The organism is Bradyrhizobium sp. 197 (assembly GCF_023073375.1).
Classification (GTDB): Bacteria; Pseudomonadota; Alphaproteobacteria; order Rhizobiales; family Xanthobacteraceae; genus Bradyrhizobium.
Genome location: NZ_JADPJJ010000165.1, coordinates 55,752 through 111,043 on the forward strand (window position 1 = coordinate 55,752; position 55,292 = coordinate 111,043).

Below are 55,292 nucleotides of genomic sequence, written 5' to 3' on the forward strand. Positions count from 1 at the left end.
GTTGTCGATGGGCGCCTGCGCCAACAAGAACTCTGCAACGGATGCGATGGCCAACGCGGCGACGCCGGGCAGCCAGCAAGACTTCGTCGTCAACGTCGGAGACCGCGTGTTCTTCGAAAGCGACCAGACCGATCTGACCCCGCAGGCGATCGTGACCCTGGAGAAGCAGGCGCAGTGGCTGCAGAGCTATCCGCGCTACAGCTTCACCGTCGAAGGTCATGCCGACGAACGCGGCACCCGCGAATACAACATCGCGCTCGGTGCCCGCCGCGCCCAGTCGGTGCGCTCGTTCCTCGCCTCGCGCGGCATCGATCCGAACCGCATGCGCACGATCTCCTACGGCAAGGAGCGGCCGGTGGCCGTCTGTAACGACATCTCGTGCTGGTCGCAGAACCGCCGCGCCGTGACCGTGCTGAACGCGAGCTCCTGACGATCAGTCAGGCGCCGTTCATCTTCAGAAACCGATTATGCCGGCGCCCTCTCGGGCGCCGGTTTCGTTTCAGCGATCTGTGACCGAAACCCGTTTGTTCCAGCCACAGTTTTGGCGTACTCCCCTTCAATGTGTGGCGCGTCGAGTGTTCGGTCGCAGGCCATTTCGCTTTCGTCGTCAGGGCAAGATGTCATCCAGATTTAAGGTCTTTACCGGCACCGTGGCGATCGCCGCGCTGCTCTCTTCGTGCTCGCCCGCCCTCGCGCAGTCGGACGATGCAGATCCCGAGATGCGGATCGAGCGGCTGGAGAACCAGCTGCGCCAGCTCACCGGCCAGAACGAAGAGTTGCAATATCGCAACCGCCAGCTCGAGGACCGGCTGCGGGCGCTCGAGGGCGGCGCGCAAGGTGCGCCCGGCCAGGCGCCGGTCCAGCCCAATGTCGCGGCCATGCCGCCCGCGCAGGCCGCGCCGGCCTATCGCCAGCAGCAGCCGCAACAGCAGCCGGCCCGGCCGAATTACGAGCAGCCGCAGATTGCCTCTCCCGCGCCGATCGTTCAGGAGCAGCCTGCGCCCGGCGCGCCGGGCACGCGCCGCCGCGGCGATGCCTTCGACCCCAACCAGAGCCCGAATGCGCCGGGTGCGCCGCGCGCGCTCGGCGGCGGGCAGCAGCCGATGCCGGCAGGCACCCCTGGTGGCGCGCCAGGCGGTCGTGGCGCGGGCGAACCGCTCGATCTTGCCAACACCGGCCCTCGTTATCAGCAGCAGGCCGCGCCCCCGGCGGCGCAGCCCGGCTATCCACCGGCCCAGCAAGGGAATGCGGCGCCATCAGGCGGCGTTGGCCTCACGACCCTGCCGCCTTCGGCAACGCCGCGCGACGAGTTCGACCTCGGCATCGGCTACATGCAGCGCAAGGACTATGCGCTTGCCGAGCAGACCATGAAGAACTTCTCTCAGAAATATCCGAGCGACCCGCTGCTCGGCGACGCGCAATACTGGCTGGGCGAGAGCTACTTCCAGCGCCAGCAATATCGCGACTCCGCGGAAGCCTTTCTCGCCGTCACCACCAAATACGACAAGTCCGCCAAGGCGCCGGATGCGCTGCTGCGGCTCGGCCAGTCGCTGGCCGCGCTGAAGGAGAAGGAGGCTGCCTGCGCCGCCTTCGGCGAGATCGGCCGCAAATATCCGCGCGCCTCTGCCGGCGTCAAAGCCGCGGTGGACCGCGAGCAGAAGCGGGTGAAGTGCTGAGGCGCGGCGATCGATCCTGACAAGATGGATGGTGGTGCGCTAAACAGTCGGTCCATCCGCGGACGGTTGCAGCGCCATGTCAGACGACGACAACTCTCCGATCTCGGCGCGCGAGGCGAAGCGGTTCTTCGCCGGCCTGAAAAGCGCGCCGGCGCTGGTGCTCGCGGTCTCCGGCGGGCCCGACTCGGTCGCGCTGATGTGGCTTGCGGCGCGCTGGCAGCGCAGCCTTGTGCGCGGCCCGCTTCTCACCGTCGTCACCATCGACCACGGCCTGCGGCCGGAGGCGGCGCGCGAGGCGCGCGAGGTCAAGCGGCTGGCCGCCGGGCTCGGCTTGCCGCACCGGACCCTGCGCTGGCGCGGCGCCAAGCCGAAAACGGGATTGCCGGCCGCTGCGCGCGAAGCCCGCTACCGCCTGCTTGCGCGGGCCGCGCGTGCCGCCGGTGCGAGCCATGTGCTGACCGCCCACACTCGCGACGACCAGGCCGAGACCCTGTTGATGCGTCTCGTCCGCGGCAGCGGACTTGCTGGGCTGTCGGCGATGGCCCGTCTCACGGAGCGCGACGGCGTCGTCCTTGCGCGCCCGCTGCTCGATGTCCCGAAGTCGCAGCTGATCGCGACCTTGAAGCGGGCAAAGATCGGCTTTGCCGACGATCCCACCAACCGCGACACCGGCTTCACTCGTCCGCGGCTGCGCGCGCTGCTGCCGCAGCTTGCCGCCGAGGGCGGCGATGCCCGCACTCTGGTTCGGCTCGCAGGCAGGCTGGCGCGGGCCAATGCGGCGGTCGAGGTGATGGTCGACGGTGCCGAGCGCTTCCTTCAACTCCGGGCGCGCGGCGATGCGCCGCAGGCGGTCGGTCGAAGCTTCGAAGCATCGCGCTTTGCCCTCCTGCCGGAGGAGGTCCGGCTGCGGCTACTGCTGCGGGCGGTCAATGCCTTCGGTCATGAAGGGCCGGCGGAACTCGGCAAGGTCGAAACCCTGATGGCCGCGCTCGATCAGGCCATCGCTGCAGGGGGTGTGGCTGCAGGGCGTATGGCGGCAGGGCGCGCGGCTGCAAATGGCCGGCCGGTGCTGAAGCAGACCCTTGCGGGAGCCTTGATCAGCCTTGCCGGGGGGCGTATCCACATCGCGCCGGCGCCGGCCCGGCGGCGCAAAGGGAGCTAAGCCGCGGCCCATGACACCGGGCGTTTCGGCAGCGCGGCGTCAGGTCACCTTAACCAGGCGGGAAAAACCCCTGTCCGGCCGCCATTATTTCAGCGGGAATCGCTCTAAGATGGGATAAATAGTCCCATCTCGTTCCCTTGGCAGCGACCGGGGCGGCACCTAAATTGTATGCATCAAACGAAGAGGATTCCTTGGGGATTTCCTCGCACTGCCCAAATAGCTACCCCAAGATACCGCCCAAGGATCAGGCCGCGATCCGCGCGACCACGAAGGAAGATCGATGAACGCCAATCTGCGCAATTTCGCCCTCTGGGTCATCATTGTCTTGCTGCTGTTGGCGTTGTTCACGCTCTTCCAAAATCCGGGTCAGCGCGCCTCCTCGCAGGACATCGCCTTCTCCCAGCTCTTGAGCGAGGTTGACCGCGGCAATGTGCGCGACGTCGTGATCCAGGGGCCGGACATTCACGGCACCTTCACCAACGGCTCGAGCTTCCAGACCTATGCGCCGAGCGATCCGACGCTGGTGAAGCGCCTCTATGACAGCAAGGTGCAGATCACCGCGAAGCCGCCCGGTGACAACGTGCCGTGGTTCGTCTCGTTGCTGGTGTCCTGGTTGCCCTTCATCGCGCTGATCGGCGTGTGGATCTTCCTGTCGCGGCAGATGCAGGGCGGCGCCGGCAAGGCGATGGGCTTCGGCAAGTCGCGTGCAAAAATGCTGACTGAAGCGCATGGCCGCGTCACCTTCGAGGACGTCGCCGGCGTCGACGAAGCCAAGCAGGACCTGCAGGAGATCGTCGAATTCCTGCGCGACCCCGGCAAATTCCAGCGCCTCGGCGGCCGCATTCCGCGCGGCGTGCTGCTGGTCGGCCCTCCCGGCACCGGCAAGACCCTGATCGCACGTGCGGTCGCGGGCGAAGCCAACGTGCCGTTCTTCACCATTTCGGGTTCTGACTTCGTCGAGATGTTCGTCGGCGTCGGCGCAAGCCGCGTCCGCGATATGTTCGAGCAGGCGAAGAAGAACGCGCCGTGCATCATCTTCATCGACGAAATCGACGCCGTCGGTCGTCACCGCGGCGCCGGCCTCGGCGGCGGCAATGACGAGCGCGAGCAGACGCTGAACCAATTGCTGGTCGAGATGGACGGTTTCGAGGCGAACGAGGGCGTGATCCTGATCGCCGCAACCAACCGTCCCGACGTGCTCGATCCCGCGCTGCTGCGTCCCGGCCGCTTCGACCGTCAGGTCGTGGTGCCCAATCCCGACGTCGTCGGCCGCGAGCAGATCCTCAAGGTTCACGTCCGCAAGGTGCCCCTGGCGCCGGATATCAACCTCAAGACCATCGCGCGCGGCACCCCGGGTTTCTCCGGCGCCGACCTGATGAACCTCGTCAACGAAGCCGCGCTCACCGCAGCCCGCCGCAACAAGCGGATGGTGACGCAGTCCGAGTTCGAGGAAGCCAAGGACAAGGTGATGATGGGCGCCGAGCGCAAGTCGCTCGTCATGACCGAGGAAGAGAAGCTGCTGACGGCCTATCACGAAGGCGGCCACGCCATCGTCGGCCTCAACGTGGTCGCGACCGACCCGATCCACAAGGCGACCATCATTCCGCGCGGTCGTGCGCTGGGCATGGTCATGCAGCTGCCCGAGCGCGACAAGCTGTCGATGTCGCTGGAGCAGATGACCTCGCGCCTTGCCATCATGATGGGTGGACGCGTCGCCGAAGAGCTGATCTTCGGCCGCGAGAAGGTGACTTCGGGTGCATCGTCCGACATCGAGCAGGCGACGCGTCTGGCGCGCATGATGGTGACGCGCTGGGGCCTGTCCGAGGCGCTCGGCACCGTGTCCTATGGCGAGAACCAGGACGAGGTTTTCCTGGGCATGTCGGTGTCGCGCACCCAGAACGCATCGGAAGCGACGGTTCAGAAGATCGACAACGAGATCCGGCGTTTCGTCGAAGAGGGCTACAACGAAGCGACGCGTATTCTCACCGAGAAGCGCGCCGATCTCGAAGCTCTCGCCAAGGGCCTGCTCGAGTTCGAGACGCTCTCCGGCGATGAGATCATCGACCTGCTCAAGGGCAAGAAGCCGAACCGCGAGTCCGTGCTCGAGCCGACCACGCCGCGCGCCTCCGCCGTGCCGCCTGCCGGCAAGCCCCGCCCGCGGCCCGATCCGGATCCCGGCCTGGAGCCGCAGCCGCAGGCGTAATCGCGAACGGCAGAATGAATTGAAAAACGCGGCGGCAACGCCGCGTTTTTTGCTGGGCGCCGACACGTTTGTGGGCGCTCGCAATGGCGATGTTATCCAGTTGCGCTCGAAACTCAGGTCTCGTGTCCTGGCCGCAGCGCGGCCGGACACGAGAGGACGCGTATCGTCACCACACTCCGTCATTGCGAGCGAGGGCGCCAAACATTGTCAGACTGCCTTGTCCTCGATCAGCAGCGGGCAATGCATGTATGCCCGGCCATGAGCGAAACAATTCGAGTTCTAGACTAGGCAGCGCTGTCAACCTGATGCGCTACCGCCGGGCGTGGCGGCCAATTAGACCGGCCGGGGTAACCTGCGCCAAAACCCAACAATTGAAATCCGCGAAAGAACCGCCGCCTCAAATCGTTCGAGCTGGTCTCTGAGCCGAAGTGCATGTTTCTCGACGAGGTGCCAGGAAGCGACTGCGACGCCAAAGGCAATCGGCAGGCTGATCAGGACGTTCAGATACCAGTACTGAACCGATGGGCCAACCGTTGCAACGCACTGCTGGATGACAAATCCGTAGAGATACATTCCGTAAGAGTAATCGCCGGACGACACGATCCAGCTTCGCCGCGGATTCATGAGTCCCAGATAACACGCGACATAGGCAGCGGGCACGACAAAAATCGCGTCGCCGCGTCCGCCGGCCATTCCGGCGGCGCAAAGCACAAGCGCAAACAGGCACGCCGCCCGGTTGAACGGTACCTTGTCGCGCCAGAGGTAGAAGCCAACACCTAAAAGGAAAGAGAACACAAGAAGGTGCGGGCGAAGGTGAATGAACAGTTCGTCCGAATGGTAGATATCGTAGCAGACGAGCCCGATCTGGGCGAACACCAGGAACCCGAGGTATAGCACCCTATTGAAGCAAATCGTGGTCGCGGCAAGAAGCGCTAGGATGGCGTAGCACCACAGCTCATACGGCACCGTCCAAAGCTGAGCATTCACCAGATCGGGGGCTGGATTGTGAAGAAATACGCCCGGGAGTTCAAAGTGCATGTCGCCGACGACGTTGAGAAAATAGACATGGAATCTCGAGTCCGCAAAGTATTGGGCCAAGGGTATCGCGGTGAATATCGGGCCGATGATGACGGCCGAGAGCGTCGTCTCGACCACGAGTGCGGGCGCAATGCGAAGCACGCGCAGGCCGATAAACGAAAGCAGGCTCTTGCACCTCAACAAGCTGGCCGTTACCAAAAACCCGCTCAAGGTGAAGAAGAGCGCAAGGATCATTGCGTTTACCGTGCGAAAATGGCCCACTATCTCCATCGCCCGACCGAGCCCAAGAGTGACGTTCGCGCTGTGCAGGCAGATAACGGCCGCCGCCAGCGCAATCCGCATGTAGTCGAAACCTGCGGGCCGATTGCGCGAAAGAGCCAGCTGATCAGCGAGGCTGAACATGATTGCGTTTCCCAGAGACACCTACGTCTCCCGAAACTATCGAATAGTGAACTAAGGCCGTGTAAACGGCGGACGTTGCAATTTCGGCGCGCCCAACGCGGGGCATCGCGCATTTCGCGCGGTACATTCCAGCCATCATCGGAAGCGCCGGTTAAGGTTATTTGTTTGATCAAATAATTCGTCGAATTTTGCCAGACGGTCAACTCCACGAGGCGACGGGCGCATGAATCGAAGCGCAGCGGTGTCAATTGGCTCGCAAGGCCGCTTCACGCTTGGAAGCTGACATCTCATTGTAATACGTACATGGCCTACCGTCCCGTCCTCACCTCGACGGCGTCGCCATTGCATCTTTCGCATCATCCCGCACGTGAATCACCGCGATATTGTCCGCATAGAGCCGCTTCCAGCCCTTGATGTGATCGAGCACTTGCGCTGCGGGCGAGTCCGCGGTCAGCAGGGTGGCGTCGATCCGGTGGTCCTCGAGCAGCCGCGTCAGATTGTCGAGCTTCTTGAGCTCCACGGCCTTGAGGAAATCCATGACGAAGGTTTCGCCGTAGAGCTCGGCGCGGCCGTCGATGAAGACCGGGATGTCGCGGGAGATCAGATAGCCGCCGAACTGGTTGGCGTTGAAGATGCGCTGGGCTTTTCGTTGCTCGAGCAGGTCAACGGCGGCAACCGGTGTCTGGTCCATCGTGAAGGTGAAGCGGTGATGCGACATGTAGAGCGACGTCGAGGTCCAGCCGGCGGCCACGATCATCAGCGCGGCCGTTGCGGTGACATAGCGGGCGGCCCAGCTCTCGCTGCCTTGCGTGCCAGGCCGCGGCAGCGCGGATCGTTCGCCGAGCGGCTTGGCCAGCACCAGCGGCACCAGGAAGGCAAAGGCCTCGATGCTCCTGGCATGGGTGAGCGCCATCCAGGTCAGGAGCAGGATCAGAACAATGCGCGGCGGCGAGAGCGTCAGGCCGCGATACAGCCCGATCGCGATCAGGCCGAACAGCGCGCCTTCGAATGCGTTGAAGGATGCGAAGCTCGCGGGCGACCATTCCGAGATGAGCGTCAGCAGCTCGCCGAGATTGAGGATGTTGGTCGCGCCGAGCAATGTACGCCAGCCGTAGGGGGTGACGCAGCTTGCAGCGAGTGCCGCAACGCCGAACAGGAACCAGCGCGACAGCAGCCTGACCTGCTTGCCGGAGTCCATGCCCCAGAGCGCCACGAACGACATCGGGCCGATCAGCGCCAGGCCCAGCACGAAGCCGCCATGCAGGTTCGACCACAGCGACATCAGCGGCAGCCAGTACCATGACGGCACGTCCTTGCGGTCGGCCGCGGTCATCAATATGCCGACCCACGCGATCATTACGGGCAGCGCCAGCATGTGCGGCCGCGCCAGGATGTGATGTAGCGACACCACGACCGCGAACATCGCGAACAGGACCGCGCGCGGAATTTCCAGATCGGCCTCGAGCAGATCGACCAGGATTGCCGCCGACAATGCGACCGCAAGCGCGGTGAGGATCACCGGGCCGGCCCAGCCCCATTGCGCATAGGAGAGGGCGAACAGCACCTGCGACAGCCATGAGGTCGAAACCCAGGGCATCCCCGGCCGGGTGAAGGAATAGAAATCCGTGTAGGGAAGCGCGTGGTGATCGAGGATCCATTGCCCGATCTTGATCTGCCAGAACGAGTCGGAATCCTGAAGCAGCGTGTCGCCGAAATATACGAAGAACAGATAGGCGCCCGCGCCGACGCACAGCGGCACCAGGGCCCGCGCACGACTCTGCGTCGCGATGCTGTTGGCAAAGGAAAGCGACATGCCGCCTCGTCGTCCTGTTGTTCTTGTCGAGTTGCGGGAGGAGATGAGGATGAACCGTCGCGCTTAAGGTTGTTGTTGAGCATGATCCGGAAAACCGCTTCACGGCTTTCCGGATCATGCTCGGGCGGACATTGGACCACGGCGGTCATAACTTCGGGTAAACCGGCGGTGCCAAGCCGGTTTCATGTCTCGATAATTTAACGGATTTTTTTGGATTTCGGTTTACCATCGGCGAATCCACGCAAACCGCTCGGTGTTTCCGCAGTCGAATTAACTGCGGCGCAATTTTTTGCCACTACGTTCGGTTCCATGGTCGGGCGGCGCTGGGAAGCCGAAAAGACCGGATCAGTTGTAGCCTCGTGTACCTTTTTGGAGCAGTCATGAAGAACCTCGTTGCGCGTTTCCTGAACGATGAATCCGGCGCCACCGCCATTGAATACGGTCTGATCGCCGCCGGCATCGCGCTGGCGATCATCACGGTCGTCAACAACCTCGGCAGCACGCTGAACACCAAATTCACCTCGATCTCGACCAGCCTCAAGTAAGGCCGGACGAACCGGGAATCTTAGAGAGCCCCGTCCTCGACGGGGCTCTTTTCATTTGGACGATGATTTTCGTCTCTTGCAGTCCGTGCAGTTGTAGGCTGGCAAGGCATCTGCCGCAGCTCGAAGAACGCAAGACGGAAGCGTGTCCGCCGTCGAGAATATCGGATACTGAGGGTTGCTGGTGGCACGGCGCTACGCGCCTTTGCGAAATCCTGCCGCAACTTGCCGCCTGTCATTCCGCGAGGCTGGTCTGCCAGACCGGCGACGGAGCAGGCGCGACAGACGTTCGCGACGCCCGGCCGTGCCATTGCAGATAGAACTTCGCCGCCCAGATCGACGCTGCGGCGACCGCGATGCCGCCAGCGACGTCGATGATGTAATGCGCGCCGATCACCGGCGTCGCTGCAATCATCAGGAGATTGAGCGCGGCCGCGATGCCGCCGAGGCCGCGCACCGGCCACAGCGCCCACATGTAGAGCACGGCCGATGCGGCGTGGAAGCTCGGAAACGAGACGATGCCGGAGAGGAAGAACAGCCGGAGTTCGTGCAGGCTGTCGTCGCGAAGTGCGAGGATGTCGCGCAACTGTCCGGCATAGACCACCGTGCTGATCTCGGGGAAATGCGCAGCGGACAGTTGCAGTCCCCAATAGGTGCCGATCGCGGGCACGACGGCGGAGATCGCGATGGTGATCGCGAGCGCGAGGCTCATCGCCAGCATGAACAACTGCAGCCGCACATAGCGCGCCGTCAGCGCCAGCACGATGGGGACGCCGAGCAGCGGCAATTTGATCAGCCCGTATCCGCGAGCGAGCACGTCCGCGAGCCAGGGATGGTCGTTGACGTATCGCGCGATCGGTTCGGGATCGAGGCCGAGCGCACGGTCGATCGCAAGCAGCGCCTGGTCCTGCAGCGGCCAGTTCAGTTTGCCCGCGACGTAGCTGAGCGGTCCGACGATGGCGCAGGTGAGAATGATCTGTCCGATCGTGCCGAGCGAAAACAGCAGCTTCGGGTCGGCAAGCTCGCCTTTGACGATGCGGTGGCCATAGGCCAGCGCGAGCAGGACCGCAGCGACCGCCAGCGTCACGCCGTAGGCGACAGGCTCGAGGCTCAGGCCAGTCAAGGGGAGGCCGAATGCCAGCAGGCTGCCCATGGCTACGATGGGAAGCCAGTTCAGGTGGAAGAGCTGCCAGGCGGTCCGGGCGTCCGTGTCGACCATGCTGCACCGAGGTGGGATCGCAGTACCGCAGCACAGTCGCGGAGCAGGTTTAAGATGGCGGTAACGTTCGTGGTTACCCCTTCGCCAAACCGGTTGGCGACGTTTTTAGCTGTTTTGAGCTTTTCGCTTTTTTCGCGCGACGCTTCATGCATTTGCACCTTGTCATGCAGTTTGAATAGTTGTTCAGTCCTTGCGGGGCGATTTGCGGCATCAGTGACGAAGCGTTCGGCCGCAGGGCGTGCGGCTGGCGTGTGGGACAGGAAGCGCGCCATGGTTTATCGGCGGACGCATCAAGTAGTGAAGCGCCTTGCGGCAAGGCGCAGTGCGATACTGGCGGCGGCGCGGGAGGCGGCGGCGGAAGGCGGGATGGCGGCGGTGCAGATTGCGCCGGTCGCGATTCGCGCCAGCGTCGCTGCGGGTACGGTCTACCGCTACTTCCCCTCCAAGGCCGAGCTGATCTCCGAATTGATCGCCGAGGTCTCGCGCGACGAGCTCGCGGCGATCCGCCGGGCGGCCGATGCCGCGCCGGGGCCGTCCTCGGCGCTGGCCGCGGCGGTGACCACCGTGGCGGTCCATACCCTGTCGCAGCGCAGGCTGGCCTGGGGTATCCTGGCCGAACCGGTGGATGTCGATGTCAGCGCCTCGCGCCTCGCCAGCCGGCGGGAGATTGCGGGCGAGATGGCCTCGCGGATCGACGCCGCCGTGCGTGCGGGCCACCTGCCGGCGCAGGATACAGGCCTCGCCGCTACTGCGCTGCTCGGCGCGCTGCACGAGGCTCTGGTCGGACCGCTCGCGCCGGATAATCTCGAAGATCCCGCCAGGATGCGCGATGCCGTGCAGACGGTGACGCTGCTGGCGCTGCGCGCGGTCGGCGTCATGGACGCCCGCGCCAGGGGTCTCGTGGTGCAGCAGACGCTGCTACCGACGGCGAAAGCGCTGGTTGGGGCGTAAAACGTCCGCCTGATCGCCGTGGGGACCTGATCGCGCTCAAGCCGTTGTCCCGGCACGTTTTTTCGCGGATCCCCAGCACATCCGCCGGACCGGCCGGCTTACTGTGCATGGGGTTGTTTTCGACTTTTTTGTTGGCCCTGTGCTGGCGGACCTAGATATCCGCTTCGCCCTCGGGGCCGACCGAGGCGATGCGCACCATGTTGGTGGTGCCGGGGATGCCGAGCGGCACGCCGGCGACGATGAGCACGCGCTGGCCGGCGCGGACGAAGCCGTCCCGAAACGCGATCTGGCCGGCGCGGTTCACCATGTCGTCCTGGTCGCGCGCGTCTTCCGCCACCACGCAATGCACACCCCAGACGACGGCGAGCCGGCGTCCAGCGGAAATGTTCGGCGTGATCGCCACGATCGGCGGCTTCGGCCGCTCTCGTGCCACGCGCGAAGCAGTCGAGCCTGAGCTGGTCCAGCAGATCAGCGCCGGCAGGTCGAGCGTCTCGGCGATCTGCCGCGCGGCGTCCGCGATGGCATCGCCGGCGGTGGATTCCGGAGCGGGGCGCTGTGCGGTGATGACGGAGCGATAGATCGGGTCGCGCTCGACCTCCTCGCCGATGCGGTTCATGGTCGAGACGGCCTCGACCGGGAATTTGCCGGCCGCCGACTCCGCCGACAGCATGATGGCGTCCGCGCCTTCGTAGACGGCAGTGGCGACGTCGGAGACTTCAGCGCGGGTCGGCACCGGCGACTGGATCATTGATTCCAGCATCTGGGTCGCGATCACCACCGGCTTGCCGGCGCGCCGCGCCATGCGCGTCATCTGCTTCTGCAGGCCCGGCACGCGCTCCAGCGGCAGCTCGACACCGAGGTCGCCGCGCGCCACCATCAGCGCGTCGGAGGCGTCGATGATGTCGGCGAGGCGATCGATCGCCTGCGGCTTCTCGATCTTGGCCATCACCGCGGCGCGGCCGCGGATCATTTTCTTGGCCTCGATCACGTCGTCGGCGCGCTGCACGAAGGACAGCGCGATCCAGTCGACGCCGGTGACCAGCGCCGCCTCGAGGTCGGCGCGGTCCTTCGGCGTCATCGCCGAGACCGGCAGGTCGGTGTCGGGCAGGCTGACGCCCTTGCGGTCGGACATCCGGCCGCCGACCACGACGCGGGTCACCGCGTGCTCCTTCGAGGTCTCCTCGGCGATCAGCCGCACCTTGCCGTCGTCGAGCAGCAGCGAATGGCCCGGCCGCAGCGCAGCCAGGATCTCCGGATGCGGAAGCTGGACGCGGGTGGCGTCGCCCGGCGTCTTGTCGGAATCCAGCGTGAAGGCCTGGCCGTTCTGGAGCTGGACCGCGCCTTCGGCGAAGGCGCCGAGCCGAAGCTTCGGCCCCTGGAGGTCGACCAGGATGCCGATCGGCCGGCCATAGCTGCTCTCGACGTTGCGGATCGTCGCCACCAGCTCCCGCATCTTGTCATGCGGGGTGTGGCTCATGTTGATGCGGAAAAGGTCGGCGCCGGCCTCGAACAGGCGGCGGATCATCGCGAGGTCCGAAGACGCGGGTCCCAGGGTCGCGAGTATCTTGATACGGCGAAGACGCCTCATGGCTTATTTCCAGACGGGGGCGAGAGAGCTGGCGGGAGGCCAGGCGCGGCGGGGGGCGTACCACCGGGCGGGCCATTGGGCAAACCCGGAACCCCCGGGCCAACCGGCCCGGGCAGGCCGGGCACACGCTGCTGTTTTGACGGCTGCTCGTTGGTGTCGGTGAGCTGCACCGTCCAGGCGCGCTGCTCGCCGGTATCGACCTCGAAATAGCCGGTCCGGTCATAGCCGCGCGCGAGGCAATCGTCGGTGCCGCGGATGGTGAATTCCTTGTCGCGCGAGCACATGAAGGCTTGGCCCGACCATTCGCCGCCGCGGTCATAGTCGATGGCGTAGATGTAATAGAAACGGGCGACCAGCGTTCCCCGCAGCAGGGTCTCGCAGGAGCGGGACGAGATGTTCCACCAGCCTTCGGTGGTCCAGCCCTCGGCATCCTTGTAGCCCAGCGCGATGCCGACCCGGCTCGACGTGTTGTTGCAGAGCCGGAAATCGGCGGAGGCCGGGCTGGCGCAGAGGCACAGCAGGGCAACCACCAGCACCGGGACCAACCGGGCGAGCAGGTGAAGAGGGGAGCGGGGAGATTCGGCGATCATTGTCGCGGAAGCTATATCAGATCATTGACGATTTGGCGTAGGGCCCCGGGAACGGCCCGAAGCCAGCTTGGCGCCCGTTTGCGCCGCGATATGGCAAAATCTGTGACAGGGCCCACCTGATCTCGTAAGGGTGACCCCATCCGGGTCAGAGCCAATTCGCAAGCCGAGGGGATCCAGCCATGGCAATCGACGACAAAACCAGAACGGAGCTCGAGGCCGCCGCTTTCCGGCGCCTGGTCGATCATTTGAAGACGCGGACGGACGTCCAGAACATCGACTTGATGAATCTCGCGGGCTTCTGCCGCAACTGCCTGTCTAACTGGCTCAAGGACGCCGCCGACGCCCAAGGCGTCGCCTTGAGCAAGGACGAGAGCCGGGAAGCCGTCTACGGCATGCCCTACGAGACCTGGAAGTCGAAATACCAGGGCGGGGCCACGCCCGAGCAACTCGAGGCCATGAAGAAGGTTCATCCTGGGCACTGAACGGCCGCGTCCTCGGCCGGGCCGACACGCCGCCCCTGAGTCGCATCACACAACAGCTTTCTTCGATACGCCGCAGGAAGGTGTGGGCGCGCTGTGGACGAGCGCGATGCTGCCTTGAACGCGAGAGGTACGGACCCTAAGGGTCTAACCAGCACGCGCGGTGAGGATGCCGGCGTCACCTCGTTTTGCCAGTTCCATTTGGAGTACCAAGATGGCCACCACCGCCGCCGTCCGCGACGACGAACCCGCGACGAAATTTGCCAAGGACCAGCTCAAATCCATCATCGAGCGCATCGAGCGGCTGGAGGAAGAGAAGAAGGCGATCTCCGACGACATCCGCGACGTCTATGCCGAGAGCAAGGGCAATGGCTACGACGTCAAGGCACTGCGCGCCATCGTGCGGATGCGCAAGCAGGACCCGAACGAGCGCGCCGAGGCCGAGACGATCCTTGAGACCTACATGCAGGCGCTGGGGATGATCTGAGCCGATGAGGCCGCGGCGCCACCAGTCGGGGTACCTCGTCCCGCCCCAATTTGCAGCGCACCCAGCTTGGGCAAAATCCGCTCGTCTGCTAGAGTGCTCGGCGAAGGGACCGAGCAATGGATGTGCCTGGACCTGAGCGCAGACTCGCAGCGGTCCTCGCGGCTGACATGGTCGGCTTTAGTCGGCTCATGGAGGTGGACGAGGCTGGTACGCTCGCACGCCTCAAGACCCACCGGATCGAGCTCATCGATCCGGCCATTGCCAAAAATCACGGCCGCATCATCAAAACGACGGGCGACGGCATGCTCGTCGAATTCCATAGCGTCGTCGACGCCGTGCTGTGCGCTGCTGAGATTCAGAGCCGGATGGGGCGACGCAATGCCGACGTCCCGCCGCCGCGATGGATGCAATTCCGCATCGGTATCAATCTGGGCGACGTGATCGTCGACCAGAACGACATTTTCGGCGACGGCGTCAACGTCGCGGCACGGTTGGAGGCACTGGCCGAGCCCGGAGGTATCTGCATCTCGAGCGCGGTGCGCGACCAGCTCGGCCTGCGCCTTGATGGTGTTGCATTCGAGGATATCGGCGAGCAGAACGTCAAGAACATCGTCCGTCCAATCCGCGTCTACCGGATTCGACTGGAGAGTCCGGCAAGCGCATCAGACGGCACGAAGGGCACTGCAAAGGCGACGGACAAGTCGAAGAAGCCATCCATTGCCGTGCTGCCCTTCGCCAACATGAGTGGCGACCCGGAGCAGGAGTTCTTTGCGGATGGTCTGACCGAAGACATCATTACCGAGCTTTCACGCTTCCACGACCTGTTGGTGATCTCCCGCAACTCGACCTTCGTGTACAAGGGCAAGGCGGTCAAGGTGCAGGACGTCGGCCGCGAATTCGGCGTCGATTATGTCATCGAGGGCAGTGTGCGAAAGGCCGGAGGTCGCGTCCGCGTCACCGTGCAGCTGATCGATGCGGAAACCGACCGGCACATTTGGGCCGAACGCTACGACGGCGAGCTCATGGACATCTTCGCCATCCAGGACGAGATGACCCGGGCGATCGCCGCCACGTTGCCCGGCCGCGTCGAGGCGGCGACGCACGATCGGGCGAATCGCAAGCCCACGGACAACATGGCGGCTTATGAATGCGTGCTGGCCGCCAAGGTCTTACACCATCGCTCCAATCGCGAAGACAATGCGCGGGCGCAACTTCTGCTCGACCGGGCGCTCGAACTCGATGCAAACTATGCTCACGCACACGCGTGGAAAGCGTGCGTCCTGGGCCAGACTTGGGTCTATAGCTGGTGCGCGGATCGCGACGCCACCTTCCAACAGGTGGCTTCAGAGCTGGAGACCGCGCTGGGCCTCGACGACAATGACAGCGACGTTCACCGCATCCTCGCGGCGCTCAATCTGAACCGCGACGACCATGACAGGGCCACCTACCATCAGGAGCGGGCGCTCGCGCTCAACCCGAACTACGATCTTGTGGTGGTGCAGCAGGGCGAACTGCTGACCTGGCTGGGCCGGCCTGAAGAGGGCATCGACTGGATCAAGAAGGCGATGCGGCTCAACCCGTATCACCCGGAACGCTTCTGGAGCCATCTCGGGCGCGCCTATTATTGTGCCGAGAAATACGCCGAAGCCGCCGAGGCCTTCTCACGGATCACACGCCCCGATCACACCCATCACGCGTTCCTTGCGGGGATCTTCGCGCAAATGGGCAACGCGATTGCTGCTGGCGCGCACGCGGTCGAAGTTCTCAAGCGTGAACCGGCATTTTCGGTGGCCAATCATCTCTCTACCCAGCATTATAAGCGAGACGTTGATCGTCAGCGCTATCAGGCGGGCCTTCTCCGGGCAGGCCTGCCGGCTTGATCTGGGGCACAGCGGAGACCGATTGGTGATCCATCGAGGGTGAAACTGTGACTGCTCCGACGCTGCCGCGCGAGGTGAGCCGTGCCTTCGACGCCTTCCCGGCGCCGATCAGCAAGCGGCTGCTCCAGGTGCGTGCGCTGATCTTCGCGACCGCCGCGGCGCAAGAGGAGGTCGGTCGGCTCAGCGAAACCCTCAAATGGGGGGAGCCTGCTTATCTGACCGACGAGACCGGCAGCGGCAGCACGATCCGGCTCGGGCGCATTAAAGAGTCCGAGCACGCCGCCATCTTGTTCAACTGCAAGACGACGCTGATCGATACGTTCCGCGAGCGCTTTGCCGATCAGTTCGAGTATCGGCAAACCAGGGCTTTGCTGTTGCCGGTGTCGGGCGCGCTGCTGAAGCGGCCGCTATCCGTCTGCCTGTCGCTGGCGTTGACGTATCATCTGGATCGCCGGGCCAGGAAAGCCAGATAGAAACCGCGGACTTGTAGTCCGGATGGACTCAACGGTCGGCGCGAAGCGGCGCCCGATGACAAGCTCCGCGAAATCCGGGATCTCGCAGCGAGCGTTGCATTCCCGGATTGCGCTGGGGGCAACGCGGTTGCTGCTGGCACGCAGCCTCAATCCGCAGGATTGTCGGTCTCCGTCTCAATTGCCGCGCCTGCGTTGGGAGTCTCGTCGGGCCTGCGCCCGCTTGTTGGCCTGCGAGACTCTTCCGATTGTTTCCGGTGGAAGTTTCTTGATCCGGTGACGGCTTGGGATGGACCGCATGCCGTCATGCGAAGTTGGAGTTGTCTGCGGTCGAGAAAACTGACGTGCCCGACGGAGTGCCAACGCCCGTCTCGCCGCTTCCCCGAGTTCCCGTCGTGCTTCAAACTTTCGGATGCGCCTCAGCTCGTTCTTAACGCGCTTAGTGGCAGCAGCGAAAACCGATTGGCGCCGATTTGCGTGCTCTGTCGTTCCGGAGAAACTCTTGCCGCGGGGGTCGGCCGTTCCCTTTGTTTCGCGGCGTCGATGCCGCGACAATGTACGCTCCCTGTCACGCAGATCCCGAAGGCGGGCGCGAAGGCCCTCAAGTCCTTCGCGCTCCATCTCTCCAACCATTGGATGGTGCGTATTCAATATGACTTCGCGCTCGTCGGGGTTCAGAAGGCTGAGCTCAGACCTGCATGGAACTGACATCGCACGCTCCTACTTCGCTGTAGCGACATTTCCTCGAGACCTGCAGCAAGCTCGTACTCAATAGTCGCCGCCGGGCTCATGGCAGCCGCTGCCTTCGTATTTTGGATCCGAGCTCGTGTATAGAATCCGCGTCACGCGGCCACTTCGGAAACGCGGGAAACACCGGCACAAGGCAAGCGCGAAGGCCACAATGCGCGTTTGGAATGCGCAGCGATACCGGGTGATTACCCGTTGGAAGTGGAGGAATCCTCCTTAGTGCAGATGTGCACCAAGATTTTGAAAATCCGAACTGTGTGAGGGGAAAGATCTCAGCGCAGCGAGGCGGTGCGGACCACGAATGATGTCGTCTCGAGTTTCGCGGTCGCACTGCCCGTAAAGCTGTCGCAGGACAGGCCTTGCATCGGATCGTCGGCAAAACCCATGGCGATCACGGCCTGCGGCTTGACGAAGTAGGCGCGCATTGCGGCCATGTCGAGCTCGCCCATCAGCGTGACCGACATCGCACGGCTGGCGCTCGGCGACAGCATCACGATCTTGAGCCAGATGCTTTCGCCCTTGGCGGCGGAGAGCCGGGTCGCGGTCGCGACCATGCCATCGATGCGCTTGCCGACAACCGTGTTGATCTCGGTCGCGGGCGCTAGGTTGCGCGCCGCGGAGGCGGGACGGGCGGAGCGCGGGATCGGTGCGGAGGCGGCGACGACGTTGGCGCGGTCGACCGGCGCCGCGGACGCCGGCGCATAGGCCAGCGCCTGATAGGCGGCGTTGGAGACGCTCGCGGTCGGCTGCGGATCGGTGGCAGCTGCAAGTGCCTGGCGGGCTTTCAGCGCAGCCACTTGGGCCGGCGTTGCCTGTTGCGGCGTGGCCGGGGCGTCCCAGAAGCCGCGGGCGTTGATGATGTCGGCCGGGGTCTCGAGCTTTGCGTCGGCAGATTTGCCGGTGGCCGGCTTTTCAACCACGGGCGCGGGCTTCGGCTTGGGCGGCGCCAGGAGCTGCGCATCGGCCGAAGCGAGCTGGAACGTCGCTGCGATCGACGGCTTGGCGCGCGGCGTCGGCACCGGATCGGCCGGCTTGACTGCGGAGGCGACCACGGTCGGCGCGGCGGGCTTCGCGGCCGGGGCGGGCGCGCCCTCGTCATCCTCGTCGCTGCTCGTGGCGGCCGGGGCCGGCTTGCCCTTGAACAATGCGACAAAGAAATTCGGCTTGCTGCCGCCGGCGTCGTCGCCGCTTCCGCGGCGCTCGATGTCGGCCTTGGCGAGCTCATAACCCTTCAGCGGCGTGCCGTCGGTCGGCACATGGACGGTGCGGCCGTCCGGGAAGACGCGGGCGAGCTGGTCATGCGTCATGCGCGGCCAGTGCCGGATGCTGCCGGTGTCCAGATGCACGAAGGGCGAACCGGAGGTCGGATAGAAGCCGACGCCGCCGCGCTGGAGGCGCAGGCCGGCAAAGCGGATCTGCTCCAGCGGCACGCCCGGAATGTGGAAGTCCATCGCATGTCCCAGCATGTGCTGGCTGAAGCGCGCCACCCCGGAGGAGCGGCGGCGGAGCATGGCGTTGGTGGCGGGCGAGCGGTAGGAGGAGATGATCTGGATCGGCTGCTTGGCATCGACGTCGCGATACACTTCCCAGAGGATGTCGAAGAGGTGACGGTCCATGACCGTCTCGTCCTGGGTCCGCCAGTCGCGCAGGAAATGGTTGAGCTGCTTCAGCGCCGCTTCGTCGTAACGCCCGTCGCGCTTGAAGGTGACGGTAAGGTCTTCGCCGGAATGGGTGTGGTGGAAGGAGAGCGTCTTGGTCTCGTTCAGCGCGGCCGCATTGTGAACTGAACCTGCGGCAGCAAGCAGCAATACGGCAGCGAGGCCGATCCGAGAGCCGGCCTTCACTCCCGCATGGGACAACGACAGCGCAGCGAATTGGCGTGCGATACCAGTCAGCACGTTAGAGCCCACCCAGTCGACCAGCGTTCAAAATGGACTCTCCCGCTAACCCCGTTAGCACGCGAAAGAGGGTGAACGCTTTCTTAAAGCGAGAAGGTTAACTTGAGGTTGACCTTCCTGCCCCCAAACCAAGTCAGACTACAATCCTAACCGGGTGAGTGTGGCAAAAAAACGCCCGCTGCCTGAGGTCGGGTGGAGAATGGTTAACGTTAAGCGATCCCATCCAGAGAATGAGGTCGCTGATTTTGTTGCAGAATTTCAGGAGTTAGGCCCCAGTCTGGGCCGGTCTCAGCGGGTGAATACCCGCTGCTGCTGCGGTCGGCGACCGACCGGAGCCGGCGGCGGAGTCGGAGCTCCGAACAGCCGCTCGAAGAAATTCAGGCCGGACGAGCCGCCATTGTTGGCCGCCAACACGCCGTTCGGCAGCGTCGTTGCCGGGCGTGAATAGCTCGGCTGGGAATGCGCGACGACGTTCTCGAGATCCTTGCCGCGGCCGTTCTTCAGGATGTTGATCATGGTCGCGTCGCGGCCATAGACGTCCTTGCGGAATTGCAGCTTGCCGCCATCGTCCACGAATGCGGTCTGGTAGGTGATGTTGACCGGGATCGGGGTCGGGAATTTCAAGTCGACTTCGCCCTTGCCGTACATGCTGCGCACGCGCTCCGGCGTGTACTTCTCGTTCGGCAGCGCGATGTTGAGCAGGATGGAGGCGTACTGATCCGGGTTCTGCACGCGCATGCAGCCATGGCTGAAGGCACGCTCGTCCCTGGTGAACAGGTTCTTGTCCGGCGTGTCGTGCTGATAAACAAGGAACTTGTTCGGGAAGTTGAAGCGGATGCGGCCGAGCGCGTTGGCTTCACCCGGCGGCTGCGAGATGTGCACCGAGCCGTCGCGGTTCTGTTCGAGCTTGAGACCCATGCGCTGGAGCACGGTCGGGTCCTGCTGAAGCGCCGGCAAATATTCGTTGTAGACGATCGACGGCGGCACGTTCCAGGTCGGATTGACCGTGATGTACTTCATCGTCTCGGTGAGCAGCGGGGTCGCATGCGTGCCCGGCTTGCCGGTGACGACGCGGGTGGTCCAGACCTGCTGTCCGCGCTGCATCACCTTCAGCGTGTAGTCGGGGATGTTGAGGATGACATAGGCGTCGCCCAGCGCGGGAACGCCGAGGTCGCGCGGCAGCCAGCGCCAGCGCTCCATATTCACCAGCACCACGTCGATCTGCTTGTCGCGCTTCGGCGTGTTGATCGCCTTGACCGTCTTGTCATCGAGGATGCCAGTCGCCTTGATCTCGGCGCCGTTCTGGAATTTGCGCACGGCTTCGGCGACCGCAGCGTCATAGCGGGTGTCGCTGGCGTTCTCGGCGAGGCCGAGCTTGGCGCGCAGCTGCGGCACGCGCGGATCTTCAACGACGATTTCAGCCCGCTTCTTGCCGGCCGGGGTGTACTTCAGCGCCGGACCGTCGGCGATCTCGATCACCGGGCCGTTGCCCTGGCCGCGGAGCTCCGCGAGCTTCGCCTTCAGCTCCTTGTAGAGCTTCTGCGGCGGGTTATAGCTGTCGAGGGCTGCGGAGGCATCGGTCGCGCTCGTGACCTTGGCGAGCACGTCGCTCGGATCGGTCGGGTGCTCCGGATAGAGGATGTCGCCGCTGACCTGCGACCAGTGCATGCGGCCGCTCTGGGCCTGGCGCGCATAGTCGAACATGCTGGCGGTGAGCTTGAGCTCGGCATCGGCGAGTGCATCGGGCGTCGTGGCGGCGGCAAAATCCGGCAGCTGGTAATCGGCGGGATTGAGACCGTCGGACGCCGCATCCTTCAGCCGTGCGATCACGCCCTTGGCTGCAGGGGTCAGGCTGCCGCCCAGGGTCCAGACCGGCGCGAAGTCGCGTGCACCGTAAAACTTCTCGATCGCCGCGCGCTCGTTCTTGCGGTCAAAATGGCGCGAGGTCTTAGCGCCGATGATGTCCTTGAGCTTGTCGGCGACCGGCTGATCGGCGGCGGGAACGTTGCTCGCGGCCTTCACCGGCTCTGAGGCCGGGGTTGCTGCGACCGCAGGTGCCGAGGGAGCGGTCGGCGTTGCGGTTGCGGTGTCGGCCTTGACGGGTTCAGTCTTCGCGGGTTCAGACTTCGCGGGTTCAGACTTGGCCGTCTCGCTCTTCGGCGCCTCTGGCGGGGGCGTGGCGGCGACATCGGAAGGCTTGCTCTCAACCTTGTCCTTGTCGGGGGCCGGTGCAGCTTCGGCCTTCACGGCCTCCTTGGCCGGTTCCTGAATAGCGGCGGTGGTGTCGAGCTTGATGTCGGATGCGGTCGGGGGCGGGACGTTTGCGGGTTCGGGGCGCGGGATCGCAGCTTCGATCGCAAGCTCGGCAGCGCTGCTGCGCGCCTGATCCTGCGCCAAGGCTGAGCTGGCCGATACCGTGAGGAAGGTCGCAGCGACCGTCATCAAGACACGGTCAAAGCCTGCACGGTGGTTCAAACAGTCACGCATTGTGTCGCACCCCTCGGGTGAGCTGTCCCTCGTGGAACAGCTTTGTTATCGCCTAATGAGCTTCGGCTAAACCGCGCCGGCCTCTCGAAAGTTGCACGCCTGCACGCAACGATTCTTACGCAGACGATATACAGGCCCCGATTTCGCAGCCAGCGCTACCCGGGACAACTCACGACAAACTGACTTCAAGGAAGCCTTTTGGCAACGGATTGTGCGCTTCTGCCACGCGCTTTTCCCTGTGTCTGTCACTTCCAAGTCACGGTTCACCGTGCAGTCGAATTCCATCGTCATGCGAACGGCTTACAGTCGTCTCGCGCCGCCCGCACGAACCCCCGTTCGCGTCAGGCTCAGTGCGTCTCCTCACCGCTTTTGCCGCCATGGCCGGGAACCCCGGCTTCGTCGAGTTTGCGGTAGAGGGTGGACCGGCCGATTTTGAGGCGGCGGGCGACCTCGGACATCTGTCCGCGGTAATGGGAGATCGCGAAGCGGATGATCTCGTTCTCGATGTCCTCCAGCGGTCGGACCTCGCCGGTCGCGGTCAGCATGGAGAGGGCACCCGCCAGGGGCAGCGGCGCGATCGGTATTTCATTACCCGACACGAGGGAGGGGGCCGCCATCGGCTCCAGCATCAGCGGCGCGGTCGGAATGTCTGTTCCCGGATGCGGCTGCGAGGCGAGCAGGGGGAAGTCGTCAAGGCCAAGCTGGTCGCCCTCGCTCATCACCACGGCGCGGTAGACCGCGTTTTCGAGCTGGCGGATGTTGCCGGGCCAATCGAGCTGGGCGAGGTGCGCAACGGCCTCGCCGCTGATGCCGGTGATGGAGCGGTTTTCCTCGGCGGCAAAGCGCGCCAGGAAATGCCTGAGCAGATGCGGGATGTCCTCGCGCCGGGAGCGCAGCGAGGGGATCGTCAGCGGCAGGACGTGAAGGCGATAGAACAAATCTTCCCGGAAGTGTCCCTGCTTGACCCGCTCCAGCAGCCTGCGGTTGGTCGCCGAGATGATGCGGACGTCGACCTTCACGGGTTTGCGGCCGCCGACCGCCTCGACCGCGCCTTCCTGCAGCGCGCGGAGCAGCTTGACCTGCGCGGTCAGCGGCAGCTCGCTGACCTCGTCCAGGAACAGCGTGCCGCCATGGGCTTCGACGAACTTGCCGGTGTGGCGTTCGGTGGCGCCGGTGAAGGCACCCTTCTCGTGACCGAACAGGATGGACTCAACGAGGTTGTCGGGGATCGCGCCGCAATTGACTGCGACGAACGGTTTTGCCTTGCGCTCGCCGCTGCCATGGATGGCGCGCGCGAACATCTCCTTGCCGACGCCGGACTCGCCTTCGATCAGCACGGGGATCGAGGAGTTTGTTGCTTTCTGCGCTGCGCGCATCACGTCCGCCATCGCCTCGGCGCGGGTGATGATGTCGGAGAAGGTCAGCCGGCCCTCGCGGCTGTGACGGATGCGCTGCAATTCGCCCTTGAGCGCGGACGAATTGAGCGCGTTGCGAAGAGAGACCTGGAGCCGCTCCAGGCCGACCGGCTTGACCACGAAATCGGCCGCGCCCGCGCGCATTGCCGAGATCACGTTGTCGATGCCGCCATGGGCGGTCTGCACGATAACGGGGATGCTGAGGCCCGCTTCGCGGATTTTCGCCAGCACGCCCATGCCGTCGAGGCCGGGCATTACGAGATCGAGGATGACGCCGTCGATAACGGGCGCATCGGGGGCGGTGAGGACGGCGATCGCGGCGTCGCCGGAATCCACGACGATCGTCTCATAGCCGCATTTCTGCACCATGTTTTCGACCAGCCGGCGGGCTACAGCGTCGTCGTCGGCGATCAAAATACTGGCAGCCATGGTGTTCCCCGCACGCTACTACTATCTGTCTCGAATCGGGGCACTCTGGCCGAAGCCGATTAACGCACTCTTAAACCTTGATGCCCCCGCCCGCTGTCGCGATTGTTGAACACAGGTTTCCCACACAATGAATTCGCGCTCCAAGTTTGCAGTTAAGAAGTCCGCCGCTAGCAAGCCCGCTCTCCGCAAGCCGAACACCAGGAAATCAGCAGCCAAGGTCAAGTCCTCCAAGCCGTCGCTTGCCAAGCCCTCGCTCGCCAAGTCTTCACCCGCCAAGCCTGCGAGCAAGACCGGCAAGCTTCCGGAGTGGAACCTCGCCGATCTCTATACCGGGATCGATGCGCCGGAAGTGGCGCGCGATCTCGCAAAGATGGATGCCGATTGCGTCGCGTTCGAGACGGACTACAAGGGCAAGCTCGCAACAGGAACAGCAAAGGAAGATGGCGGAAAATGGCTCACTGAAGCCGTGCGACGCTATGAGGCGATCGACGACCTCGCCGGCCGTCTCGGCTCCTACGCCGGTCTCGTCCATGCCGGCGACAGCGTGGACCCTGCGATTTCAAAGTTTTACGGCGACGTTTCCGAGCGGCTGACAGCTGCATCGACGCATTTGCTGTTCTTCGCGCTCGAGCTCAATCGTGTCGATGACGATATATTGAACCGCGCGATGCAGGCCGCCGAGCTCGCGCACTACCGTCCCTGGATCGAGGATCTGCGCAAGGAGAAGCCGTACCAGCTTGACGACAAGCTCGAGCAGCTCTTTCTGGAGAAGTCGCAGACCGGCTATTCCGCCTTCAACCGGCTGTTCGACCAGACCATCTCGGGCCTGCGTTTCAAGGTCGGGATCAAGGAGCTCGCAATCGAGCCGACGCTCAATCTGCTGCAGGACCGCGACGGCGCCAAGCGCAAGACCGCGGCCGAGGCGCTCGCAAAGACCTTCAAGGCCAATGAGCGCATCTTTGCGCTGATCACCAACACGCTGGCTAAGGACAAGGACATCTCCGACAGCTGGCGCGGCTTCAAGGACGTCGCGGATTCCCGCCATTTGAACAACCGCGTCGAACGCGAGGTGGTGGATGCGCTGGTCGCCTCGGTGCGCGCGGCCTATCCAAAATTGTCGCATCGCTATTACGCGCTGAAGGCACGCTGGTTCGGCAAGAAGCGCCTGGCTTCCTGGGACCGCAATGCGCCGCTGCCTTTCGCGGCGACCGGCGTCATCGGCTGGCCCGACGCGCGGAACATGGTGCTGACGGCCTATCGTGGCTTCTCGCCTGAAATGGCTGATATCGCCGAGCGCTTCTTCACCGATCGCTGGATCGACGCGCCGGTACGCCCGGGCAAGGCACCGGGCGCGTTCTCGCATCCGACCACGCCGTCGGCGCACCCTTACGTACTGATGAACTACCAGGGCAAGCCGCGCGACGTGATGACGCTCGCCCATGAGCTCGGCCACGGCGTGCATCAGGTGCTGGCAGCCAGGAACGGCGCGCTGATGGCGCCGACGCCGCTGACGCTGGCGGAGACCGCAAGCGTGTTCGGCGAGATGCTGACCTTCCGGCGGCTGCTGGCGCAGACCAAGAACCCAAAGCAGCGCCAGGCGCTGCTCGCTGGCAAGGTCGAGGACATGATCAACACCGTGGTGCGGCAGATCGCGTTCTATTCGTTCGAGCGCGCGGTCCACACCGAGCGCAAGAACGGCGAGCTCACCGCGACGCGGCTCGGCGAGATCTGGCTGTCGGTGCAAGGCGAGAGCCTGGGGCCGGCAATCGAGATCAAGGCGGGCTACGAGAACTACTGGATGTACATCCCGCACTTCATCCATTCGCCGTTCTACGTCTACGCCTACGCGTTCGGCGATTGCCTCGTGAACTCGCTCTACGCCGTCTACGAGAACGCCGCCGAGGGCTTTGCCGAGCGCTATCTCGACATGCTCGCCGCCGGCGGCACCAAGCATTATTCCGAGCTGCTACGGCCGTTCGGGCTCGATGCCAAGGACCCGAAGTTCTGGGACGGCGGCCTCTCGGTCATCGCCGGCATGATCGACGAGCTGGAAGCAATGGGCTGAGGCGTAAGGAGCCTCTAGGGTCGATGTAAAACATTTGTTGAACCGCGACCCGTACTGCGTTATACAATTGTATAACGCAGTACGGTGGGACGACCATGAAGATCGAGATCAAGAAGATCGGTAATTCAGATGGACTGCTGCTTCCGCGCGAGCTGATGCAGCGACTTGACCTCAAGCGCGGACAGCAACTGCACATCGTGGAATTGCCGGGCGGTGGTTTCCAACTGCTGCCCTATGATCCCGATTTCGGGCGGACGATGGAAATCGCCGACGACCTCATGGACAAGTACCGGGACACCCTTGCCGCACTAGCAAAGTAGGGGGGTCAAATGAGCGAGCCCGAAGAGCCGCTCTGGATCACCTACGAGCAGGCTGTCGCAATTCACGGCCGGCAACTCCGCCGCTTCGGCGGCGCGCCGGGATTGCGCGATGAAGGTATGCTGCGATCGGCACTCGATCGGCCGATCAACAAGTGGCGCTACGAACAGGCGTCGCTCGATGAACTCGCTGCGGCCTATGCATTCGGTCTCGCGAAAAATCACGCATTTGTCGACGGAAACAAGCGCATCGCGTTCCTGGCGATGATGGTCTTTCTTCACAAGAACGGAGTGACCTTCAGTCCCGATCCCGCGGAAGCGACAACCATCATCCTTGCGCTCGCCGCCGGTGAAGTCAGCCAGCAGAGCCTCGTCCGCTGGATCCGCGATAATCTGGATTCCAAATGACCTGATTTGCCGGAAAACCGCGCCTGCCTGCCGTTGCCCTGCCCGAAAGTTTGCGGTATCCCAACGATGAATTCGACTTTCGACTGGGGACAATTGATGGCTGATCATAGCGAAGTGGCGTACAGCACCGCCGACGGCAACGACTACGTTGCCCACGAGCAGACCTACGAGGGCTTCATCAAGCTGGTGAAGTACGGCACGATCTCGGTCGCGCTCATCGTGATCCTGATGGCGATCTTCCTGACCTGACTATCGCCGGCTGCATCCGCCAGCGCCGGCGGCTGCTCATAAAATTTGCACACAATCCGGTTCCAAAACCGGTATCCAACGTTGCGGGAGTAACGCTAAGTTCGCGTGCGCGCTTTTCCCGCGTCGCCGGAGGGCCTATGAAGATCGCCGTTGCCAAGGAAATCGATCCGTCGGAGCCGCGCGTTGCCGCTTCGCCGGATACGGTGAAGAAGTTCAAGGCGTTGGGTGCCGAGATCGCCGTTGAGCCGGGCGCCGGCCTCAAGTCGGGCCTGCCGGATTCCGAATTCACCGCCGTGGGGGCCATCGTCAGCGCCGACGCGCTGAAGGACGCCGACATCATCATTAAGGTGAGGCGCCCTGAAGCCTCCGAGTTGGCGCAGTACAAGCGCGGCGCGCTCGTCATCGCCATCATGGACCCCTACGGCAATGAGGCCGCGCTGAAGACGATCGCCGATGCCGGCGTCTCTGCCTTCGCGATGGAATTGATGCCGCGCATCACGCGCGCGCAGGTAATGGACGTGTTGTCCTCGCAGGCTAATCTTGCCGGCTACCGTGCCGTGATCGAGGGCGCCGAAGCCTTCGGCCGCGCCTTCCCGATGATGATGACCGCGGCCGGCACCGTGCCTGCCGCCAAGGTGTTCGTGATGGGCGTCGGCGTCGCCGGCCTCCAGGCGATCGCGACCGCGCGCCGGCTCGGCGCCATCGTCACCGCGACCGACGTGCGGCCGGCGACCAAGGAGCAGGTGGAATCGCTCGGCGCGAAATTCCTCGCCGTCGAGGACGAGGAATTCAAGAACGCGCAGACCGCCGGCGGCTACGCCAAGGAAATGTCGAAAGAGTATCAGGCCAAGCAGGCCGCGCTGACCGCCGAGCACATCAAGAAGCAGGACATCGTGATCACGACGGCACTGATTCCGGGCCGGCCGGCGCCGAAGCTGGTCACGGCCGACATGGTCAAGTCGATGAAGCCGGGTTCGGTGCTGGTCGATCTCGCCGTCGAGCGCGGCGGCAATGTCGAGGGTGCAAGGCCGGGCGAAGTCGCCGACGTCGATGGCATCAAGATCGTCGGCTACACCAATGTCGCCGGCCGCGTCGCGGCGTCGGCCTCCAGCCTCTACGCGCGCAATTTGTTCAATTTCATCGAAACGATGTTCGACAAGACCAACAAGGCGCTGGCCGTGAATTGGGACGACGAACTCGTGAAGGCGACCGCGCTGACCAGGGACGGCGCCGTGATTCATCCGAATTTCCAGCCGAAAGCGTAAGGAGAGCCGCCATGGAGCATGTTGCACAGGTCGTTGACCCCTTCGTCTTCCGGCTGTCGATTTTCGTTCTCGCCGTCTTTGTCGGCTATTTCGTGGTGTGGTCGGTGACCCCGGCGCTGCATACGCCGCTGATGAGCGTGACCAACGCGATCTCCTCGGTGATCGTGGTCGGCGCGCTGCTGGCGGTCGGCGTCGGCATGATCTCGAGCGGCTCCGGCTGGGCGCGCGGCTTCGGTTTCGTCGCGCTCATCTTTGCCTGCGTGAACATCTTTGGCGGCTTCCTTGTCACCCAGCGCATGCTGGGGATGTACAAGAAGAAGTCGAAGTAAGCGGCCACCTCGGGCTGAAGGGATCAATGGGGACCTGAGATGAACGCCAATCTCTCTGCATTCTTGTATCTCGTGGCGGGGGTGCTGTTCATCCTGTCGCTGCGCGGGCTGTCGAGCCCGGCGTCGTCGCGCCAGGGCAATCTGTTCGGCATGATCGGCATGGGGATCGCGGTCGCAACCACGCTCGCCAGCCATCCGCCGGCGGACGGCGTCGCCTGGATCCTCGTGATATCAGGTATCGCCCTTGGCGGCGCGATCGGCGCGGTGATCGCCCGCCGCGTGCCGATGACCTCGATGCCGGAACTGGTCGCCGCCTTCCACTCTCTGGTCGGCATGGCCGCGGTGCTCGTCGCTGCCGGCGCATTCTACGCGCCCGAAGCCTTCGACATCGGCACCCCCGGCAACATCCATCCACAGAGCCTGGTCGAGATGTCGCTCGGCGTCGCCATCGGCGCGCTGACCTTCACCGGTTCGGTGATCGCGTTCCTGAAGCTGTCCGCGCGGATGAGCGGTGCGCCGATCATCCTGCCGTTCCGCCACATCATCAACATCGCGCTCGCGATCGCGCTCGTCGTCTTCGTCGTCGGCCTGGTGATGTCGGGCAGCGCGCTCGACTTCTGGCTGATCGTCATTATCGCGCTGGCGCTCGGTGTGCTCATGATCATCCCGATCGGCGGCGCCGACATGCCGGTCGTGATCTCGATGCTGAACTCCTACTCCGGCTGGGCGGCTGCCGGCATCGGCTTCACTCTCGGCAATTCCGCACTGATCATCACCGGCGCGCTGGTCGGATCGTCGGGCGCGATCCTGTCCTACATCATGTGCCACGCGATGAACCGGTCCTTCATCTCGGTCATCCTCGGCGGCTTCGGCGGCGAGACCGCTGCGGCCGGCGGTGGCGGCGGCGGCGAGCAGAAGCCGGTCAAGCTCGGCTCGGCCGACGACGCGGCCTTCATCATGAAGAACGCTCAGAAGGTCATCATCGTGCCCGGCTACGGCATGGCGGTGGCGCAGGCCCAGCATGCGCTGCGCGAAATGGGCGACATCCTGAAGAAGGAAGGCGTCGAGGTGAAATACGCCATTCACCCGGTCGCCGGCCGCATGCCCGGCCACATGAACGTGCTGCTTGCCGAAGCCAACGTGCCCTATGACGAGGTGTTCGAGCTCGAGGACATCAACTCCGAGTTCGCGCAGGCCGACATCGCCTTCGTGATCGGCGCCAACGACGTTACCAATCCGGCCGCCGAAGACGACAAGACCTCGCCAATCTACGGCATGCCGGTGCTCCAGGTCTGGAAGGCCGGCACCGTGATGTTCATCAAGCGCTCGCTTGCTTCGGGCTATGCCGGCATCGACAATCCGCTGTTCTACCGGGACAACACCATGATGCTGCTCGGCGACGCCAAGAAGGTCACCGAAAGCATCGTCAAGTCGATGTAGCGCGGAAGGAAACGGGCCGTGGCCAAGCGACGCGCGGGCAGCGCGTCGCTTGGCACGCCGCTCACAAGGCGACGTTGTGGTTGCCGCGACGTTCCGGCGAGCCTCCAGCCCGATGTCATGAAATTGCTGCGGAGCTGTCGCAAAGTCCTGAACGGGGACGGGGCCGCGTCATCATGACCATCGTCAAGTGGATCGCCATCCTGTTCGCGGCCGTTTATCTCGGCTGTGTCCTCGTGCTGTATGTCAGGCAGCGCGAGATGCTGTTTCCGATCCCGCCCGTCGGTCGCACCGCGCCGGATGCCGCAGGCTTGCCCGAGGCTGAAGAGCACGTCCTGACCACCTCCGATGGCGAGAAGGTCATCGTCTGGCACGTGCCGGCGAGGCCCGGCCGCCCCGTGATCCTGTATTTCCCGGGCAACGGCGATTATCTCGCCGGTCGCGTCAGCCGCTTCAAGGCCATGACGGCGGACGGCACCGGTCTCGTCGCGCTGTCCTATCGCGGCTATGCCGGCTCGAGCGGTGCGCCGAGCGAGGAGGGCCTGCTGCAGGATGCAGCGGCCGCCTACGCCTTCACCACTGCACGCTATGCGGCGGAACGAATCGTCGGCTGGGGCTTTTCGCTCGGGACCGGCGTGGCGGTCGTGATCGCCTCGCAGCATCGGGTTGGAAAACTCATCCTGGAAGCTCCCTATACGTCGACGGTCGACATTGCTGCTTCATCATTCTGGTTCGTTCCGGTGCGCCTGCTGATGCGAGATCCATTTCATTCCGATGAGCGCATCCCGCGCGTCACTGTGCCGCTATTGGTGATGCATGGCACCAATGACCTTGCCATTTCGATCGTGTTCGGAGAGCGTCTGTTCGCGCTCGCGCATGAACCGAAGCAGTTCGTTCGCTTTGCGGGCGGCGGACACGATAATCTCGATGCTTTCGGTGCGATCGAAACGGCGAGGCGCTTCATTGCTTCCTAGACGGCTTGTTGTTCGATGCGGGAGCGGGTTCATCGCCGCGATCCTGGTCGTGTTGTTGCCGCAGCACGCATGGGCGGCGACCGGGCTCGACGGCGCGGCGATGCGCTGGCCCTATGCGCTGCCCTTTTGCGGCCTCCTGCTGTCGATCGCGCTCGGCCCGCTGCTGTTTGCACGGTTTTGGCACCATCATTACGGCAAGATCGCCGCGGCCTGGTCGCTGCTGGCACTCGCCTCGCTCGTCATCTTGGCCGGGAGCATGGCGGCGCTGGCGGCACTCGTCCACGCCATGCTCGCCGAATATCTCGGTTTCATCGTGCTGCTGTTCTCGCTCTATGTCGTGGCCGGGGGCGTTCTCGTCAGGGGCGACATCAAGGCGACGCCGGCGGCGAATGCCGGCATCCTCGCGCTCGGCACGCTGATGGCGAGCGTCGTCGGCACCACGGGGGCAGCCATGATCCTGATCCGGCCTTTGATCCGCGCCAACCGGCCGCGGCGCCACAACGTCCATGTCGTCATCTTTTTCATCATCCTGGTTGCCAATGTCGGCGGCGCGCTGAGCCCGCTCGGCGATCCCCCGCTGTTCGTCGGCTTCCTGCATGGCGTCGACTTCTTCTGGACCACGCGGACCATTTGGCTACAGACGGCGATCGTTGCCGGACTGCTGCTCGCGATCTTCGTTGCCATCGACGTCTGGCGCTTCCGCAGCGAACCCTTGCCCGGCAACGCCGGCGCCGCGAAGCCGGTCCGCATCCGCGGTCTCGTCAACCTGGTGCTGATCGCAGCCATCGTCGCGAGCCTGCTGGCCTCGGCAATGTGGAAGCCCGGCATTGCCTTCGACATTCTCGGAACCAGGCTGGAGCTGGAAGACATCGCCCGCAACGCGGCGCTGCTGGCGATAGCGGCCCTGTCGGTGTGGTTGACGCCGGACGAGCACAGGCAAGCCAACGGCTTCACTTGGGAGCCGATTCGCGAAGTCGCAAAACTGTTCGCCGGCATTTTTGTCGCGATCATCCCGGTCATCGCCATGCTCAATGCCGGCCATCACGGTGCCTTCGCCTGGCTGTTGTCGGCCGTGACGGCGCCGGACGGCACGCCGCGCGAGGTTGCCTATTTCTGGTTCACCGGCCTGATGTCGGCGTTCCTCGATAATGCGCCGACCTATCTGTTGTTCTTTGAACTCGCCGGCGGCGAGCCGCAGGTGCTGATGCATGAGCTGTCGGGCACGCTTGCGTCCATCTCCATGGGCGCGGTCTACATGGGCGCGCTCACCTATATCGGCAATGCGCCGAACTTCATGGTGAGCAGCATCGCCAGCGAGAACGGCATCGCGATGCCGAGCTTCTTCGGTTATTTCGTGCGTGCCAGCGCGGTGCTGATCCCGCTGTTCCTGCTGCTGACGCTGCTGCCGCTCGCGCCGATCCTGCACTTGCTTTGAATCTGCCGACCGATTTGCCACTGCTCGCCCAAGGTGCGATGAATATCGTCGCACCCTGGGCTTTTCGTTTGAGCATGATCCTTTCGGAAAGCCGCGATACATTTTTCCGGATCGTGCGCGAAGCAGTTGGAGCCGATAGATGAGCGCGCATAGTCCGATGCCCCGGTCGGCCTGGATCTTTCCGGCCCTGGCTGTGCTGTTGTATGCAGCCGTCAGCGCGACGGGCTATGTGTTCACGCTGTCGGTTGGCGGGCTCTTCTTCGCCATCGTGCTCCTCGTCATCCTGTTCGGCACCGTCTTTGCCGCGGTTCATCATGCCGAAGTGATCGCCGAACGGGTCGGCGAACCCTATGGCACGCTGGTGCTGACTCTCTCGGTGACCATCATCGAGGTGGCGCTGATCACCACGATCATGCTGGGCGACAAGCCTGCCCCCGAACTGGCGCGCGACACCGTGTTCGCCGTGGTCATGATCGTCTGCAATGGCCTTGTCGGGCTCTGCATCTTCATCGGCGGCCTGCGCTATCGTGAGCAGGGCTTTCAGCTCTCCGGCGCCAACGTCTATCTCAGCGTGCTGTTCGCGCTCGCGACCATCACCCTGATCATGCCGAACTACACGACCACCACGCCGGGCCCGGTCTATTCGGCGATTCAACTCGGCTTCGTCGACGTGGTTACGCTCGCGCTGTATGGGGTGTTTCTCTACACCCAGACCGTGCTGCACAAGGATTACTTCGTTCACGAACGGGAGGATGGCAGGATCGGCGAGGCGCATCTGTCGGGCCGGACCTTGGTGCTCAGCGTCGTGCTGCTGCTGATTGCGCTGCTGGCGGTCGTGCTGCTGTCCAAGAAATTCTCGCTGGTGGTCGACGCCGTTGCGGCCAGGATCGGTGCGCCGCCTGCCTTTGCCGGACTTCTGGTCGCGCTTTTGATCCTGCTGCCGGAAGGCGTCGCGGCCGTCTCGGCGGCCCGCAAGAACGACCTCCAGAAGAGCATCAACCTCGCGCTGGGCTCGTCGCTGGCCACCATCGGGCTGACCTTCCCGGCCGTCGGTGTCGCTACCTATGCGCTCGACAAGGAACTCAAGCTCGGTCTCAGCGCCCAGGGCAGCGTCCTTTTGCTCCTGACCTTCTTCCTGAGTATGCTGACCTTCGGTACGGGTAGGACCAATGTTCTGTTCGGGCTGGTCCATATGGTGGTATTTGCCGTCTACGTGTTCATGGTTTTCGTGCCCTGAACCGGTTTTCGGGATCATGCCCCAGGAGAGTTCCGATGCTTGCCGCCAAGTCCGAGGTTCAGGTCGACAATGAGCAGGTTCGGGTGACGGAGTGGCGGCTCGCTCCAAACAGCGCTACCGGGCATCACACCCACGGCATGGACTACGTCATTGTTCCCGTCGTCGCGGGGGAAATGACCATCGTGGCGCCCAATGGCGAGCGGTCCAAGGCGCAGCTTGCGGCTGGAAAATCCTACTTTCGCAAGGCGGGCGTCCAACACGACGTGCTTAACGAAACCGCAACCGAGATCGTGTTCCTTGAGATCGAGCTGAAGCCGTAAGTCCGGCGTACTTCTTTGCCATTGATCCGTCGCAGTTGATCCCTCACTATGCCTCAAAGTTCCCGCATCAGATCGCGCGGGGAGTGGCCGGAATGCTGAAATACGTCGCTAAAATCTCGATGGACATCTTCCCCTCGGTGCTCGCAACGATCATCGGGGCATACATCGTTAATCACTACATCAACGCCAAGCCGGCGGCGGATGCCCCTGCGGCCGTGATGGCGCCTGCCGAGGCCGGCAAGAACGGCAAGCCCGCCGATGTGGCCAACCTCCCGGCGCACGGCGTCAAAGCCAAGGGCATCTCCGAGAAGAGCGTGACGGACAAGCCGGCGGCCGAGAAGACTGCCGAGCAGCCGGGCGCTGAGCCCAAGACGACTGAGAAGACCACTGAGAAGGCGACTGCGGACGTAGCGCCGGCCGAGCCCGCCCCGCGCGGTAAGACGTCCGCGCGCGAGAAGGCGGTCGCCAAGTCCAACCCGGCTGTCACGGCACCCGCTCCCTCCGTCCCGGTGGTGGAGGCCAATTCGGCGCCGGCTGCTGCCGCTCCGGCTGCAACCGCCGATGCCAACGATCTTGTGCGCGCTGCGATCGAGCGCCTGCGCAAGTCGCCTGAGGGCAAAGCGATTGAGGCCAAGTCCTTCGAGACCAAGCCTTCCGAAACTAAATCTTCCGAGACCAAGTCTTCCGAAACCAAGTCGGTCGAGAGGACCCAGGAGCCTGCCGTGCGGGAAGCCGCCCGCACCCCGGAAGCCCCGCGTATTATCCCCATGGACCCGTCGATGGTACGGCCGTTGCCGCCCCCGATCACGGTCTCGACGACGCCCGCACCCGAGGCCTATGGCAATGGTGGCTCGTCGCAGGCGAGCCCGCCCTACACGGCCTCGGTCGGCAACGAGAACCCAAATCGGTTGACGCCGCCGGCTGATATTCCGGTCCCGATGATCGCGCCCCCGCTCGACCTGCGCGCCGATGCCGGCGCGTCCATGCCGCGGCCGAAGACCAATGTCGCCGACGACATGCTGTCGGGCGTCAAGTCCATGTTCCATTCCGTTCTACCGAAGAGCGACACCCCGGATTAAGACGGGGCCTGCGCTGCGCCATAATCGTCAGCCGCCGACGCGGGCGAGGCCGCTGCGGGCGGCGTCGTCGCGTGGACGAAGCGAGACCGCCTTGGTGTAGGACGCCGCCGCCTTGGTCCTGTCGCCCAGCCTTTCATAGGCTTGTCCGCGTGTGCTCCAGACCTGGGCATTGTGCGGATCGGCCTCGGAGGCCTCATCCAGATCGGCCGCAGCTTCCTTGACCTTGCCGAGGGCGAGATAGCTGATGGCGCGGCCGAGCAGCGGCTCGACCTTCTGCGGGTTGAGTCCGCTCGCGGAGCTGAAATCGGCGATCGCGAAGTCGTGCTGGTTTTTGCTTTGATAGATTAGGGCGCGGCCATAAAGCGCCTGCGCATTGTAGGGATCGAGCCCGACCGCGAGATTGAATTCATCGAGCGCGGCCGCCGTCTCGCCGGACTTTGCCAGAGCCTGGGCCTTTGCCGTATGGGCCTGGGCTTCGCTGACGTTGTTGGCGCTGACCACGTTCTCAGCCGTCGTGGCAGTCTTGGGCGCCTCCTGCGGCTTCTCCTTCTCCGGCATCAGCGATCCCAGATCGAAGGAGCAGCCGCAGAGTGCAATCCCCGTCAAGGCCAGCGCGAGCGGCTGCTGCCAGATCTGGCGGAACCGCGCCAAGCGGCGCTTGGGGAAAGGGGAGGCCATCTACGGTTCGCTCGCGCTGGTGCCGCATCGGTAGTGCCCCGTCCCAGAAAGGCACCGCTCACAAAACAATAACGCGGACCAGGGGCCCGCGTCATCGAAAACTGTAGTCTTTTCAGGTCTGGTAAATCAGCGCGGTCCGCGCGGACCAGCACTTGCACCAGCGCCAGCACCCGGGCCGCCACGACCGCCACGATCACCGCCGGGGCCAGCGCCGAACACCGGCTTCGGCTTCATCGGCAGCAGGCCTTCGCGCTGCAGCTTCTTGCGGGCCAGCTTGCGCGCGCGGCGCACGGCTTCGGCCTTTTCGCGGGCCTTCTTCTCGGAGGGCTTCTCGTAGTGACCGCGGAGCTTCATCTCGCGGAAAATACCCTCGCGCTGCATCTTCTTCTTCAGCGCCTTGAGGGCTTGATCGACATTGTTATCGCGGACGAGAACCTGCACGCGGCATCCTCTTCAGTGGATCGGATTTGAATTCTGGTAAGTCAAAGGGGATGGCGAAGACGCGCAAGCCCTTAACCTTGAGGGCGCGGATGTATCAGACAAAACTGGGGATGTCCACCGACCAACCGCGTTTTCGGGCCAAGTTCAGCCATCAAATGAGGCAAAATACCACTGTGCGGCCCTGATTTGGGAGATTTGACGCCAAGGGCGGGGCCGTTTCCGGAGCTTTGTTCCGGAATCCTTGAAAGCAGGGGACGACACATGGATACGAAAAAATACGCGGCCGAGGCTATCGGCACCTTTTGGCTCACATTCGCAGGTTGCGGGAGCGCGGTGATCGCAGCCGGCTTTCCGCAGGTTGGTATCGGTCTGGTCGGTGTTTCCCTCGCATTCGGGCTGAGCGTGGTCACCATGGCCTATGCGATCGGCCACATCTCCGGCTGCCATCTCAACCCGGCTGTCACGGTCGGTCTTGCTGCCGGCGGGCGTTTTCCGGCCGGACAGATCCTGCCCTATGTGATCGCGCAGGTGGCCGGCGCGATCGTGGCCGCGTGGCTCCTCTACGTCATCGCAAGTGGAGCTCCCGGCTTCGACGTCAGCAAAGGATTCGCGTCCAACGGTTACGACGCCCATTCGCCCGGCCAGTACAGCATGATCGTGTGCTTCCTCACCGAGGTGGTGATGACCATGATGTTCCTGTTCATCATCATGGGCGCCACCCATGGCCGTGCGCCCGTGGGCTTTGCGCCGCTGGCGATCGGGCTCGCGCTGGTGATGATCCATCTCGTCAGCATCCCCGTCACCAACACCTCGGTGAACCCGGCGCGCAGCACGGGTCCCGCATTGTTCGTCGGCGGCTGGGCGACCGCGCAGCTCTGGTTGTTCTGGGTTGCGCCACTGATCGGCGGCGCGCTGGGCGGGGTGATCTATCGCTGGCTCAGCGACGAGCCCACCGGCGTTGTCGCGGGCGCGAAGACGGCGTAATTGCAAAGCGGGATCGTGGCATGCGCCGCGGTCCCGTTACTTGCCGGTCGTGGGTCGCACTTCGGTGACGTGGCCCATCTTGCGGCCGGGGCGCGGCGCGCCCTTGCCGTAGATGTGCACGGTCGCGCCCGGCACGCTCAGCCACTTGTCGTAGTCTTTGATCTCGTCGCCGATCAGATTGGTCATGGTGACGACCTCGCCGTGGCGCACGGGCTTGCCGAGGGGCCAGCCGGCAATGGCGCGGATATGCTGCTCGAACTGCGAAATTGACGCACCGTCGAGCGTCCAGTGTCCGGAATTGTGCACGCGCGGAGCGATCTCGTTGACCAGCACCTTCGGTCCGGTGCCGTTGGCGAGCACGAACATCTCGACGGCGAGCACGCCGACATAATCGAGCGCGCTCGCGATCTTGCCGGCGATGCTGCGCGCTTCCTCGGCGAGCACGTCCGGGATCCGGGCGGGCGCACGGGAAATCTTCAGGATGTGATCGCGGTGCTCGTTTTCAGTGACGTCAAAACACTCGACCTGACCTGTGGCCGAACGGGCGGTGATCACGGAAATCTCGCGCTCGTACGGCACGAAGGCTTCCAGGATCGCTGATTTGGTGGCGAGACTGGTCCACACTTTCGCGATGTCGTCGCCCTCGCGGATGATGGCTTGGCCCTTGCCGTCATAGCCGAAGCGGCGGGTCTTCAGCACCGCCGGAAGGCCGATCCTGACGATCGCCTCGCGCAACGACGAGACCGAGGTGACGTCGGCATAGGCTGCGGTGCCGATGCCGAGCCGCGTCACGAAATCCTTCTCGGCGAGCCGGTCCTGGGTGGTCTCGAGGATCTTGCGGTTGGGCAGCACGGGGCGCCGCGCATCCAGCACCATCGCGGCCGCGGACGGCACGTTCTCGAATTCATAGGTGATGACATCGACGTCGTTGGCGAACAGCTCGAGCGCTTCGACGTCGGCATATTCGGCGCAGGTCGCGTTCAGGACGACGTCGAAGGCCGGCGAGTCCGGATCGGGCGAGAACACCTGGCAGCGCAGGCCGAGCCGGGCCGCCGCCATGGCCAGCATCCGCCCCAATTGTCCGCCGCCGAGGATGCCGATGGTGTCGCCGGGCTTCAGCTTCACCTGCTTTGCGTCAGTCACGCCTTGTCCTCCGGACGCTCGGCAACCGCCTCGGTCTGCGCCTTGCGCCAGGCGGCCAAGCGATCGGCCAAGGCCGGGTCGGACAAGGCCAGCACGGCAGCCGCCAGCAGCGCCGCATTGATGGCGCCGGCCTTGCCGATGGCGAGGGTCCCGACCGGGATGCCCGCAGGCATCTGGACGATCGAATAGAGCGAATCAATGCCCCTGAGCGTCCTGGATTCGACGGGAACGCCGAACACGGGCAGTTCCGTCAGCGCCGCCGCCATGCCGGGCAGGTGCGCAGCGCCACCCGCGCCGGCGATGATGACCTTGTAACCGGCCACCTTGGCGCCCTTGGCGAACGCAAACAGCCGGTCGGGGGTGCGGTGGGCCGAAACGATGCGGGTATCGGCGGCAACGCCGAGCGCTGCAAGCGTGTCGGCGGCATGCCGCATCGTGTCCCAGTCCGACTGGCTTCCCATGATAACGGCGATCGGCGCGGTCATGACGTCAATTGTGCTCGAAAAACAGAAAGATAGGCCAGATTAACGGTTCCGGCCGGCGGCTCGCAAGGCGGTGGCAAGGAGAAGCGAATGCACTATCCTGTCTTGGTGAATCCCCGCAAGCCTTCATTGAGCAGGATGCCCATGAAGAAACCAAAAACGGCGAGCGCTGCGAAGGCTAAAAAGGGCCTGAAGACCAGCGCCAGCCGCGCCAAAGCTGCCCCCAAAAGCCCGGCCAAGCGCCCGGCCAGGCGTTCGATCAAACCGTCGGGGCGCGAAGCGTCGGCCGATGACGGAGCTAAGACGGCCATCAAGACGGCCATCCGCAACCTCCGGAGCAAGCTCAAGGGGGCGCTGCGGCGGGTCGCGGAACTCGAAGCCGCCGCCGACACCGACTTCCTGCTCGAGATTCCGAACCGGCGCGGCTTCGAGCGCGAGCTCGCGCGCGCCGTCGCCTACATGAAGCGTTACCGCGCCAGCGGCGCGCTGATCGTGCTCGACGTCGATCGGTTGAAGCCGATCAACGATTCCTTCGGCCATGCCGCCGGCGACGAGGTGCTGAAGGCGATTGCCACAACGCTGGCGCGGCAGATCCGCGCCTCGGACGTGGTCGGCCGGCTCGGCGGCGACGAGTTCGCGCTGCTGCTCTGGAATCTCAGCGAGACCGACGCCAAGGCGAAGGCCGCGGCCTTCGAGGAGGCCATCGACGAATTGTCCTTTGTGTTCCACGGTCAGCACGTGAGCGCGGGCGCCTCTGCCGGCGTCGCCCTGCTTGGCATGCAGTCCGACGCCGCGCGCGCGCTGGAGGAGGCCGATGCCGCCATGTATGTGCGCAAGGCGCACCGGCGGCATGAACCGGGCATCAGGCTCGTCAGCAGCTGATTTCAGAGCGTGCCGAGGTCTTCCGGTACATTGCCGAAGCGGCGGAGCAGTTTGGCGTCACCGAATTCGCCGGTCATGGGATTGCCGCTGCGGCTGAACGCGACCGCGCCGATGTGGCCGGCGCTGTGCGACATAATTTCGGCGCGCCGTAACGCGGCCGCCGAGGTCTGGCATTCTTCGGCCGCACCTGCGACCGGCGATCCGTCGTCGTCGGTCAGGAACGGTAATGCTACGTAATAGGTGACATCGGACATGGTCGGCTCCGATAGCTGACAGCTCAGGCGGCGCTGCTCTTGCTCCGCATCGTGCTGCGTGAGGACTCCGGAATGCAGCCGGCGGAAATCGCCGCCCGCAATTCTTCGAGCTCGGCCTCCAGATATTCATTGGCCATGATCAGCGCCTTGATGGTGCTGCGCAGATTGCCGTCGCACATGGCGATCGCCTGATCGCAGGCTTGTTCATAATGGCTGTTGTCGAGAAGGGCGGTTGCCGTCATCTGCGTTTTCCTTGGCATTTTCCTGGGGCGCTCGGTGCCAAAATGTTCTTATTTTGTTCCTTTGGAGTCAAGCGGATTCACGTGCGGCGGGCCGCCGCAAAGCCATTCCCTGTGGATCAGGCGATGATGTCCGGCGTGATCTGATCTTCGATGAACGCGATACGGTCGCGCAACAACAGCTTGCGTTTCTTCAGCCGCTGTAACCGCAACAGGTCGGGGGCGGGCGATTGATGCAGTGCATCGATCGCCGCATCGAGATCTCGGTGTTCCTGGTGCAACCGGGCGAGCTCGGATTCGAGTTCGCGCTCGTCTTCATTGGTCATGTTTGCGGTGGCCGAAAAACCGATAGGCGTGAGAGAGATTAAGGCTGTGGATGCCCTGTGGAAATTATCGTCCTTGCGCGGCGTGATCGCAAGCGATCTGCGACCGTCGCTCGCCGATCTCCCGCGACATATTTCTGCGGCTTGCGACGGCGCTGCGCAAGCACGTTGATATCATGGATTTTTCCCGCGTGGTTCCCTTGCTCACGCTTCGTTACATATGAATTTTCAAAAATGACGTTGCGACGACGGATACCCATCGACAGAACGAATCGGTGATGTAGACTTCCTTGTCCGGATCGAATCCTAAAGGTTCAAACTACCGAGGAGGTTTCGAATGACAATTCAGGCACATCTCGTTGAATTGGAGCGGAAGCACAAAGTTCTCGAAAACGAACTGCACGAAGCTCTCGTGCACCTTTCAACAGACGACCTGCAAATTGTTGAGTTGAAGCGCCGGAAGTTGATGGTCAAGGACCAGATCGAGCGTCTCAGGCACGGCGACACGCTCCACTAGTAACCCCGTAATAGCGTAAAATTGATCGTACCCTTTCACGCAGGGGTGAGAGCCTGTGCGCTCATCCTTGCGGCAAGGTGCGCGCCGCGCAATCATTGCGCGAGACCGAGCCCTGCGAGTTCGGCGACGTGATCCGCGATCGCGAGCGATGACGTCAATCCGGGCGACTCGATGCCGAACAGATTGACCAGGCCTTCGACGCCGTGATCGCGCGGGCCCTGCATCAAGAAATCCTGCGTGGCCACCGCCGGCGGCACGATCTTCGGGCGGATGCCCGAATAGCTCGGCATGAGCGCGTCGTCAGGCAGCGTCGGCCAGTATTTGCGGATCGCCGGGTAGAAGCGCTCGGCGCGTGACGGGTCGACCTCGTAGTCGATCGTCTCGATCCATTCGACGTCAGGGCCGAAGCGTGCCTGCCCTGCCATGTCCAGCGTCAGGTGCACCCCTAGCCCGCCGGGCTCGGGCACCGGATAGATCAGGCGCGAGAACGGCGCCCTCGCATTGCAGCTGAAGTAGTTTCCCTTGGCGAGATAGGCCCGCGGAATCCGGTCCAGCGGCATGCCGTCGATGTTGCGCGCTACCGTGGTCGCCGAGAGCCCCGCGGCGTTGACGAGGAGGCTGCATTGCAGCGTCATCGGCGCTTCGCCGCCCGCTTCGATCTCGATGACGCCGGCGGTCGCCTTGGCGCGGATCAGCGGGGTGTGAAACGCGAAGGCCGCACCCGCGTCCTCGGCTTCACCGCGTAGCGAGAGCATGTAGGCGTGGCTGTCGATGATGCCGGTCGACGGGGACAGCAGCGCGGCATCGCAGGCAAGCGCCGGCTCCAGCGCGCATGCCGCCTCGCCCGTGAGCAGCTGCATGTCGAGCACGCCATTGGCTTCGGCATGCGCCTTGATCGATTGCAGCTTCTCGGTCTCTTTCGGATTGGTCGCGACGATCAGCTTGCCGCAATTTCTGTGCGGGATGCCGCGCTCGGAGCAGTAGCGGTAGAGCGCGTGCTTGCCGTCGACGCACATGCGCGCCATCCAGCTCCCGGCGCGGTAGTAGATGCCGGCATGGATCACCTCGCTGTTGCGCGAGGAGGTGATGGTGCCGATGGCCTCGGCTTCCTCGAGCACGATCACCTCGCGCCCGGCTTGCGCCAGCTTTCGAGCCACCGCGAGCCCGACCACGCCGGCTCCGATGACGACGCAGTCGACCCTATCCATGGCTGTGCAGGACGTCCGCTCGAAGCGAAGGAGGCCTCAGGCCTGGGGAGGACGGCGCGGGGGCGTTTTCCGTTAAGGAGGCATTTATCATGTCAGGGCAATTGCCGTATTTGGCGTCACATTTTTCCGTTGCACGTACAGGCGTTTACCCGATCCAAACCGGCGAGACCAGACAATCCGACGTTGAAATCGCGGGTGGCTGATGGCTGAGAAGAACTGGCACGTGGGCAGCACGCTTCCGATTGCGGTGCAGGCCGTCGTGTGCCTGGCCGCAGCGGTCGCGCCTGCGCGCGCCTTTGCCCTCTCCGACAGCTTCGCCCCGCCGAGCTATCTCGGCGAGCTCAATCCCAACGTGATCTGGGAAGCCTTGATCGCGGGTGTCGTCATCTGCTCGTTCCTCGCCGCGATCGTGCTGTGGATCCATTCCTCGCTGCGCCGGACCAGGCGTCTGCAGCTGCGGCGCAATGCCTTCATCTCCTCCGCCATGAACAATCTCAACCAGGGCGTGGTGATGACGGATGCGCAGCGGCGCGTCATCTTCTGCAACGACCGCTATCTCGAGATTTACGGCCTCGGCCGCTCAGAGCTCTGGTCGGGCATGACGGGACCCGACATCCTCGCCTTGCGGCGCAAGCGTGGCGTCCTCGGAGTCGCCTCCGACGACGAATTCTACGAAAAGGCGGCAAGCACCAACGGCTTGATCACCGAACTGCCGGACGGGCGGGCCATCCTGGTAAAATATTTCGTGCTGCCCAACGGCGGCTCGGTGGCGACGCATCTGGACGTTAGCGAGCAGCGTAGGCTGTCGCGGCAGCTCGCCTCCACCAAGCAGTTCCTGGAAACGGTGCTGGACAACGTGCCGGCCTGCGTGGCCGCGAAGAGCATCGAGGATGGCCGCTACATCTTCGCCAACAGCGCCTATGAGCGCTTCTGGGGATTTTCGCGGGACCAGGTTGTCGGCAAGAACGCGCGCGAGCTGTTCGGGCCGAATTCGGCGGCCAGCATCGAGGCGACCGATCGGGCGGCGCTCATCGCGCCCGCCGGCCAGTACCGCAACGAATTCGAGGTCGAGCGCGGCGCGACCCAGCGCATGGTGGCCTCGATCCGGATCGTGGTCCGCAACGAGAGCAACAAGCCTGAATTCCTGCTGGTGGTGTTCGAGGACATCACCGACCGCCGCTCGCTGTCGCAGGAGCTGGAGAGCACGAAGAAGTTTTTGGAACTCGTGGTCGACAACATCCCGGTGGCGCTGATCGTCGAGCAGGTCAAGGACGGCCGCTATCTGCTCGCCAACCGCAGCGCGGAGACGATCCTGAACCGCAGACGCGAGGACGCCACGGGCCTGACCGCGTCCGACATCTTCAATCCCAAGGAAGCCAAGCTGATCATCGCGCGCGACGAAGCCGCGATCAAGAAGCGCGGGATGATCACCGAAGAGCATCCGATCTCGACCAAGGACGGCCTGCGACTGTTCCTCACCCGTCGCGCCACCGTGCTGAGCGACGCCGGCGAGCCGCAATATCTGATCAAGACTCACGAGGACGTCACCGATCGCCGGCAGACCGAGTCGCGCATGGCGCACATGGCCTATCATGACGGCCTCACCGATTTGCCGAACCGTGCCGCTTTCTTGCAGGCGCTGACCCAGATGATCGAGGCCTGCGAAGGCACTGGCGAGGAGTTCGCGGTTCTGTGCGTCGACCTCGACGGTCTCAAGGAGGTCAACGACGTCTTCGGTCATGCGCACGGCGACAAGCTTCTGGTCGAGGTGGCCCAGCGGCTCCAGGACTCCGCGCGCGGCGGCGTGGTGGCGCGCCTGTCTGGCGACGAGTTCGGCCTGATCATCGATGGCAAACAACCTGAGGCAGGTCTCGCGCTGGCGCAGCAGATCGGTGATGCCGTCGCCAAGGAATTCCAGATCGACGGCCGCCCGGTCCGCGCCGGTGTCACCACGGGCATGTCGATCTTCCCGCACAACGGCGCCGACGGCGCCTCGCTGCTCGCCAATGCCGGCGCGGCGCTGTTCCGCGCCAAGCAGAAGTCGCGCGGCACGATCAGCCTCTTCCAGCCGGAGATGGACCAGCAGATCCGCGATCGCCGCGTGCTGCATCAGGACCTCTCGATGGCGATCAAGAACAGCGAGCTTTCGCTCGCCTTCCAGCCGCAGGGCGCCACGGGCCACAGCGTCGTCGAGAGCGAGATCATCGGCTTCGAGGCACTGGCGCGCTGGCAGCATCCGGTGCGCGGCCAGGTCTCCCCGGCCGAATTCATCCCGATCGCGGAGGAAAGCGGCCTGATCGTCGAGATGGGCGAGTGGATCCTGCGCGAGGCCTGCCGCGAGGCGGCGTCCTGGCCGAAGCCGCTCCAGGTCGCGGTCAATCTGTCTCCGGCGCAGTTCATGCACGGCGACGTGGTCGGGCTGGTCCATTCGATCCTGATCGAGACGGGTCTCGCACCCGGCCGGCTCGAGCTCGAAATCACCGAGGGCGTGCTGATCGAGGACTTTGATCGCGGACTTGCGCTGCTGCGGCGGCTCAAAGCGCTTGGCGTACGCATTTCGATGGACGATTTCGGCAGCGGTTATTCCTCGCTGAGCTATCTCCAGGCGTTCCCGTTCGACAAGATCAAGATCGATCGCGCCTTCATCATCAATCTCGGCCGCAACCCGCAATCGGCGGCGATCGTGCGCGCGGTGATCGATCTCGGCCATGGCCTGGAAATGTCGATCGTCGCCGAGGGCGTCGAGACGCTCGAACAGCTCGCCTTTCTCGCCGAGGAAGGATGTGACGGCGTGCAGGGCTATCTGCTCGGCAAGCCCCTGCCGATCGGGAAATATGCCGGCCTCGTCGGCCGCGCCGAAGTCATGGAGCTTGCGCTCAAGACCGGCTAGAGATGGCGAGCGTTTCGCTCCTTCTCGACGGCTTCATGGCGGATTACGACCTTGCGATCATCGGTGGCGGGCTGAACGGTGTCAGCCTCGCGCGCGATGCCGCCGGCCGCGGCCTGCGGGTCATCCTGTTGGAGCAGGGCGATCTGGGCGGCGCGGCATCGTCGGCAACGCCGCGGCTGATCCACGGCGATCTGTCGGTCCTGGAACGGCGCGGCTTCCGGCGGGTGCGTCGGGCGCTTGCCGAGCGCCGGACCTGGCTCCGGATCGCGCCGCATCTGGTCCGGCCGATGCGGTTCGTGATCCCGGCGCATTCCGATGAGCGTCCACCATGGCTGCTGCGCGCCGGCCTGTTCCTCTACGACAGCCTCACGAGCCGGAGCGGCCTGCCGGGAGCGACCACGCTCGACATCACGCATCATCCGGTAGGCAACGCGCTGAAACGACCGTTCGGCACGGCCTTCGAATATTCGGACTGCGTCGTCGACGATTCCCGCCTGGTGGTGCTGACGGCCCTGGATGCGGCCGAGCGTGGCGCTGCAATCCGAACCGGAGCGCGCTGCGTGCGCGCCGATCGAACCGACACATGGCGGCTCGCGGTGGTCGATCGCGGCCATCGCCGCACGATCACGGCCCGGGCGCTGGCCAACGCCACCGGCGGCTGGACCTCGATTGTCGCGGAGACCGTGCTGCGGCAGCCGCAACCCGCCATGGCGGCGATGCAGATGAGCCAGATCGTCGTCCCACGGCTGTTTGATTCCGATAACGTCTACGTTTTCCAGAACAGCGATGGCCGGCTGATCTTCGCTAGCCCCTTCGAGCGCGACTTCACGCTGATCGGCACGATCACGCACGATTTCATCGGCGATCCCGCGATCGTCGCGATGCCGGGGGCCGACGTCGGCTATCTCTGCGAAGCGGCCAGTCGCTATTTCCGCGAGCAGGTCGCCCCGACCGACGTGGTGCGCGTGGTCTCCGGCGTCAACCTGACGCTGGCGTCCGCGCGCCGGCGTGACGGCACGACGCTGTTCCACCCGCGGCGGCGCAAGGCGCCGCTGATCACGATGTTCGGCGGCGACGTCACCACCTCGCGCCTGCGCGCGGAGCGGGCAGTGACGAAGCTGACGCCGTTCTATCCGATGTCGCCGCCCTGGACCGCAGGCGAGGCGCTGCCGGGCGGAGATTTCGCCTGGGATCGTTTCGATACCGAGGTCGATCTCGCGCGTGACCGCTGGCGTTTTCTCTCGGAGCCGCAGACCCAGCGCCTGGTGGCGGCTTATGGTTCGCGCCTATCAGCGGTGCTCGGCGGAGCGAAAAGCCGTGACGATCTCGGCCCGGCTTTCGGCCCTGAGCTGACCGGGGCCGAGGTGCGCTATCTCATGACCCACGAATGGGCGCGCTTTCCCGAGGACATCCTGTGGCGCCGCTCCAAGCTCGGCCTGACGATGCCCGTGGCGGACCGCGATGCGCTGGCGGCGTTCATGGCGAACCTGAACTAATCAGAGCCGCGCGTGCCGGGCATCCTGCCGGGATCGCGAGCACCATGGCGGATGGCGTGGATGATGATCTCCTGGCTCCGAATCTCGTAGAAAACGAGAAACGGGTAGGGCGTTGTGGTTAGCCTCCGGATATCCGGATCGTCAGTTCGCAGGCCGATCTCAGGATGCGCCAGCAGCAGGCCGACCACGTCCTGAACGCGCTTTTGGACACGTGCTGCTCCCCGCGGTGACGTCGCTGAGATGTAGGTTAGAATCGAATCGAGATCGGCCAGCGCCGGAAGCGTATAGCGGATATTCACAGGCCGTGTTTGGCCCAGGTCGCGCGGACTTGAGCCTCGGTTGCGAATTCGCCTCGCTTTGCAGCCTCCTTGGACGCGGCAATCGCCGACCGCTCGTCATCCGAGAGGATGACGGGGGCGGCCCCTTCCGCGCCGGCGAGCTGCATCACAATTCGGGCGATGTTATCCTGCGCGTCCGCCGGCAGACTGCGCGCGATTTTCAGGGCTTGATCCAGCAGCTTTGTCATCTCTGTGACCTTACGCCATTTGGGGGCTAGCATGAAGACCAATTCGGGCCGATCCGCCCCGACCCGGTTGAGGTAGGGGTGATCGGCCGCTAGCGTGCGGCGGAATCGGGGTTGGCGGAGACCATGACTGACAAGTTGCCCAGAACGAATGCCACGGCCAAGGCGGCCCGCGGGGACGCGCACCCGGCGGCCGGCGAGCCGCTGCTGCGCATCGAGGGCGTTGCCAAGACATTCGGGACGTTCCGCGCCGTGGACGGCGTGTCGCTCGACATCAAGGCCGGCGAGTTTTTCGCGCTGCTCGGACCCAGCGGCTGCGGCAAGACCACGCTGCTGCGCATGCTCGCCGGCTTCGAGGCCCCGGACGAAGGGCGCATCCTGCTCGGCGGCAAGGACATCGCACAGGCGCTGCCGCATGAGCGGCCGATCAACATGATGTTCCAGAACTACGCGCTGTTTCCGCATCTCGCGGTGCGCGACAACATCGCCTTCGGCCTGAAGCGCGCCGGCATGGCGCGCGGCGAGATCGCCACGCGTGTGGCGGAGATGGTCGCGCTGGTGAAGCTCGAAGGGCTGGAGAAGCGCAAACCCGATCAGCTCTCGGGCGGCCAGCGCCAGCGCGTGGCGTTGGCGCGTGCACTGGCGCGACGCCCGCAGCTCCTCCTGCTCGACGAGCCGCTCGCGGCGCTCGACAAGAAGCTGCGCGAAAACACGCAAGGCGAGCTGATGGAGCTTCAGCGTCGGCTCGGCATGACCTTCATCATCGTCACCCACGATCAGGAGGAGGCGATGACGATGGCGAGCCGGATCGGCGTGATGAGGGACGGCAAGCTCGCGCAGGTCGCGAGTCCCCGCGAGCTCTACGAGGCTCCGCACTCGCGCTGGATCGCGGAGTTCGTCGGCGACGTCAATCTGTTCGACGGTGAGTTCAAGCTGCGCGACGGTCATCGACTGGTGATCGCCACGCACGGTGCGGGCACGCTGGTGGTCGCCGAGCCGCGGGAACGGGTCGGCGAGGGCCACTTGTCGGTGGCCATTCGCCCCGAGAAGGTGAAGCTGTCCCGCCGCGGCCCGGTGGGCGAGATCGGCCATGCGGTGGCGATCAACAGTCTGGACGGCGTGATCGCCGACATCTGCTATCTCGGCGGCACCACCACTTACAAGGTGAAGCTCGACGCCGGTGGGATGATGCAGGCTGCAGTCGCCAACAGCGCGCGCCTGGACATCGATGCCTACAGCCTGAACCAGCATGTCGTCGCCTGGTTCACGCCCGACGACTGTGTGGTGCTGCCGTCATGAGCGCGCGCCGCATTTTTGCGCGACCGGCTCGCCTTGCCGCCATCATGCCCTATGTCTGGATGGTGCTGTTCTTCCTGGTGCCGTTCGGCTTCGTGCTGAAGATCAGCCTGTCGCAGACGGCGATCGCGCAGCCGCCTTACGAGCCGGTGTTCGACCTGACGCAAGGATGGGAGGCGCTGAAGGCTGCCTTTGCCGCGCTGTCTGTCGACAATTTCAGGCTGCTCGCCTCCGACGACATCTACATGTTCGCCTATGTGCGTAGCCTCACCGTCGCCGTCACCGCGACCGCGCTGTTGCTCCTGATCGGCTATCCCATCGCCTACGGGATGGCGCGGTTGCCGACGCGCTGGCAGGCGGTGGCGATGGTGCTGGTGATCGTGCCGTTCTGGACCTCGTTCCTGATCCGGATCTATGCCTGGATCAACATCCTCCAGCATGACGGCCTGCTCAACCAGATCCTGCTGGCGCTGCATCTGGTCAGCCAGCCGGTGGTATGGCTCTCCACCGACAGCGCGATGTATATCGGCATCGTCTATTCCTACCTGCCCTTCATGATCCTGCCGCTCTACGCCACGCTCGCCAAGATGGAGCCGGTGCTGGAGGAGGCCGCCTCCGATCTCGGCGCGCCGCCCTGGCAGGTGTTCTGGCTCGTCACCTTCCCGCTGTCGCTACCTGGCGTCGGTGCCGGCGTGCTGCTGTGCTTCATCCCCATCGTCGGCGAGTTCGTCATTCCGGATCTTCTGGCCGGCTCCAATTCGCTGATGATCGGCCAGACGTTGTGGCTCGAATTCTTTACCAACAAGGACTGGCCGGTCGCCTCCGCCGCAGCCATCGTGCTGCTGGTGGTGCTGCTGGCGCCGCTGCTGCTGTACGAACGGCTCCAGAAGCGGCAGCTGGAACAGGGGAGGTGAGTCGATGCGCAAGATCTCCCGCCTGTCCCGTTTCAACATCGCCGCGCTCGCACTGGGTCTGGCGTTCCTTTATCTGCCGATTCTTATCCTCGTCATCTATTCCTTCAACGCCTCGCGGTTGGTGACGGTCTGGGGCGGCTGGTCGCTGCGCTGGTATCAGGAGCTCTTCAACGACCGCGCCATGATCGAGGCGGCATGGATGAGCCTGCGGGTCGCGATCTCCTCGGCGACCATTGCGACCCTGCTCGGCACGCTCGCGGCTGTGGCGCTGTCACGCGGCGAGCGTTTTCGCGGCCGCACGCTGTTTTCCGGCATGCTCTATGCGCCGCTGGTGATGCCGGAGGTGATCGCCGGGTTGTCGCTGCTGCTGCTGTTCGTGGCGCTGAACGCCGAGCGTGGCTTCTGGACCGTGACGATCGCGCACACTACGCTGACGATGTGCTTCGTTGCCGTCGTCGTGCAGTCCCGCCTCGGCTCACTTGATCGCTCGCTGGAAGAGGCCGCCATGGATCTCGGCTGCGATCCCGTCCGCGCTTTTCTGGCGGTGACGTTGCCGCTGATCGCCCCCGCGATCGTCGCCGGCTGGATGCTGGCCTTTACGCTATCGCTGGACGATCTCGTGATCGCGAGCTTCACCACAGGGCCCGGTTCGGCGACCCTGCCGATCCGGATCTATTCCGAGGTGCGGCTTGGCGTGAAGCCCGAGATCAATGCCATTTGCACGCTGGTGATAGGCCTGATCGCGGTGGTCATCGTCATCGCCTCGCTGGCTTCGAAATTGTCGAGTTCGCAGGGCGAGAGCGCGGCGCCATTGTAGTCTCATAGGACGGTGAACCGCGCGGAAGAATGGCGTCAACTTGAGGAGGCTCTCACAAATCTGGTTGGGTCGATATCATCTCAACTCTTTCGCTGAGACCGTGAGCTACTGACTGAGTTTATCGAGAATCAAGAATTTGGCGTCGCACTGGAATGGCTGCACTCGTCAATCATAGGAAATGATCTCCGGCCCTCTTCGGGCCAGCAACTTGAAATTCAGTGATTGGCGGCAACGATGAATATCGACCTGTCGTAGTCGCTGCCTACGACAGGTATTCGGGTTGATGATCGCGCGAGATCGAGATTACGACTTCACCGCACCCGCCGTGAGCCCGCCCACCATGTAGCGGCGGAAGGCGTAGTAGATCGCGGCCGGCGGCAGCGCGTAGATGAAGCCGGTCGTCATCAACAGCTCCCACGGCGAGTCGTCGGCGGCGAGGAAGTTGCCGAGCGCGACGGGGAGGGTGATCTCGCGGTCGTTCGAGAGCAGCAGGAACGCGTAGAGGTATTCGTTCCAGGCGAGCAGCACCGCATAGGTGCCGATCGCGACCAGCGAGGGCATCATCAACGGCAAATAGACCAGGCGGAAGATCTGGAGGGTGGTCGCGCCGTCCATTACGGCGGCCTCGTCCAACTCGACCGGCAGCTTGTCGGAGGCCTGCTTGAGCACCCAGATCGCGTAAGGGCTGGCGATCGTCACCATGGCCAGGATCAGCGACCAATGATTGTTGAGCAGGCCGTAATTGCCCATGGTGCGGTACATCGGCACCGCGAGGAAGGCCGCCGGGATGAAGTAGGTGAACAGCGCGAGGTTCATCACGATGCGTCCGCCGGGCACGCGCAGGCGCGAGATCGAGAACGCCGCCGCGGTCGCGATGACCAGTGTCAGCACGCCGACGGCCGCCGCGATCACCAGCGAATTCCAGAACTGCACGTAGAAGTCGCGCAGGAAATAATGCTGCTGCTTGAACACGATTTCAAAGTTGTGCAGCGTCGGATGATCCGGCCACAGTTTGCCCGAGAACGCGTCCTCCTTCGGCGAGATCGCGAACAGGAACATGTGATAGATCGGTATCATCGTCCACAGGAAGACGGGAATGCCGATCAGGAGCAGCCGCGATTCGGTCGCGACATCGCGTAGAGAGGGAAGCTTCATCGCGACAACCGTTTCATCATGAAGTACATCAGCGGAAGGACGAACGGTACCGCGCAGACGATGGAGGCCATCGCGAGCGAGAGCTGGTCGAGCCGGAGATAGCGGATGCCGAGCGTCGACAACACGTGCGTGAGGTCGGCCGGGCCGCCGCCGGTGAGCAGATAGACGCTGTTGAAGTCGCCGAGCGTCCAGATCATCGAGAGCAGCGTGCAGGTGATGTAGAGCGTCTGCAGCGACGGCCAGGTGATGTAACGGAATTTCTGCCACCAGCTTGCGCCGTCGACCTCTGCGGCCTCGAACAGATCTTGCGCGATCGCAAGGCGTCCGGTCATCAGAATCAGCGTCCAGAACGGCAGCGACTTCCAGATGTGGACGCCGATCGCCATCGTCAGCGCCACGGTCGGGTCGTTCAGCCAATTCGGGCCGTCATCGCCAGTCAAGGAGAAGATGAAGTGGTTCACCATCCCCCATTCGGGGTTGAACATGAAGCGCACCGACAGAATGGTCGGGATCGACGGCACTGCCCAGGGCAGGATGAAGATCACCGAGAGCCATTTGATCCAGGTGCGCTGCTGCGCGAAGAAGCCGGACAGGAACAGCGCGATCAGCATCTTGATGTTGATGCCGATGAGCAAGAAGATCAGCGTGTTGACGGCTGCGCGCGCGAAGATCGGGTCGTTGTAGAGCGCGACATAATTGGACGGGGCCCGCGCCAGCCATAGCCCGTAACCGACGGGGTAGACGACGAAGGCGAGGAAAACGAGCAAATAGGGTGCGAGCAGTACGATGCCCCAGACTTGCGGCGGGGTCAGCCGCGACGACAAGGGCGGTGCAGGGATCGACTGATCGCCAGAGAGCGTGATCGCCATTCTTTTCGGACTCTTCAAAGAGTTGCCGGCCGCGAAACGCGGCCGGTGTTGTTCTTATACCTCTCCCCGCAGAGCGGGGAGAGGGGATGATGAATTAACCCGCGACCTGCTTGATGCGGACGATCAGCTCGTCGACGGCCTTGTCGACCGGCACCTTCTCGCTGACCACCCGGTTCATAGCCTTGGCCCAGACGTTCTCGTTGTTCAGAATCGTGAACTTCCAGTTCTTGGTGAAGTCGAACGGCGCGGTGCCGCCCGTGAACTGGGCATAGACCGCCCTGCGGTGCTTGTCGGCCTGCCAGAACGGGCTGGCCTGGCTTTCCTTCGTCACCGGGAACCAGCGGCCGAGCGCGCCCTCGATATAGGGGCGAACGTTCTCTTCCTGGAGCAGGAAGCTGATGAACTGCTTGGCCTCGGCCTTGTTCTTGGCCGCGGTGAAGACCAGCCCGGTCTTGACGTCGGAGCGGTAGCGAATGGTTGAACCATCCGGTGCCTTGGGGAAGGACGCCGTCACGATGTCCTGCTCGTAAGCCTTCTTGCCGGCGTCGCGCTGGTCCTGCGTGAGAGCCTGGTTCTGGGAATCTTCGTACCATTTCGCCGCGATCGAGATCGTGAAGTTGTGGGTCATCACGATGGTCTTGTTGTGGAAGGCGACGTTGTTGTCCGGATCCTTCCAGGTCGTGGAGGACGGCGGCGTGCAACCTTTGATGTAGGTGTCGGTGTAGTCCTTCAGCGCCTTGATCAGGTTCTCGCGAACCTTGGGATCGTCGACCGTGAGCTTGCCGTCGTCGTCGACCAGCTTGACGTGGTAGGCGTCCATGAAGGTGTAGAACGACTGAAAGGCGTCGGTGGATTCCACGCCCATCGGCTGGCCGACGCCATAGATGCGCTGGCCGGTGGCTTTACGGATCCCCGGTTGCACCTTGTCGCACCAGAACGTCCAGTAACCTGCCCAGTCGGTCGGGATGTCGGCGAGCTTGAAGCCGGCCTTCTCCAGCATGTCGTTCCAGATCTCGACATGCATGCTCTGCTGCTTCAGTGGGAAGCCGTAATAGGCTTTCTTCTTGGTGACGTCGTTATAGAGGATCGACGCATCCAGCGTGTTCTGCACGAACCGGCCCTTGATCGGCTCCATCACGTCCGTGAGGTCCTCGAGCTTGCCCTCATAGGCCCACTTGCCCTGCGCCTGCACGTCATAGGAATCGGAATAGGCGACATCGGGCACGGTACCGGCATCGAGCGCGGCGACCGTCTTCGGAATCATGTCCTGGATCGCGTACTGCGACAATTCGACCTTGATGCCGGTCTTGGCTTCGAACTTCTTGATCGTTTCGAGCAGCGCGTCGTCTTCGGAACGGTAGAAGCCCTTGCCCCACCAGACCGTAATCGTCTTCTGCTGCGCAAATGCGGGTGCAGCGGCTGCAAGCAGCCCGGCCGCAGCGACCGCCAATGATACTGCGCCAATAACCTTGGATTTCACGTTTATCTCCCTCAAACGGCCGGTGTTTTTAACCGGTCGTATAAAACACTAGCCCATGGTCGTCAGCCGATCTAGCGGCATCTTGTCAGACATAGGTCGTGGGTGTCTGGCGAGAGAAGATGCTTAATGTGCGCATCAATCCAATCGCCGCATCAATTCGCCCTGATCAATTCGCGCCGATCGGCTGGTGCCGCTTGATCGCTGTTCCTAGTTGGACTTCGCGCCTTGCTTGGCGTTCTCCGCCGTCGGCGATTCGGCCGGTGCGGGACGTTTTCCGCTGCCGGTGATGCGCTCGATCGCGGAGCGCACCGCGTCGCCCGGCTTGCGGTCCTTGAGCATGTCGAGCAGCGGCGCTGAAGCCGGCGAGCGACGGATCAGGCTTTCCGGATCGGGGAAGATCAGGGGATCGTCCCAGGGGCCCTGCACCACGAAGGGCAATTCGAAGCCCGACGCGCTGTTGAGGCTGGCCACGCCCTTCATGTCATATTCACGCGTCGGCACCGAGGCGGTGCCGGTCATCGTGATCTTCGCCGCAGGTCCTTCGACGCGGATGTCCTCGGCGGTGGCGACGCCGTCGGAGAACTTCACCGCGATGGTGAGATTGTCGTAAGGGGTAGTGCCGTTGCGGAAATTGCCACCGCCGGACAGCGGCCGCCGCTCCAGCCGTTTCAGGAGCTGCTCGGCATTGAAGCCCGAGATCGCGCCGTCATGTCCGATCACGGTGGCGCTGCCGTCGAGCGACTGCACGAGGCCGAACGGGCTCGAGCCGGAAGCGAGGAGCGAGACGTTGATGTTGCCGCGGCCGGACAGCTTGTTGAGACCGAACAGCTCGGAGGCGCAGGCCTGGAGGTCGACGTCGGTGAACTGGAATTGCGCCTTGATGTCGGCGACGGTGTCGGAGCGCGCGATGCCGAACGAGCCCTTGGCGATACCGCCATAGACCTGGGCCTCGCCGACCGAGAGCGCCAGCGTGCCATTGCGCAGATTCGCGCCGATCGCGGTGCGGCCGAGTTTCGACGCGCCGACCGTCAGCTTGGCTGCCGACAGGCGCATGTCGAGGTCGGTGGTCGACAGGGCGTTGAGATCGAACAGCTGCCTGTTCCAGTCGCGCGCGCCGCTCGCGAGCAGGCGGAAGGTCGAGATATAAGGTGTGAAGTCGAGCGCGTCGGCGGCGAGCGTCGCCTGCAGCGTCTGCCGGCCGTTATTGGCGTAGGTCATTACGCCCTCGGCGCTGTTGCCGTCGAGCTCGATATTGACGTTGGTGAGCGCGATCGAGGCGCCGACGACATTGGCGCGCGCCTTCAGCGCGAAGCGGCCGAAGCCGCCGCTGGCAGGCTGCGGCTGGCCGGTCCAGCGCAGCGCATTGCGCAAGGACGGGCTGTCGATGGTGAGCGTGCCCTCCATCATCGGGCTGGTGCGGTTGGCGACGCTGCCGTCGAAGGCGAGCTTGAGCGGAGCGCTCGCGATCCGCGCCTTCAACCCCGAACGGTCGCCGGAAAGGGCGGCGACGAAATCGGCGAAGCTGATCGAGCCGTCGACGCGCTCGCCGCGCCAGTCGAATTGTCCGGTCGCGGCGAAGGAGCGCGAGATCGAGGGCCACGCCAGCGACAGGTCGATGTCCTCGAACTTCTCGGTGCCGTGCGTTGCAGCGTTCTCGTAATTGAGCACGCCGTCCTGGATCCGGATTTCGGAGAACGACACCTGATTCTCGGCGCCGGGCTTCATGGTGCGCGCGATGGTCTGGATGAAGGGCGTCCAGTTGCTTTCGCCGTCCGGCTTCAGGCTGACATGGATGCGCGGCCGCAGCAGCGTCAGGTCGGCGATCTCGAACCGCTGCAGCAGCAGCGGCAGCAGCCGCAGGTTCGCGGTGAGCACGTCGACATGGAGCGCGGGATCGCTGCTGCCGCCGCCCTTCAGGCCGACGTCATGGAAGGAGATGTAGCTCGCCGGCAGCACCGAAATGTCGATCGCGCCGTTGACGCTGAGCTCGAGCCCGGTGACAACGCGGATCTGCGCTTCCACCGCCTTGCGCAGCGCGTCGCGGTTGATGAGCCAGGAAGTCGCGATCAGGGCGATCAGCGCGCCGCCGAGCAGCGCCGCGATCGGCGTC

Annotated in this window: 53 protein-coding genes (2 of these 53 cut by a window edge); 30 read left to right on the top strand and 23 right to left on the bottom strand. The window is 64.0% G+C overall.

The features are described 5' to 3' along the window. The 4 genes from pal to ftsH form a co-directional block, all read left to right on the top strand. A protein-coding gene (gene pal / locus IVB27_RS36465; protein ID WP_247319754.1) for a peptidoglycan-associated lipoprotein Pal crosses the window boundary here: on the top strand, window positions 1–430 show its 3' portion. 59 nt of this gene lie to the left of the window's left edge; the window shows 430 of its 489 coding nt (coding positions 60–489); its start codon lies beyond the left edge, outside the window; its stop codon occupies window positions 428–430. A gap of 187 nt (window positions 431–617) precedes the next feature. Beyond that, complete coding sequence (gene ybgF, locus IVB27_RS36470; protein WP_247447492.1) at window positions 618–1,676, top strand: tol-pal system protein YbgF; 1,059 nt, start codon at window positions 618–620, stop codon at window positions 1,674–1,676. Between the two features lie 76 nt (window positions 1,677–1,752). Further along, window positions 1,753–2,838 (top strand): tRNA lysidine(34) synthetase TilS, encoded by a 1,086-nt coding sequence (gene tilS / locus IVB27_RS36475; protein ID WP_247447493.1) that lies wholly within the window; start codon window positions 1,753–1,755, stop codon window positions 2,836–2,838. 280 nt (window positions 2,839–3,118) lie between these two features. After that, entirely contained in the window at window positions 3,119–5,041 is a 1,923-nt protein-coding gene (gene ftsH / locus IVB27_RS36480) for an ATP-dependent zinc metalloprotease FtsH (protein WP_247343042.1), read from the top strand. 333 nt (window positions 5,042–5,374) lie between these two features. Here ftsH and IVB27_RS36485 read toward each other — a convergent pair whose 3' ends face one another. Together IVB27_RS36485 and IVB27_RS36490 are read right to left on the bottom strand one after the other, a co-directional pair. Continuing rightward, window positions 5,375–6,481 (bottom strand): acyltransferase family protein, encoded by a 1,107-nt coding sequence (locus tag IVB27_RS36485; RefSeq protein ID WP_247343044.1) that lies wholly within the window; start codon window positions 6,479–6,481, stop codon window positions 5,375–5,377. Window positions 6,482–6,803: 322 nt separating this feature from the next. Beyond that, complete coding sequence (locus IVB27_RS36490) at window positions 6,804–8,294, bottom strand: hypothetical protein (protein WP_247447494.1); 1,491 nt, start codon at window positions 8,292–8,294, stop codon at window positions 6,804–6,806. Between the two features lie 380 nt (window positions 8,295–8,674). Between IVB27_RS36490 and IVB27_RS36495 the strand changes: the two genes are divergently transcribed. Beyond that, the gene (locus tag IVB27_RS36495; protein WP_247343049.1) at window positions 8,675–8,839 is read left to right on the top strand and encodes a Flp family type IVb pilin; all 165 of its coding nucleotides are present in this window, start codon (window positions 8,675–8,677) and stop codon (window positions 8,837–8,839) included. Window positions 8,840–9,071: 232 nt separating this feature from the next. Here IVB27_RS36495 and IVB27_RS36500 read toward each other — a convergent pair whose 3' ends face one another. Both IVB27_RS36500 and IVB27_RS36505 read right to left on the bottom strand, forming a co-directional pair. Next, a complete protein-coding gene (locus IVB27_RS36500; RefSeq protein ID WP_247447495.1) occupies window positions 9,072–10,055 on the bottom strand; it encodes a phosphatase PAP2 family protein in 984 nt (327 codons plus the stop codon). Beyond that, window positions 10,010–10,327 (bottom strand): hypothetical protein, encoded by a 318-nt coding sequence (locus IVB27_RS36505; RefSeq protein ID WP_247447496.1) that lies wholly within the window; start codon window positions 10,325–10,327, stop codon window positions 10,010–10,012. The genes IVB27_RS36500 and IVB27_RS36505 overlap by 46 nt, the downstream gene beginning before the upstream one ends. Here IVB27_RS36505 and IVB27_RS36510 point away from each other — a divergent pair. Then, window positions 10,326–11,006, top strand: coding sequence for a TetR family transcriptional regulator (locus tag IVB27_RS36510; protein WP_247343058.1), 681 nt, complete (start codon window positions 10,326–10,328; stop codon window positions 11,004–11,006). The genes IVB27_RS36505 and IVB27_RS36510 overlap by 2 nt on opposite strands. Before the next feature lie 151 nt (window positions 11,007–11,157). On the opposite strand, the gene pyk is transcribed toward IVB27_RS36510, so the two are convergent. Both pyk and IVB27_RS36520 read right to left on the bottom strand, forming a co-directional pair. Further along, window positions 11,158–12,594 (bottom strand): pyruvate kinase, encoded by a 1,437-nt coding sequence (pyk, locus tag IVB27_RS36515; protein ID WP_247343062.1) that lies wholly within the window; start codon window positions 12,592–12,594, stop codon window positions 11,158–11,160. Beyond that, on the bottom strand, window positions 12,591–13,184 hold the full coding sequence (locus IVB27_RS36520; RefSeq protein ID WP_247343064.1) for a DUF1036 domain-containing protein: 594 nt from the start codon (window positions 13,182–13,184) through the stop codon (window positions 12,591–12,593). The genes pyk and IVB27_RS36520 overlap by 4 nt, the downstream gene beginning before the upstream one ends. A gap of 179 nt (window positions 13,185–13,363) precedes the next feature. Between IVB27_RS36520 and IVB27_RS36525 the strand changes: the two genes are divergently transcribed. The 4 genes from IVB27_RS36525 (at window position 13,364) to IVB27_RS36540 (ending at window position 16,503) form a co-directional block, all read left to right on the top strand. Continuing rightward, window positions 13,364–13,666, top strand: a complete 303-nt coding sequence (locus IVB27_RS36525; RefSeq protein WP_247343067.1) for a DUF1244 domain-containing protein — start codon at window positions 13,364–13,366, stop codon at window positions 13,664–13,666. Between the two features lie 211 nt (window positions 13,667–13,877). Beyond that, a complete protein-coding gene (locus tag IVB27_RS36530; RefSeq protein WP_247343070.1) occupies window positions 13,878–14,150 on the top strand; it encodes a DUF2312 domain-containing protein in 273 nt (90 codons plus the stop codon). Window positions 14,151–14,266: 116 nt separating this feature from the next. Continuing rightward, the gene (locus IVB27_RS36535) at window positions 14,267–16,030 is read left to right on the top strand and encodes an adenylate/guanylate cyclase domain-containing protein (protein ID WP_247343074.1); all 1,764 of its coding nucleotides are present in this window, start codon (window positions 14,267–14,269) and stop codon (window positions 16,028–16,030) included. A gap of 47 nt (window positions 16,031–16,077) precedes the next feature. Further along, a complete protein-coding gene (locus IVB27_RS36540) occupies window positions 16,078–16,503 on the top strand; it encodes a DUF1801 domain-containing protein (protein WP_247447497.1) in 426 nt (141 codons plus the stop codon). 1,016 nt (window positions 16,504–17,519) lie between these two features. Here IVB27_RS36540 and mepK read toward each other — a convergent pair. The 3 genes from mepK to IVB27_RS36555 form a co-directional block, all read right to left on the bottom strand. Next, window positions 17,520–19,145 (bottom strand): peptidoglycan L,D-endopeptidase MepK, encoded by a 1,626-nt coding sequence (mepK, locus tag IVB27_RS36545; protein WP_247447498.1) that lies wholly within the window; start codon window positions 19,143–19,145, stop codon window positions 17,520–17,522. Between the two features lie 288 nt (window positions 19,146–19,433). After that, on the bottom strand, window positions 19,434–21,632 hold the full coding sequence (locus IVB27_RS36550; RefSeq protein ID WP_247447499.1) for a L,D-transpeptidase family protein: 2,199 nt from the start codon (window positions 21,630–21,632) through the stop codon (window positions 19,434–19,436). A 347-nt stretch (window positions 21,633–21,979) separates the two neighbouring features. Next, complete coding sequence (locus IVB27_RS36555; protein ID WP_247447500.1) at window positions 21,980–23,476, bottom strand: sigma-54-dependent transcriptional regulator; 1,497 nt, start codon at window positions 23,474–23,476, stop codon at window positions 21,980–21,982. A 127-nt stretch (window positions 23,477–23,603) separates the two neighbouring features. On the opposite strand from IVB27_RS36555, the gene IVB27_RS36560 reads away from it, so the two are divergent. The 12 genes from IVB27_RS36560 (at window position 23,604) to IVB27_RS36615 (ending at window position 34,591) form a co-directional block, all read left to right on the top strand. Further along, a complete protein-coding gene (locus IVB27_RS36560; RefSeq protein ID WP_247447501.1) occupies window positions 23,604–25,541 on the top strand; it encodes a M3 family oligoendopeptidase in 1,938 nt (645 codons plus the stop codon). 95 nt (window positions 25,542–25,636) lie between these two features. Then, window positions 25,637–25,861, top strand: a complete 225-nt coding sequence (locus tag IVB27_RS36565; protein ID WP_247343091.1) for an AbrB/MazE/SpoVT family DNA-binding domain-containing protein — start codon at window positions 25,637–25,639, stop codon at window positions 25,859–25,861. Between the two features lie 9 nt (window positions 25,862–25,870). Next, complete coding sequence (locus IVB27_RS36570; protein ID WP_247343093.1) at window positions 25,871–26,266, top strand: type II toxin-antitoxin system death-on-curing family toxin; 396 nt, start codon at window positions 25,871–25,873, stop codon at window positions 26,264–26,266. Between the two features lie 96 nt (window positions 26,267–26,362). Then, on the top strand, window positions 26,363–26,515 hold the full coding sequence (locus IVB27_RS36575; RefSeq protein WP_247343096.1) for an aa3-type cytochrome c oxidase subunit IV: 153 nt from the start codon (window positions 26,363–26,365) through the stop codon (window positions 26,513–26,515). Between the two features lie 137 nt (window positions 26,516–26,652). Beyond that, window positions 26,653–27,780, top strand: a complete 1,128-nt coding sequence (locus tag IVB27_RS36580; protein ID WP_247343101.1) for a Re/Si-specific NAD(P)(+) transhydrogenase subunit alpha — start codon at window positions 26,653–26,655, stop codon at window positions 27,778–27,780. Window positions 27,781–27,791: 11 nt separating this feature from the next. Beyond that, window positions 27,792–28,109, top strand: coding sequence for a proton-translocating transhydrogenase family protein (locus IVB27_RS36585; RefSeq protein ID WP_247447502.1), 318 nt, complete (start codon window positions 27,792–27,794; stop codon window positions 28,107–28,109). Window positions 28,110–28,148: 39 nt separating this feature from the next. Continuing rightward, window positions 28,149–29,549, top strand: coding sequence for an NAD(P)(+) transhydrogenase (Re/Si-specific) subunit beta (locus IVB27_RS36590; protein WP_247343107.1), 1,401 nt, complete (start codon window positions 28,149–28,151; stop codon window positions 29,547–29,549). A 173-nt stretch (window positions 29,550–29,722) separates the two neighbouring features. Next, window positions 29,723–30,520, top strand: coding sequence for an alpha/beta hydrolase (locus tag IVB27_RS36595; RefSeq protein WP_247447503.1), 798 nt, complete (start codon window positions 29,723–29,725; stop codon window positions 30,518–30,520). After that, complete coding sequence (locus IVB27_RS36600) at window positions 30,474–31,955, top strand: sodium:proton antiporter (protein WP_247447504.1); 1,482 nt, start codon at window positions 30,474–30,476, stop codon at window positions 31,953–31,955. The genes IVB27_RS36595 and IVB27_RS36600 overlap by 47 nt, the downstream gene beginning before the upstream one ends. A gap of 139 nt (window positions 31,956–32,094) precedes the next feature. After that, window positions 32,095–33,192, top strand: coding sequence for a calcium:cation antiporter (locus tag IVB27_RS36605; RefSeq protein WP_247447505.1), 1,098 nt, complete (start codon window positions 32,095–32,097; stop codon window positions 33,190–33,192). 35 nt (window positions 33,193–33,227) lie between these two features. Further along, entirely contained in the window at window positions 33,228–33,512 is a 285-nt protein-coding gene (locus IVB27_RS36610) for a cupin domain-containing protein (RefSeq protein WP_247447506.1), read from the top strand. A 92-nt stretch (window positions 33,513–33,604) separates the two neighbouring features. Next, entirely contained in the window at window positions 33,605–34,591 is a 987-nt protein-coding gene (locus IVB27_RS36615) for a hypothetical protein (protein ID WP_247447507.1), read from the top strand. 27 nt (window positions 34,592–34,618) lie between these two features. On the opposite strand, the gene IVB27_RS36620 is transcribed toward IVB27_RS36615, so the two are convergent. Together IVB27_RS36620 and rpsU are read right to left on the bottom strand one after the other, a co-directional pair. Then, the gene (locus tag IVB27_RS36620) at window positions 34,619–35,269 is read right to left on the bottom strand and encodes a tetratricopeptide repeat protein (RefSeq protein ID WP_247447508.1); all 651 of its coding nucleotides are present in this window, start codon (window positions 35,267–35,269) and stop codon (window positions 34,619–34,621) included. A gap of 126 nt (window positions 35,270–35,395) precedes the next feature. Beyond that, on the bottom strand, window positions 35,396–35,710 hold the full coding sequence (rpsU, locus tag IVB27_RS36625; protein ID WP_007614218.1) for a 30S ribosomal protein S21: 315 nt from the start codon (window positions 35,708–35,710) through the stop codon (window positions 35,396–35,398). Between the two features lie 261 nt (window positions 35,711–35,971). On the opposite strand from rpsU, the gene aqpZ reads away from it, so the two are divergent. Beyond that, window positions 35,972–36,694, top strand: coding sequence for an aquaporin Z (gene aqpZ, locus IVB27_RS36630; protein WP_247447509.1), 723 nt, complete (start codon window positions 35,972–35,974; stop codon window positions 36,692–36,694). A 36-nt stretch (window positions 36,695–36,730) separates the two neighbouring features. Here aqpZ and IVB27_RS36635 read toward each other — a convergent pair whose 3' ends face one another. Beyond that, window positions 36,731–37,837, bottom strand: coding sequence for a 5-(carboxyamino)imidazole ribonucleotide synthase (locus IVB27_RS36635; RefSeq protein WP_247447510.1), 1,107 nt, complete (start codon window positions 37,835–37,837; stop codon window positions 36,731–36,733). Next, window positions 37,834–38,322 (bottom strand): 5-(carboxyamino)imidazole ribonucleotide mutase, encoded by a 489-nt coding sequence (gene purE, locus IVB27_RS36640; RefSeq protein WP_247343133.1) that lies wholly within the window; start codon window positions 38,320–38,322, stop codon window positions 37,834–37,836. The genes IVB27_RS36635 and purE overlap by 4 nt, the downstream gene beginning before the upstream one ends. Window positions 38,323–38,463: 141 nt before the next feature. Here purE and IVB27_RS36645 point away from each other — a divergent pair, with 141 nt between their 5' ends. Continuing rightward, window positions 38,464–39,201, top strand: a complete 738-nt coding sequence (locus IVB27_RS36645) for a GGDEF domain-containing protein (RefSeq protein ID WP_247447511.1) — start codon at window positions 38,464–38,466, stop codon at window positions 39,199–39,201. A gap of 2 nt (window positions 39,202–39,203) precedes the next feature. Here the strand turns inward: IVB27_RS36645 and IVB27_RS36650 are convergent, their stop codons facing one another. From IVB27_RS36650 to IVB27_RS36660, 3 genes are all read right to left on the bottom strand, one after another. Then, window positions 39,204–39,455: a hypothetical protein gene (locus IVB27_RS36650; RefSeq protein WP_247343141.1), complete on the bottom strand. Its 252-nt coding sequence runs from the start codon at window positions 39,453–39,455 to the stop codon at window positions 39,204–39,206. 23 nt (window positions 39,456–39,478) lie between these two features. Beyond that, window positions 39,479–39,697, bottom strand: coding sequence for a hypothetical protein (locus tag IVB27_RS36655; RefSeq protein ID WP_247343144.1), 219 nt, complete (start codon window positions 39,695–39,697; stop codon window positions 39,479–39,481). A gap of 116 nt (window positions 39,698–39,813) precedes the next feature. Further along, window positions 39,814–40,020, bottom strand: a complete 207-nt coding sequence (locus IVB27_RS36660) for a YdcH family protein (protein WP_247343148.1) — start codon at window positions 40,018–40,020, stop codon at window positions 39,814–39,816. A 334-nt stretch (window positions 40,021–40,354) separates the two neighbouring features. Here IVB27_RS36660 and IVB27_RS36665 point away from each other — a divergent pair, with 334 nt between their 5' ends. Further along, on the top strand, window positions 40,355–40,534 hold the full coding sequence (locus IVB27_RS36665; RefSeq protein ID WP_247343151.1) for a YdcH family protein: 180 nt from the start codon (window positions 40,355–40,357) through the stop codon (window positions 40,532–40,534). 92 nt (window positions 40,535–40,626) lie between these two features. Here the strand turns inward: IVB27_RS36665 and IVB27_RS36670 are convergent, their stop codons facing one another. Next, the gene (locus tag IVB27_RS36670; protein ID WP_247447512.1) at window positions 40,627–41,742 is read right to left on the bottom strand and encodes an NAD(P)/FAD-dependent oxidoreductase; all 1,116 of its coding nucleotides are present in this window, start codon (window positions 41,740–41,742) and stop codon (window positions 40,627–40,629) included. 202 nt (window positions 41,743–41,944) lie between these two features. On the opposite strand from IVB27_RS36670, the gene IVB27_RS36675 reads away from it, so the two are divergent. Next, complete coding sequence (locus IVB27_RS36675) at window positions 41,945–44,632, top strand: sensor domain-containing protein (protein WP_247447513.1); 2,688 nt, start codon at window positions 41,945–41,947, stop codon at window positions 44,630–44,632. Between the two features lie 35 nt (window positions 44,633–44,667). Further along, the gene (locus IVB27_RS36680; RefSeq protein WP_247447584.1) at window positions 44,668–46,128 is read left to right on the top strand and encodes a glycerol-3-phosphate dehydrogenase; all 1,461 of its coding nucleotides are present in this window, start codon (window positions 44,668–44,670) and stop codon (window positions 46,126–46,128) included. On the opposite strand, the gene IVB27_RS36685 is transcribed toward IVB27_RS36680, so the two are convergent. Both IVB27_RS36685 and IVB27_RS36690 read right to left on the bottom strand, forming a co-directional pair. Continuing rightward, complete coding sequence (locus IVB27_RS36685) at window positions 46,125–46,427, bottom strand: type II toxin-antitoxin system RelE/ParE family toxin (RefSeq protein WP_247447514.1); 303 nt, start codon at window positions 46,425–46,427, stop codon at window positions 46,125–46,127. The two genes, IVB27_RS36680 and IVB27_RS36685, sit on opposite strands and share 4 nt — an antisense overlap. Further along, window positions 46,424–46,654 carry a hypothetical protein gene (locus IVB27_RS36690; RefSeq protein WP_247343162.1) on the bottom strand — a complete coding sequence of 77 codons (231 nt, stop codon included), beginning with the start codon at window positions 46,652–46,654 and terminating at the stop codon, window positions 46,424–46,426. The genes IVB27_RS36685 and IVB27_RS36690 overlap by 4 nt, the downstream gene beginning before the upstream one ends. Window positions 46,655–46,777: 123 nt before the next feature. Between IVB27_RS36690 and IVB27_RS36695 the strand changes: the two genes are divergently transcribed. From IVB27_RS36695 to IVB27_RS36705, 3 genes are read left to right on the top strand one after another with little or no spacing between them, the layout of a single operon-like run. Further along, on the top strand, window positions 46,778–47,950 hold the full coding sequence (locus IVB27_RS36695) for an ABC transporter ATP-binding protein (RefSeq protein ID WP_247447515.1): 1,173 nt from the start codon (window positions 46,778–46,780) through the stop codon (window positions 47,948–47,950). Continuing rightward, the gene (locus IVB27_RS36700) at window positions 47,947–48,861 is read left to right on the top strand and encodes an ABC transporter permease (RefSeq protein WP_247343167.1); all 915 of its coding nucleotides are present in this window, start codon (window positions 47,947–47,949) and stop codon (window positions 48,859–48,861) included. The genes IVB27_RS36695 and IVB27_RS36700 overlap by 4 nt, the downstream gene beginning before the upstream one ends. Before the next feature lie 4 nt (window positions 48,862–48,865). Continuing rightward, window positions 48,866–49,678 (top strand): ABC transporter permease, encoded by an 813-nt coding sequence (locus IVB27_RS36705; RefSeq protein WP_247447516.1) that lies wholly within the window; start codon window positions 48,866–48,868, stop codon window positions 49,676–49,678. A gap of 303 nt (window positions 49,679–49,981) precedes the next feature. Here the strand turns inward: IVB27_RS36705 and IVB27_RS36710 are convergent, their stop codons facing one another. From IVB27_RS36710 to IVB27_RS36725, 4 genes are all read right to left on the bottom strand, one after another. Further along, entirely contained in the window at window positions 49,982–50,833 is an 852-nt protein-coding gene (locus tag IVB27_RS36710) for a carbohydrate ABC transporter permease (RefSeq protein WP_247343175.1), read from the bottom strand. Continuing rightward, complete coding sequence (locus tag IVB27_RS36715) at window positions 50,830–51,702, bottom strand: carbohydrate ABC transporter permease (protein WP_247447517.1); 873 nt, start codon at window positions 51,700–51,702, stop codon at window positions 50,830–50,832. The genes IVB27_RS36710 and IVB27_RS36715 overlap by 4 nt, the downstream gene beginning before the upstream one ends. Before the next feature lie 94 nt (window positions 51,703–51,796). Then, on the bottom strand, window positions 51,797–53,182 hold the full coding sequence (locus IVB27_RS36720) for an ABC transporter substrate-binding protein (RefSeq protein ID WP_247447518.1): 1,386 nt from the start codon (window positions 53,180–53,182) through the stop codon (window positions 51,797–51,799). Window positions 53,183–53,389: 207 nt separating this feature from the next. Beyond that, window positions 53,390–55,292 carry the 3' portion of an AsmA family protein gene (locus IVB27_RS36725; protein ID WP_247447520.1) on the bottom strand. 26 nt of this gene lie beyond the right edge of the window, so the window shows 1,903 of its 1,929 coding nt (coding positions 27–1,929); its start codon lies off the right edge, out of view; the stop codon is at window positions 53,390–53,392.

Bases quoted from the DNA above. Each gene is read 5' to 3' on its own strand.
- IVB27_RS36555 (WP_247447500.1), bottom strand. From the start codon at position 23,476: ATGGCTGCCAGTATTTTGATCGCCGACGACGACGCTGTAGCCCGCCGG.
- IVB27_RS36690 (WP_247343162.1), bottom strand. From the start codon at position 46,654: ATGACAAAGCTGCTGGATCAAGCCCTGAAAATCGCGCGCAGTCTGCCG.
- IVB27_RS36570 (WP_247343093.1), top strand. From the start codon at position 25,871: ATGAGCGAGCCCGAAGAGCCGCTCTGGATCACCTACGAGCAGGCTGTC.
- IVB27_RS36710 (WP_247343175.1), bottom strand. From the start codon at position 50,833: ATGAAGCTTCCCTCTCTACGCGATGTCGCGACCGAATCGCGGCTGCTC.
- IVB27_RS36485 (WP_247343044.1), bottom strand. From the start codon at position 6,481: ATGTTCAGCCTCGCTGATCAGCTGGCTCTTTCGCGCAATCGGCCCGCA.
- IVB27_RS36680 (WP_247447584.1), top strand. From the start codon at position 44,668: ATGGCGGATTACGACCTTGCGATCATCGGTGGCGGGCTGAACGGTGTC.
- IVB27_RS36615 (WP_247447507.1), top strand. From the start codon at position 33,605: ATGCTGAAATACGTCGCTAAAATCTCGATGGACATCTTCCCCTCGGTG.
- IVB27_RS36620 (WP_247447508.1), bottom strand. From the start codon at position 35,269: ATGGCCTCCCCTTTCCCCAAGCGCCGCTTGGCGCGGTTCCGCCAGATC.
- IVB27_RS36595 (WP_247447503.1), top strand. From the start codon at position 29,723: ATGACCATCGTCAAGTGGATCGCCATCCTGTTCGCGGCCGTTTATCTC.
- pyk (WP_247343062.1), bottom strand. From the start codon at position 12,594: ATGAGGCGTCTTCGCCGTATCAAGATACTCGCGACCCTGGGACCCGCG.
- IVB27_RS36670 (WP_247447512.1), bottom strand. From the start codon at position 41,742: ATGGATAGGGTCGACTGCGTCGTCATCGGAGCCGGCGTGGTCGGGCTC.
- IVB27_RS36505 (WP_247447496.1), bottom strand. From the start codon at position 10,327: ATGGCGCGCTTCCTGTCCCACACGCCAGCCGCACGCCCTGCGGCCGAA.
- IVB27_RS36490 (WP_247447494.1), bottom strand. From the start codon at position 8,294: ATGTCGCTTTCCTTTGCCAACAGCATCGCGACGCAGAGTCGTGCGCGG.
- IVB27_RS36585 (WP_247447502.1), top strand. From the start codon at position 27,792: ATGGAGCATGTTGCACAGGTCGTTGACCCCTTCGTCTTCCGGCTGTCG.
- IVB27_RS36520 (WP_247343064.1), bottom strand. From the start codon at position 13,184: ATGATCGCCGAATCTCCCCGCTCCCCTCTTCACCTGCTCGCCCGGTTG.
- IVB27_RS36580 (WP_247343101.1), top strand. From the start codon at position 26,653: ATGAAGATCGCCGTTGCCAAGGAAATCGATCCGTCGGAGCCGCGCGTT.
- IVB27_RS36590 (WP_247343107.1), top strand. From the start codon at position 28,149: ATGAACGCCAATCTCTCTGCATTCTTGTATCTCGTGGCGGGGGTGCTG.
- IVB27_RS36665 (WP_247343151.1), top strand. From the start codon at position 40,355: ATGACAATTCAGGCACATCTCGTTGAATTGGAGCGGAAGCACAAAGTT.
- IVB27_RS36500 (WP_247447495.1), bottom strand. From the start codon at position 10,055: ATGGTCGACACGGACGCCCGGACCGCCTGGCAGCTCTTCCACCTGAAC.
- ftsH (WP_247343042.1), top strand. From the start codon at position 3,119: ATGAACGCCAATCTGCGCAATTTCGCCCTCTGGGTCATCATTGTCTTG.
- IVB27_RS36660 (WP_247343148.1), bottom strand. From the start codon at position 40,020: ATGACCAATGAAGACGAGCGCGAACTCGAATCCGAGCTCGCCCGGTTG.
- IVB27_RS36610 (WP_247447506.1), top strand. From the start codon at position 33,228: ATGCTTGCCGCCAAGTCCGAGGTTCAGGTCGACAATGAGCAGGTTCGG.
- aqpZ (WP_247447509.1), top strand. From the start codon at position 35,972: ATGGATACGAAAAAATACGCGGCCGAGGCTATCGGCACCTTTTGGCTC.
- IVB27_RS36525 (WP_247343067.1), top strand. From the start codon at position 13,364: ATGGCAATCGACGACAAAACCAGAACGGAGCTCGAGGCCGCCGCTTTC.
- IVB27_RS36655 (WP_247343144.1), bottom strand. From the start codon at position 39,697: ATGACGGCAACCGCCCTTCTCGACAACAGCCATTATGAACAAGCCTGC.
- IVB27_RS36510 (WP_247343058.1), top strand. From the start codon at position 10,326: ATGGTTTATCGGCGGACGCATCAAGTAGTGAAGCGCCTTGCGGCAAGG.
- IVB27_RS36560 (WP_247447501.1), top strand. From the start codon at position 23,604: ATGAATTCGCGCTCCAAGTTTGCAGTTAAGAAGTCCGCCGCTAGCAAG.
- IVB27_RS36575 (WP_247343096.1), top strand. From the start codon at position 26,363: ATGGCTGATCATAGCGAAGTGGCGTACAGCACCGCCGACGGCAACGAC.
- IVB27_RS36535 (WP_247343074.1), top strand. From the start codon at position 14,267: ATGGATGTGCCTGGACCTGAGCGCAGACTCGCAGCGGTCCTCGCGGCT.
- IVB27_RS36565 (WP_247343091.1), top strand. From the start codon at position 25,637: ATGAAGATCGAGATCAAGAAGATCGGTAATTCAGATGGACTGCTGCTT.
- IVB27_RS36715 (WP_247447517.1), bottom strand. From the start codon at position 51,702: ATGGCGATCACGCTCTCTGGCGATCAGTCGATCCCTGCACCGCCCTTG.
- IVB27_RS36695 (WP_247447515.1), top strand. From the start codon at position 46,778: ATGACTGACAAGTTGCCCAGAACGAATGCCACGGCCAAGGCGGCCCGC.
- IVB27_RS36675 (WP_247447513.1), top strand. From the start codon at position 41,945: ATGGCTGAGAAGAACTGGCACGTGGGCAGCACGCTTCCGATTGCGGTG.
- IVB27_RS36530 (WP_247343070.1), top strand. From the start codon at position 13,878: ATGGCCACCACCGCCGCCGTCCGCGACGACGAACCCGCGACGAAATTT.
- tilS (WP_247447493.1), top strand. From the start codon at position 1,753: ATGTCAGACGACGACAACTCTCCGATCTCGGCGCGCGAGGCGAAGCGG.
- IVB27_RS36700 (WP_247343167.1), top strand. From the start codon at position 47,947: ATGAGCGCGCGCCGCATTTTTGCGCGACCGGCTCGCCTTGCCGCCATC.
- IVB27_RS36705 (WP_247447516.1), top strand. From the start codon at position 48,866: ATGCGCAAGATCTCCCGCCTGTCCCGTTTCAACATCGCCGCGCTCGCA.
- ybgF (WP_247447492.1), top strand. From the start codon at position 618: ATGTCATCCAGATTTAAGGTCTTTACCGGCACCGTGGCGATCGCCGCG.
- IVB27_RS36550 (WP_247447499.1), bottom strand. From the start codon at position 21,632: ATGCGTGACTGTTTGAACCACCGTGCAGGCTTTGACCGTGTCTTGATG.
- IVB27_RS36495 (WP_247343049.1), top strand. From the start codon at position 8,675: ATGAAGAACCTCGTTGCGCGTTTCCTGAACGATGAATCCGGCGCCACC.
- IVB27_RS36605 (WP_247447505.1), top strand. From the start codon at position 32,095: ATGAGCGCGCATAGTCCGATGCCCCGGTCGGCCTGGATCTTTCCGGCC.
- purE (WP_247343133.1), bottom strand. From the start codon at position 38,322: ATGACCGCGCCGATCGCCGTTATCATGGGAAGCCAGTCGGACTGGGAC.
- IVB27_RS36650 (WP_247343141.1), bottom strand. From the start codon at position 39,455: ATGTCCGATGTCACCTATTACGTAGCATTACCGTTCCTGACCGACGAC.
- IVB27_RS36645 (WP_247447511.1), top strand. From the start codon at position 38,464: ATGAAGAAACCAAAAACGGCGAGCGCTGCGAAGGCTAAAAAGGGCCTG.
- IVB27_RS36600 (WP_247447504.1), top strand. From the start codon at position 30,474: ATGCTTTCGGTGCGATCGAAACGGCGAGGCGCTTCATTGCTTCCTAGA.